Origin of the sequence: Bacillus sp. FSL K6-2431, assembly GCF_038005165.1 — a bacterium.
Classification (GTDB): domain Bacteria; phylum Bacillota; class Bacilli; order Bacillales; family Bacillaceae; genus Bacillus; species Bacillus pumilus.
The window spans coordinates 1725599-1783269 of record NZ_JBBOSQ010000001.1 but is presented as its reverse complement, the minus strand read 5'-3'; the positions used below and the strand labels follow the sequence as shown (position 1 = coordinate 1783269).

Here is a 57671-nt window from a genome sequence, read left to right as displayed (position 1 = left end):
AGGGGGTTCATCATGTTATCAAGTCTTCCATTCAATAAAAAGCTGCTGAATCAGCCGGATAATCCGAAGTGGATCGTCTTCTGTGACTTTGATGAAACCTATTATTCTCACGAAATGACAGAGGAGCAGAGAGAGGATGTCAAGCGGCTGGAAGCCTTTGTGGCAGAAAAGAGTGAAGCAGGACAGCTCATGCTTGGCTGGGTCACGGGAAGTAGCCTCGATTCTGTCACAAGTAAAATGGAAACAGGCGGTTTTTATCAATTCCCGCATTTTATTGCGTCGAACTTAGGGACTGAGATTGTGTATACATCGTATGCTCGTTTTGGACAGCCAGATGCGGAGTGGATGAAGCGGCTGGATGCACAGGGCTTCTCAGATGAAAAAATTGAAGACATCCTCGAAACCATACGTGAAAAGGGAATTCATCTCAGACCGCAAACGCAGCTGGGCAGCTCAGGGTATAAGAAGAATTTCTATTATCAGGAGCAGGATGAACGGACAGATCTTCATCATCTATCATTCATCCAAACACTTGCCAAAGAGCGCGGGGTGGCGGTCAACATCAACAAATGCAATCCGCTTGCAGGAGACCCTGCTGATTGCTATGATGTCGATTTTTTACCAGTCGGCACAGGGAAGGATGAAATTGTCCGCTTTATGCTGAAGCAATATGATTTATCGAAAGGTCAAGGCTTTGCCTTTGGAGATAGTGGGAACGATTTGCGGATGCTTCAATCCGTCACGCACGGTTTCCTCGTCCAAAATGCGACGGCCGAAGCCAAGCGGCACCATCATCAAATTTGTCATCATGGGTATGCAAAAGGAATCTATGAAACACTGAAAACAGTGATGTATAAACATGAGGAGGCACATTCATGAAGAAAATTGGAATTGTTGGAGCAGGGAATATTGCAAAAGCACATGCAAGAGCATTATCAACGATCAAAGGTGCAGAGTTATCAGGTGTTTATGATTTACACGAGTCAGTTGCACAGGGATTCATTAAACAGTATGGCGGACGCGTGTATTCAAGTATCGAAACTTTAGCAGATGCATCTGATGGGTTGATCATTGCCTCCCCTAATTTTTGTCACAAAGACCATGCCCTTCAGGCACTAAGAGCAGGACAGCCCATTTTATGTGAAAAGCCGATGGCTGTGTCGCTGAAGGAAGCGGAGGAAATGGTGGAGACAGCCAAACAGTTCCAGGTTCAAGCCAGTATGGGCTTTAACTATCGTTACTTATCCTTTGTGAATATTTTGAAGAACTTGATTGCCAATGGTGAATTAGGCCGCATTTTGACTGTCAGGACTCATTTTAAGAAAAACAGTGCCCTCAGAAGAAAGACATTTTCATGGAGAGACAGCGGTGAGAGTCTGCGTACGAGCGGTGCATTAGGGGATCTGGGCATTCATTTAATTGATATGCTGTGGTACTTATTTGGCAGTGACATGAAGAAAGAATCACTTAATACGAAGATGCTGACACATGTAAAGGAAAAAGAAGAGAAAAAGGTGCAGGTGGATGATCATACCGAAATTTTCGGTCAGATGGAGAATCAAGTGTTCTTTCACTTGGTCACATCCAAAAGCACGCAGCCTGAGGAATGCGGATTTAGTGTTGAAGTCGTTGGTCATGACAAGGTATTCAAATACCATACGAACATGAAAAACGAATACGAGATCAGTGATGGCTTGTGTGTGGAGCGTCATCAAATGCCGCAAACCTTGCTGACAGATCCGCCAAACGAATTTTACGGATGGTCTGATACGTTCCGTGATCAGCTGATGCACTGGGTGAATACAGATCCATATCCATCTCATATGAAAGTCGCTGATTTTGTAGACGGGTATCGCGCGCAAGCTGCGCTTAATACGTGCTTCGAGAGGGAAGAGGCTGTCGAGTCTGCCCAGACATATTAAAGAGGTGGAGCGGAGGATGTCAAAACTCCGCTCCTTTTTAGAGGAAGTGAAAAGATGAAAAAAGTATTTTATTTTGGCTGTGTCTTTTATTTTTTTATTGGGACCATTCATGTGTTTTTTGGCAGCTTAACTCCTTATTTACTGTCTAGTTATGATAAGGGTCCTGGGGAATTATCTTCTTTAATCTTTTTTCAGTTTATTGGTTTTTTGACAGGGGTTCTTTTATCCCCCATCCTTGTGAGGAAAAAAGGCTACGGCGCTGTTCTGACCATGGGTCTTTTGCTGATGATCGGGTCACTTCTGCTTGGGCTTTTGGTTCCTGGCTGGTCAACACTTGTGCTGGCAGGTTTTTTTCTTGGGAGCGGGGCAGGCAGTCTTGAGACAACAGCCGGAGCGTATGTGATTTCGATGGCAAACAGTGCGAAGCGAATTAGCATCATGGAGGTCTTCTTTGGGTTAGGAGCACTGTTATTTCCACTTGTGATTTTACTAACTGTCAATGAACAGACGTGGCACTATGTGTTTTTATTTCAAGTCGGTGCACTGACATTCTTCCTTATGCTCTGGCTTGCCTTCATGAACAAATTGCCTAGTGGACAGATGACTGCTCCTTCCAATGGGGTAAGAAAACCGTCCTTACTTGTTGATCGAAACAATCGAATCATTGTGGTGATCATGATTTGCTTTGCCTTTTTCTACGCAGGAATTGAAACGAACTTTGCGAACTTTTTGCCGTCGATCATGCTGGAGAAGGGAGGAGACAATTGGGGTCTCTTTGCGGTCTCTACCTTTTGGACAGCGATCGTCATTGGCAGAACTGTCATTGCGAGAAAAGCTGATAAGTTGCACCCGCTGCGTTTTTTAAAGCTAAGCGCAGCACTCATGATTCTGCTGCTCGTTGTATTTGCCCTGACAACCCACATCGCCGCGCAGCTGCTTCTCATCTTTTTCATCGGTCTGTGTGCAGCTGGTATGTTCCCAATCGCACTGACTGCATCTGCATTAATGATTGAAAATGCCATCGACGAGGCCACAAGCTACTTTATTGCAGCCGCAAGTTTAGGCGGAGCCTGCTTGTCCTTCTTGATCGGCTTTAGTCTTGAATGGGCAGGAGCAGCAAGTGCCGTCTTTGTTTTCGCCTTCTTAGCTGTTCTTCTGTTTGCAGCTGCGATTCAAATGAAACGTGCTACGAAAAAGGAAACGGTCCTGCCGCAACAATCGGCGCTGAAAGCCGATCGTTAAGCAATATCCAATGTCTCCTTGAATCCACCTGAAAAGATGGCAAAGGACTTGTACTAAACCATAGAACGTTTGAATAATATGTACAAGTCAGCATCAAAAGGAGGACGTCTATGTGGCGGTGTTTTTTGGTTATATCTTTTTAGGGTTGTCACTTTCAGCGCCTGTTGGGCCAGTCAATGCAGCTCAAATCGACAGAGGGATTAAAAGTGGATTTTGGCACGCGTGGATTTTTGGTGTGGGGGCAATGGCTGCGGATATTGTCTATATGCTCCTCATTTATTTTGGTGTCGCCCAGCTTTTGACCGCACCTCTTGTGAAAACCTTTTTGTGGCTGTTCGGCTTTTTTGTTCTGACCTATACCGGCATTGAGAGCCTGCGTAAAATCAATTTGCAGGAGAGTCCGAAAAAGGATGGAGGAAACACTTCGGTGGGTCAGTCATTTATGACGGGGTTTTTCATTTCTCTTTCCAATCCGCTCAGTATTTTATTTTGGCTTGGCATCTATGGCAGTATTTTGGCCAATACGATCGAAAAATATGGGACATCCCAATTGCTCATGTATAGTATGGCTATTTTTATCGGCATGCTGATTTGGGATTTCAGTATGGCACTGCTTGCTAGTTCGTTTCGGCGTTATTTAAGTGAACGTGTCTTACATGGCTTATCCGTGCTTGCAGGCTTATCTTTACTTGGTTTCGGCGTCTATTTTGGTTATCAAGGGATCATGGCATTGATTGGGTAGAAAAACAGACTGATACATTCAGTCTGTTTCAGCGTGTAGACAAACCCTCGCATTCGGTGTCGTCCTGCGTGCCGGTGCTCACGAATCTTCAATTCGCTCCGCTCCGGTACTCGTCCTTCCTAGACTGCAAAGGTTTTCTATCACGCTGAAAAGAAGACAAAGGGCTAAAATAAAGATCATTTTAGCCCTTTGTCAACAATCTAAAACAGACTGATACATTCAGTCTGTTTTTTTGTAAGGATTGACAGACATAACACATTCTTGAATAATGGTGAGATATAAAATGGATTCAAGGAGCTTTGCCATGCGTATTTTTCTTCCAGTATTCAACTATTTGTGCATGCTGATCTTATCAGTCATCACAGCAACATTCGTATATACCATGCTATTTATCCCGACTGAATCAGGCTTTGGTTATGTGGAGATGACAAGTCTGCTGATTTTAATCGCTTATGTAGTGTTTGCTACACCGATTCAGCTTGTTTTACACCGGTATCCTAGAAGGTTCCGAGGCCGAGACTTACTTATTTATTTTCTTGCGGCGTGGGTGGTTTGTTCTGCGTTAGCGTTATGGATTGATTATGGACTGGTCGTGTTCATTAGCTACAAAGTCTATCTGTTTAGCTTTTGCTCAGCCTTCATTTATTGGGTGCTCGATTCTGTCTTTTTGATGAAGAACCGATCATAGGGATGATAAAAAAGTGCTCTATTAAAAGAAGCAGAATGGAGTGAAAGACACACAGCTCAATTTATTTGAACGAGAACATCCACCTCTTGAATGCGCAAGGAAAGTCGTTTCAGGACAGTCACCACAGCCTTTTTTTCTCATAGGCTATGGAGAAGACGCTAAAACGAGGTGGAAGGAAATGGCCCAGTTGTATGCAAAAAGTTGTCTTGATCAAAATCTACGATCACTAGAAGAATGGAAGCAGGACGCTTTTACGCAATTTGGAGAGATGGTAGGGGATGAGGCAGATACATTCCCATGTGTACCCGGAAGACAGGGTTTTTTTCTTGATCATTTACGCTATGGGTTTGTTGGTGACCCGAGGGAAGAGGATGCGGTTGATGAATTGGCCCAGCTCTTGAGAGAATATCAAAGTTGTTCGAAAGAAACGGGTCAATATGCCTCATTTGTTTGCTTTTTTGAGACACCGCAGGATTTGAGGGAATATTCGCTCGAAGAGTATGAGGAACAGTTTTGGTCGCTCGTTCAGCAATTGCATGAAAAGGATGAAATGAAATGGCCAAAGGACATTCCGACAGATCCTGAGAATCATGAATGGGAATTTTGTTTTCATGGGGAACCCTATTTTATTTTATGCGCAACACCGGCTCACAAGCTCAGAAAAAGTCGTCACTTTCCTTATGTGATGTGGGCATTTCAACCAAGATGGGTGTTTGAGAAGATGAACGGATCCACCACATTCGGGCAAAAAATGAGCAAACTTGTTCGGAAAAGGCTCAAGGCATATGATCAAGTAGATGTTCATCCAGCGTTAAAGTGGTATGGTGATCAGAAAAATCTGGAATGGAAACAATATTTCCTCTCAGATGATGAGGCGGAGAAACCAGCCTCCGCCAAATGTCCATTTACTGCATTAAAAAACATGATGAAATTATGATGCGGTCTGATCCTGCTGCTTCCACTTTTTCCTCATAAATAGCACCATGATGGCAATCACTGCAATGATCCCAAGACTGATAAAAAAGCCAGGTCTTCCGCTTGCCTCAGTTAATGTGCCTGAAACGGCGGCTCCAATCAGGAGCAGTGCAAGAATCATTTCGCACGTTTGGCGAGTGGATGGCTTTGATAGCTTTTTACTTGAGAATAGAATGAATACCCATGTGTACAGAAGGGTAAGGCCGGCTGCTGTTGTGAGATGCTCGTAGATGTGTTTGGACAAAAAGAGCGCAAGCAAAATCGAGACAATTAATCCAGCAGCAGTTAAGATAATTGAAGACCATCTGACATGAGATGGGTCTTTTTGTTTAAAACAAGCAGGTGCATCTTGATGCTCCGACATCGTGCCAAGCAGCGTCGTGACTGCATAGAGTGAGGCAACCAATGTCGAAAAGCCGGCAATAATGAAAATGCCATTAAAGATATGAAGAAAGATTGATAAATGAAATGGCTCTAATGATGTAATAAATGGACTGCTGTTTTCATTAAAGGCTGTCACCGGGACAAGCAAGAGAGCAAGACCAATTGAGACGATATAGATGACCGCTAGAATGATCAGCATGACGCGTCCAGACTTTGCTGCATCCTTCGGGTCTTTTAAATGAACCGCCATCAGCCCCATGACTTCTATTCCCCCAAATGCATAAAACGCGTAAATCAATCCATTCCAAAGACCAAGCGGACCGAGCGGCATCCATTCGTGATCTTTGTTTGGGAGGTGAAGGGTTGGTTTATGATCTGTCAGAATACCGAATAACACAAGCACAGCAAGGATCATAAATAGAAAAATCGCCGCTGTCTTCAGTACCGCAAGGACATTTTCTGTCTTTTGAAAAGAAGAAAGCCCTATGATAATCACGAGTAGAGCAAGAGCGGAATAAATCGCAGAAAACACCCAAAGCGGAACAGATGGAAACCAGTGGCGGGTAAAAAGAGAAATTGCTGTTAACTGACTTCCTGTAATCAGCATTTCTGCAAACCAATACACCCAGCCATTGCTAAACCCTGCCCAGCGTCCATATGCTTTACGAGCATAGGAACAAAATGACCCTTTATCAGGATTATCGGCTGTCATTGCAGCCAAATGCTTAAAGACAAGATAGGTTCCGATTGCAGCAAGCAAAAAAGAAATGCAGACGGAATAACCGGACTTTGTAATGGCGATGCTGGAACCAAGGAAGAAACCGGTGCCAATTGTACAGCCTACTCCGATGAGAGAAAGCTGCCACCAAGATAGAGATTGTTCTTCTTTCAATGCATGTGCAACACCTTTCTGTTTCAATGACATTAGCTTGTGACCGGCTCCTTTTTTTATACATGATCAAGGGGACGTTTTGGGCATACTGTCAAGGAAAGGAGTGCAGGTGTTGAACGGAGAATACGTGATTTTACCAAAGGATGGACATGGCTTTCGTTTAGGAAAAGGCCAATGTATGCGGGTGGTTGATGTTGAAGGCCAGCAAGTAGCAGATGTCATGGCCTATCACGAAAAGGATTTTTATGAAAAATTTGACCAAGGCGCGACAATGGACAGCCTATTTTCGTCCAAAGTGAAAAAAGGCGATAAGCTCTATTCTAATTTATACAAACCGATGTTTACGGTCATTGAAGATACAGTCGAGTGCCATGATTTATATATGCCCGCCTGCCGGCAAGAAATGTACCAGCTTTTATACGGACGGACGCATTTAGAGGTCATGCATACATGCTACGATAATTTAAGGACTGCCTTCGAATCATTTGGGATTCCGAAGGAGGATATGTACTATCCTTTTAATGCCTTTATGAATACAGTCATTGATGAAAAAGGAAAGCTGTCTGTGGAGCAGCCAAAATCGCTTCCTGGTGATTACATTCGTCTGCGAGCCGAAATGGACCTCATTGTGGCCGTATCCGCATGCCCTGCTGATATTGGGAAGTGTAATGGCGCAAGCTGTACATCTATACGGGTAGAAATTGATTGAAAAAAGGCCAGTCCGTATAGACGGGGTCTTTTTCATTTGTGAATGTTTGATCATTGATGAAATAGGGGAACGTCTTACAAAATGTTCTTCCTGAAAACATGGTATAATGAAGATTCAAAAAACGTTGTCAAATCAATGAATTTAGAGTAAAACCTGTTCTCTTCATGTAGAGGATGCTTAGGAGGAAAAGTGTATGAGTTTGCAAAAAAAGATCAGCCAAGAGTTGCATGTGCAGCCCTCAATTGACCCGAAGCAGGAGATTGAAAAACGGGTTGGATTTTTAAAGGACTACTTGAAAAAAACCGGCGCGAAAGGATTCGTTCTCGGCATTAGCGGCGGACAGGATTCAACGCTCGCTGGCCGTCTTGCACAGCTCGCTGCATCTGAACTGCGTCAAGAAGGAAAGGAAGAGGTAGTCTTTATTGCGGTGCGTCTCCCGCATGGCGTGCAGCAGGATGAAGATGATGCCCAGCTCGCTTTATCATTTATTCAGCCGGACAAGTCGTGGAAATATGATATTGCGCCTGCCGTGACGGCATTCAGTGAACAATATCAAAAAGACACAGGCGGACCGTTGTCTGATTTTAATAAAGGGAATGTCAAAGCACGCATGCGAATGATCGCGCAATATGCTGTTGGAGGAGAAGAAGGATTACTTGTCATTGGTACAGATCATGCAGCCGAAGCAGTCACTGGGTTTTTCACGAAATATGGTGACGGCGGTGCAGACGTTCTCCCGCTCACAGGTCTGACGAAACGCCAAGGCCGGACACTGCTAGAAGCGCTGCAAGCACCAGAGCGCCTATACTTAAAGAAACCGACAGCCGATCTGCTTGATGACAAACCTCAGCAAACGGATGAAACAGAACTAGGCATTACGTACAATGAAATTGATGATTACTTAGAAGGTAAGCCCGTGTCAGAACAAGCAGCAGAAGCGATTGAAAAGCGCTATGTTCAATCAGAGCATAAACGCCAAGTACCCGCTTCCATGTTTGATGACTGGTGGAAATAAAAAAGCGACCTCTCCAGTAGACGGAGAGGTTTTTTTATGTTGAATTTTTAAATGGGTTTGACAAAATAACCAAAAATTCATTAAATTAGTAGAACGATATACTTAAGTCCATTTAACTAAATAAAGATTTTTTTGATCAAAAAAAGCAAGCATAATTAGTTCGATTCACTTAATTTCACTGCTATTTACAGTATTTTCAGAAAAAATGATTGACGAAGAAAAAGAATGCGCTTACAATGAAACCACATTCCGAAAAGTGAAATTAGATTCCACTGAATGGAATAAAGAGGTGGTTCACCTCCAAATAAGAAGCTAAAGGAATGATTGACACAATGAAAAATCGAAGTGCACTGGAAATCTACAAAGAGGGAGGCGCTTGGTGGGAAACTGAGATTAGTCATATTCAAAAAAATTCAATTGAACTTCGAGGTTATCCGATTGAAGAACTGATTGGCGAACTGTCGTATCCACAAATGCTTTATTTACTGCTTGTTGGTGAATTATTGGATGATTCAAAAGCAGCTCTTTTTGAAAGTGTTCTTGTCGCAGGCGCGGACCATGGACCAAGAGCGCCATCTATTGCAGCTGCCAGAATGGCGGTGACTTGCGGCATTTCGTTTAATTCCTCTGTTGCAACAGGGGTGAATTTATTAGGTGATATTCATGGCGGAGCCGGAGAGAAGGCCATGCGTATGTTATACGAAGCCAAAGCGATCTACGATGATCAAAAGGATATACAGTCTGCGGCCAAGCAAGTATGTCACACATGGTTAACTCGCAAGGAAAAAATCCCGGGGATCGGCCATCAGCTTCATGATGATGATCCGAGGGTTAGACGTCTATATGAGCTGAGTCACACATATGTCCAGCAAGGTCTTATCAGTGGGATATATTTACGGTTAGCCGAAGCGATTAGACATGAGCTTGAACACCTGAAAGGGAAGAAAATCACGATGAATATAGACGGTGTATCTGCTGCAATCCAATGTGAATTAAACATTCCAGCAGAAGCAGCAAAAGGCATTTTTTCCTTATCCAGAGGAATGGGCATCGTGGCGCATGCATATGAGGAGCTGACAAAGGGAGCCCTCGTGAAGGGACCTTGTCCAAACGAAGAAAGATTGGTTCGTTATGCAGGACATGGAACGCGGCACCTCAAGGAGGGAGAGAAAATTTGAGCAGTTTGAAAGCGTTATCATATATAAACGGCGAGTGGATGGATACCGATCGTGTGAAAACAGATATCATCAATCCTTACTCAGGAGAAAGGATCGGTACATCATATCTCGCCTCATCAGAAGACATAGAACAGGCACTTTCTATTGCGCAGCATGCTAAAAAACAAATAGCGGGAATATCGGCAATCGAACGCTCAAAGCTTCTAACGAAAGCAGCCACCTTGCTTGAAGAACAAAAAGACCATTTCGCAAAACTGATTTCGTTAGAATTAGGCAAACCGCTTAAAAATACAAGAGATGAAGTCTCACGATCAATCGAGACGCTAGCGCAGTCGGCGGAAGAAGCGAATCGATTAGTAGGTGAGACCATTCCAGGCAATGTATCATCGCGTGGGCAGGGAGCAATGGCCATGACATTTAAAATACCAGTCGGAGTTGTGCTGGCGATTACTCCTTTTAATGCACCACTCAACTTAATTTGTCACAAAGTTGGTCCAGCTTTTGCGGGAGGGAATGTCATTATTTTGAAGCCTGCGCCGCAAACATCAGCTGTTGCTACAGCGTTTGTCAAACTCCTTCTCGAAGCAGGGTTCCCTGAGGCAAGTTTGCAGCTTGTGATTGGCGGGGTCGAGGCTGGGAAACAGTTAGTCACTGATGAAAGAACGAATCTCATCTCTTTTACCGGTGGGGCTGCCGGGGGAGAGCATATTACAACCTCTGCGGGATTAAAAAAAGTATTGCTCGAACTCGGAGGGAATGGCGCGACGATTGTTCATCACGATGCTGATATTGAACAAGCCGCATCCCTTTGTGCCAAGACAGGCTTTAGTAATTCTGGTCAAAGCTGTATTTCTGTTCAAAGAATTTATGTCCACCAGGAAATAATGCCGTCGTTTACTGAGGTATTAAAACAAAAAGTAGAGCAGCTTGTCGTTGGAGATCCGCTGTCCAGTGAGAGTGATATCGGCTGTATGGTCGATGCACAGGCCGCGCAGCGTGTTGAGACATGGATACAAGAGGCAGAGAGTATGGGGGCACAGCTTTTATGTGGGGGAAAAAGAAATGGAGCGAGCATCACACCGGCTATTTTGCTGAACCCTCCGAAACAGGCCAAGGTCGTCTGTGAGGAAGTATTCGGCCCAGTTGTCAGCATTCTTCCTTATGCGGAGCTGGAGGAGGCAATTAAAGAAGCAAATGATAGTCGATATGGTTTGCAGGCAGGGATCTTTACGAATCAGCTGGATGTTGCGTTACACGCAGCAAAAGAGCTTGAAACTGGCGGTGTTGTCATCAATGGGACATCAAATTTTAGACTGGATCATTGGCCTTATGGAGGAATTAAGCGAAGTGGTCTTGGAAGAGAAGGTCCGCGTTTCGCTATTGAGGAGATGACCGAAACCAAAATGATCGTGCTTCCACAGGGTCTGTGAAAGGGGCGTTTGGATGTGAATGCATTTCAGCAAAAGGTAAAAAGTGTGCAGACAGGCGGTCAGCCAATGATTTGTACGCCGCTCATCGGGCAAACAAAGGAAGAATTGTTTCATGAGGTCGAGGTATTAACTGAGAAGAAGCCTGATGTGATAGAGTGGCGGGCGGATTTTTTTCATCACCTTCATGACAAGGAACAAGTCATAGAAACCCTTAAGGGAATGGTAGAAAAGGCAAAGGGCATACCATTTTTATTCACCATCCGCTCTGAAAAGGAGGGCGGCGAAAGTATATCACTCTCAGAAAATGAGAAGGTTTCTCTGCTTGTCGAGCTTTGTTCCACACAGCTTGTGGACGCCGTTGATTATGAATTGATGCATGATGTGACACATTTACAGCAAGTCAGTCAGGCGGCTAAAAGTAATGGGGTCACCTTAATTGTGTCGTATCACGATTTCCAGCGCACCCCTGAGTTGGATCGTCTCGTGCAGCTATTCGTCAATGCAGAATCAGTCGGCGCCGACATCGCAAAGATTGCAGTGATGCCGCATTCCTATGAGGATGCATTAACACTGCTCTCTGCGACCAGCCATGCGAACAAGCAGCTGTCGATTCCCGTTATTTCGATGGCAATGGGGGAATATGGGGCTTTTACAAGAATGGTTGGTGGACTTTTTGGATCTGTCATGACCTTTGCTGTAGGGAAAGAAAGCTCAGCTCCCGGGCAAGTGGCAATACAGGATTTGAACAGCGTTCTATCTATTGTTTTTCAAAGAATAAGAGAGTAGCAGATTCATAGCTGCACCGTGAGAGGAGAGAAACATGAAGAAGAATATTTCTACACAGGTTATTCAGTATTTAGAGAATCGGGGAGTCGAGCATATTTTTGGTCTCTGCGGTCATACGAATATTGCTTTTTTATCAGCGCTTGAAAAAAGCTCGATTCAATTTGTAAATGTCAGACATGAACAGATAGCGGCACATGCAGCAGATGGTTATGCGCGAGCAAAGAAACAGACAGCTGTTGTTCTCAGTCATCTAGGTCCTGGACTCACCAATGCGGCAACAGGGGTAGCGAATGCAGCACTTGATTCCATTCCAATGGTTGTCATTGCAGGAGATGTCCCGAGTCATTACTACGGAAAGCACCCACATCAAGAGATCAATCTTCATTCCGATGCCTCTCAATACGAAATTTACCGGCCGTTTGTGAAAAGAGCATGGCGAGTCGATATTCCAGAATTATTTCCAGAGATTTTATCAAAAGCATTTCAGTTAGCTGAAAGTGGCCGTCCTGGCCCAGTGCTGATATCTGTTCCAATGGATGTGTTCTCAAAAGACCTAGATGTGTCCCTGTTTGAACAAATCAACCATCATACACACACCATTGAAAAGCCTTCAATTGATGATCAAACGGCCAATCGGATATTAGATCGATTGCTGCAGGCAGAAAGGCCGCTTTTATATGTAGGGGGAGGCATTTTACTAGCTGACGCAGCTGAAGAATTAAAGGCATTCTCTGATCATCTAAGTATCCCTGTCGCCCATTCTTTGATGGGGAAAGGAGCCATGCCAGATGATCACCCAATGACCCTTGGAATGACAGGATTTTGGGGGACAAAATTTATCAATGATCAGTGCAAAGCGGCGGACTATATATTGGCTTTAGGCACCCGTTTTGCTGAAGCTGATGCGAGTTCGTGGGAATCAGAATATACGTTCCGTTTCCCATCAACCAAGCTCATTCATATTGACATTGATCCGAATGAAATTGGACGTAACTATCCTGTTGACATTGGAGCAGTAGCTGATCTGAAGCAGGCCTTGACTGTACTCAATCGAGTGGCGAGAGAAAGACTGCCAGAAGGGCTGAATCGACCTGAATTGAAAAAGGAAATTGCGGCATATCGTAAGGAGTTTCAGGCGAGCAACCTGACGAACATTCAAGATGAATCCTTCCCAATGAAGCCGCAGCGTATTTTGCAGGAAGTGCGGGAAGTATTACCGCCAGATGCCTTTATTACAACGGATGTTGGCTGGAATAAAAATGGGGTCGGACAGCAATTTCCTGTGCTCACGCCAGGGACCATTCTAACACCAGGCGGCTTTGCAACGATGGGATTTGGAGCACCTGCCGCACTTGGGGCAAAGATTGCCCAGCCTGACCGTGTCGTTGTGTCACTCGTTGGGGACGGCGGATTCGGTCAAAATCCATCCGTTCTCGCAACAGCCGTTGAAGAGAACATTCCTGTTGTGTGGATTGTGATGAATAACAGTGCGTTTGGAACAATAGCTGGCTTGCAAATGGCGCACTATGAAACGACGTACGGTACTGTTTTCAGAAAAGGTGGAGAAAGCTATTCTCCGGATTTTGCTGCCATTGCAAGAGGTTATGGGATGAAGGGGATTAAAATCACCTCTGCTTCTGAATTCAAAGAAGCTTTAGCTGAAGCAATTGCATCTCAAGAGCCTTGCGTCATCGATGTAGCAATGAAAAATGATCCTGTCCCTACGGATGGACATTGGAATATTAATGATATTTATTCACCAAATTCAAAGCGCTCACATGTCAGCGTGAATTAAACATAACGAGGAGGAAGTAACAATGAAAATTAAAGTATTGAATCCGTTTCAAGATGGGAACCCATTATGGTTAGGTTTAGATCATCCAGAGGAGCAAATGATTCGAAAGGTATTTCAAACCATTACACCAGATACTGTTGGGTCAGAGCATATGATGGCAGGTCTCACCATTTTTGAACCGGGAGAAGCAAGTTCAGTGCACAATCACCCAGGTTCAGAGGAATTTGATTATGTGATTAAAGGATCTGGCGAAGTCATTTGTGATGGAGAAAGGCAGTCCTTTAAACAAAATGATTTCATGTTCATTCCAGACGGTGTCTCGCACCAGCATGTAAATACAGGAGATGAACCTTTATGGCTGATTTGGCTTTACACACCGCAAGGGCAGCTTCCGAAGGATTAACAAACTGCTCCGGTAAGCCCTCCTTTTGAATCATCAGGGTCTTCCGGGTTAATCAGAAAGATGACAAGGGCTAAAATAGAAAGTTATTTAGCCCTTCATCACTTGAATGAAAGGGAGTCAAGCAATGAATATGAATACACCGCTCGAAGGAATGAAAATATTAGACGTCTCTACGATGATCGCTGCCCCCTATGGCGCGGTGCTTCTAGGGGATTTTGGTGCAGAGGTCATCAAAGTCGAGATTCCTGGTAAAGGCGATACGCTGCGGCATGTTGGCCCTTTTGCAGAAGGTGAACCACTTAGATGGTCAGGTCTCTCACGGAATAAGAAATCTCTAACACTGGATCTGCACAAAGACGAAGCAAAAGACATTTTTAAAAAGCTTGCAGGTCAGGTCGATGTGTTGATTGAAAATTTTCGCCCTGGAACTCTCGAAAAATGGGGCGTAGGGTACGACGTATTAAAAGAAATAAACCCTCAATTAATTATGATTCGTGTATCGGGTTATGGACAAACGGGTCCGTTTAAGGACAAGGCCGGATTTGGAACACCTGCGACGGCGTTTAGCGGATTTACATATATTCAAGGGTTTCCAGACCGGCATCCAGTCAGTCCTTCCTTTTCTTTAACAGATTATATTGCAGGCATTTATGTGGCGTTTGCTACTGTGACAGCGATGTATTACAGAGATACACATTCAGAAGGAACTGGGCAAATGGTGGATTTGGCCCTCTATGAATCTGTGTTTCGTATGTTAGAATTTTTGGTTGCAGAATATGACAAGCTTGGGAAGGTGCGTGAGCGTTCACCGGGGTTAAGCGGTCATTCAAGCCCTGCCGGCACCTATGTGACAAAGGATGGGCATTATTTGGTTCTTGTGACGAGTACGGATTCGACCTTCAATCGATTGGCAGAGGCGATGAATCGATTAGATTTATTAGAGAATGAAAAATTCGCGGTCAATGCATCTAGGCTGAAGCATAACAAAGAGATGGATGCGATCGTCTCTCAATGGATCGCGTCGAAAACAAGGGATGACGTATTAGAAATTCTAGATACTCATGGCGTTCCTGTGAGCCCAATTTTAAGTATTCAGGATATTTTCGAGCATCCGCAATTTAAAGCACGAGAGAATATCGTCGAGGTGCATCACCCCCGTCTTGGAAAAGTAAAGGTGCCTGGGATCATTCCAAAGTTTGAAAAAACACCCGGAAGTATCCGGCACATTGCACCTGATTTAGGCGAACATAATTATGAGATTTTAACAAATATGCTTGGCTTAACAGAAGAAGAGTGTAAACAATTGGAGGAAAAAGGGGTTATTTAAGGCGCTCAACCGAACCGCACGCTGCGGAAACAAAGGAGGATGGTTATGAAAGTGCATTCAGAACTGAAGGGGAATGAATTGCGGCCCGCTTATATGAAGCCAACGAAAGCCCGTTTTGGCATATTGATTCTGTTGTTTTTTATTACCGCCATTAATTATATTGATCGAGCCAGTGTATCCATTGTTGCACCTGCTATTCAATCTTCATTGCAATTAAATCCTGCCTTATTAGGCCTCATTTTTTCAGCATTTAGCTGGACATATACAGCGATGCAAATACCAGGCGGTTTTATTCTCGATAAATTTGGCTCAAAGGTAACGTATGGGATATCACTCATTACCTGGTCTATTTTCACAGGCCTGCAGGCGTTTGCGAACAGCTTTGCCTTTTTATTCGGCTGTCGTTTGTTTATTGGGATTACAGAATCTCCCGCATTTCCTGCGAATAACCGCATTGTCACCACATGGTTTCCAAGGCGGGAACGGGCTTTTGCGACAGGTGTTTATACTGCTGGAGAGTATGTGGGTCTTGCATTTGCGACACCTCTTCTTTTTTGGATCATGACGACTTTCGATTGGAGAACCGTCTTTATTACGGCAGGTGCGCTCGGTATCATATTTGCTTTCTTTTGGTACAAGTATTATCACGAACCGAAAGAGCATCCGAAGATGAATGAAGAGGAGTTAGAATTGATTCGGCAAGGCGATGGACTGACAGTAGCATCACAGGGGAAGCTGAAATGGGCAGACTTTGCCGCCCTTCTAAAATATCGTAAATTGATTGGGCTCTATATTGGCCAATTCTCTGTAGCGTCTACACTTTTTTTCTTTTTAACATGGTTTCCGACCTATTTAGCAGAGGCGAAAAATATGGCATTTCTTAAGGTAGGTTTTGCGGCTTCTCTTCCTTATATTGCTGCATTCTTTGGGGTATTGTTTGGAGGTTATGTGTCTGATTGGCTGCTTAAAAAGGGCGTATCCGTTAATGTAGCGAGGAAGCTGCCGGTAGTGATTGGCTTGCTTCTGACGAGTACCATTGTTTTAGCGAACTTTACAACGAATATTCCGCTTGTGTTGACCATTTTATCCATCGCTTCATTTGCACAAGGACTGTCTAATATCTCTTGGACGATGCTGTCTGAAGTGGCACCAAGGGAAATGGTTGGGCTGGCTGGCGGTGTATTTAACTTTTTTGCTAATTTAGCTGGGATCATCACTCCGCTTATTATCGGATTCATCGTGTCGGCGACAGGTTCTTACAACGGAGGGATTTTATTCGTCAGTTTAGTCGCATTAGGCGGGGCATTGTCGTACATTTTTATCGTAGGGAAAATTGAACGTATTCAATTAAAACCAGAGTGAGAAAGCAAAAGAGAACTCAAACCAAGTTGAGTTCTCTTTTTTATGAATAAAAGATAATAGTGATGATCGTTGCACATGCGATACCCATGCTGATATAAAAGCCAGCAAACCATATATTCCAGCGAGTGATACGGTAAGGGTTGACCTTCATCAAATCAGCTAACAGGGAGACAGAAACATTAAAAGGACTAAACATGACAGTTGATGTTCCAGCAACGATAAGCATGATGGCAATGGGAAGAGCAGGAAGTTCTTGGATGACAGGTGCCATCATGCTGACTAACAAAGCAAGCGAGACGAGCGGGTGAAAACCGCAAAGAGCGGTGATCAGAAAATATAACCCAATGACACAATAAACCAAAATGGCATCGTCTGATATACTGACAATAAATGCTTGAATCGGCTGCATACTGTTTGTGGCAAGCAGCATATCGACAAAGAAGCCAGCACTTAAAAATAGACACATATAGTTGGAGAGCTGACGGGTTCTTTCTTTCCAATGAGGGACAGAGACGGCGATATATTGTTTTCTTTTTTTGATGACAGAAGAGAATAATAGAGCAAATGGAATAATGGTTAGCACAACAGCGAATAAATAGCCTTTCCCAATCCATGCATCGACAAGTGAGACGGCTGTCATAAAACTCAGCAGCATGAAAGCAAGCTGAAGGGTTTTTCGCTTAATTCGACGAGGATTGGAGTTTGTTTCTGCGGACTGAACCATGTTTGGGAATCGTTTGCTTTGACGAGAGAAGAGCATCCAATCTGTCGCCAGCACGATGACCATTAAACCAAAAGTAACGGGTGCGATTTGATAATATTTGAGTTTGGTTGCATCAATGGTGACGCTTACGAGCACTTCAACAGGACTCCAGCTTAAACATAATGCATATGACCTTAAAAGGTTACGTGTATAAAGATGTTGTCTCACTTGTTCTTTTAGGGAATCCAGCGACGGTTTGAGCGATGTATATAGTAAGGGGATCGTCGCGATATTTAAAAACATGCCAAGAATATGAGTGACAAATGAACTCTTGCGATAAAGCTGGTTTGTGCTCGTTGTATGCAGTGTGAGCAGTTTATTTAATTGTGTATCGAAATGTCCAACATGTATGAGAGAATGAATAAAAGGCAGCATGAAAAATAGAGAAAGCAAGCCTAGCATGGAATGAAAGTGAAGAAAAAACGTGTGCAATGGCTCGTCGGATAAGAAAAATAAGAACAAGCCAATCATGAGAAACATAGCACCTGTTTTCAAATAAAGCCCACTTGCTTTCTTAAAAGAAATGATGAGCGAAGCAGCGGCCAGCAGACCAACAAAATAGGAGAGTATGGGAGCGGGAAATAGTTGATGAACAATATATAGGCTAATAAGAAGTGTAAAAACGAGCAGGTACATTCAAATATCTCCTCCATCAAACCTCTCCAATCGTTTTTATTCCGACTGGTGGAATTTGTTTTCTTTTAGTGGAACGTTTAAAATGGATTATAGCAAAATCGATCGTTTATGTCGATAAGAAATCAAAGGGGAAAAGGAGAAAGTGAACATGGCTGATAAGAAGTCAAAAGAAGAATCAGGACTGCGTACGGTTCAGCGCGCTTTGGATATTCTTTATTGTTTTAGTGAAGAACGTCAAGAGCTGACGCTAACGGAAATTTCAAAAGAGATGAATTTAGCAATGTCTACTACAACGAGACTGCTCAAGGCACTTGAAATGAATCATTTTGTGGAAAAGAATCCAGACACAATGAAATACCGATTGGGTCAAAGACTTTATCTCCTTGGATACATTGCAGGGAAGTCCATTAAATTGAGAGAACTGGCTAAACCACTCATGTACGCACTTCGTGATGAAACAAAAGAAACCGTCAACCTGTATGTACTGGATGCAACAAGCAGGGTTTGTATTGAACAGGCGGAAGGGCTGCAATCGATTCGACATCTTGTCAAGGTTGGTGAGAAGCTGCCGTTATACGCAGGTGCAGGCGGAAAGGTATTATTGGCATTTCAAAGTGAAGAATTTCAACAAAAAGTATTAGCGTCTGAGGCTGATCATGTGATGAGAGATGACTGGCAAAAGGAATGTAAACATATTCTTGACACGTATACTTCTTGCAGCATCGATGAACGAGAGGTAGGATCTGCGGCAGTAGCGGCACCAGTCTTTAACATTCATGGGGAAGTGAAGGCTTGTTTATCCATATCTGGTCCAACCCAACGGTTTACTGAAGAAGTCATTCCCCAGCTGCAGCAAAAAGTGAAAGAACAGGCACAAAGGCTTTCTGAACAGCTCGGCTACGTCGTCAAACACAATTTTTAAGATTGCCTATCTTTTCGCGCTCCATTTATCATATAATAGAAACGTTATGTAGCATTCCTTGTCGTAAGGAGGACGTGTCACGATCATGAAAATCAATAGAGAAATCCCTGTAAGACAGCGGAATATTGTTCTCATTGGCTTTATGGGTGTTGGGAAAACAACCATTGGTCAGCTAGTTGCCAAAAAGCTATATCGAGATTTTATTGATGTCGATCAGGAGATTGAGAAAAAATACAACATGACGATTCCAGAGATGTTTCAGCAAAAAGGAGAAGCATTCTTCAGACAGGCTGAAAAGGATTATATCGTCGATTTATGCGAACATACACAACTCAAGATCGTCTCACTTGGAGGCGGTGCATTCAAACAGGAAGAAATCAAACGTGCCTGCTTGAAGCATTGTACGGTTCTTTTCCTTGACCTATCTTGGGAGAATTGGAAGCAGCGGCTTGATATTTTAATTGAAAACCGCCCTGTTCTTCACAACCGGACGCTTGATGAAATGAAAGAGCTGTTTGAAGAACGCCGGGAGATTTATTCTCTTCATAACTCCAGGGTGGAAACAGATCATTTAGAGGCTGAGGAAGTCGCCAATTATATTGTGGACACACTCAAGCTTGGCTGGGATTTATATTCGAAATAAAAAAAGTCTACCATTTAGGGTAGACTTTTTTCTATTGATGTCTTTTTCTTCGTAGATAGGATGATGTTTTGACAGTAAAATATATTTATCCTTTTTTTGGTGTGTTGACGTTTGGAAAAAGAGGTATCATACTTCAACCAGTTCATGAAGATGAGGTTTTTTTGGTTGATATGGTAAACAAAATATATCCCTTATTTTCTTTTTTGGAAAAATAAAATAGTATCTAAAATTCAACAATAGTTTTTTGAATTATTATAATTTTAAAAAAATAATGTTGACACCTCCGGCAATATCATTCTATGATAGTTTACGTAAACGCTTACCGTAAACGTTTACTATAACGAATGGGGAGGAATTTGTTTATGAAAAATAAAGAAAAATGGAGCGGTGTATTCCCGGCTGTCTTAATTCCTTTTAAAGATGACTATTCAATTGATGAACCTGCTTTTCGTAAGCTTGTCCGTTGGGTGGCGGATCACAAAGGGATTAACGGGATCGTTGTCAATGGACATACTGGCGAGATTATGACTTTACTGCCACATGAACGAGCTGAAGCAGTGCGCATTGCAGCCGACGAATTAAAAGGGGAAGTACCTGTCATTTCTGGGGTTTCTGCTGAAGGGACAATTGAAGCAATCCAGCATGCAAAAGCCGTTGAAGAAGCTGGTGGTGAAGGTATACTTCTCATGCCGCCACATTCATGGCTAAGATTCGGTATGCAGCCTGAGTCACCTGTCCAATTCTTTAAAGATGTTGCAGCAGCGATTGATATTTCAATCATCGTTCATCAATATCCAACATGGACAAAAACCTCATATACAACCAGTCAATTACTAGAAATGTCGGAAATTGAGAATGTTGTTTCGTTTAAAATTGGTCAAAGAGACATGGCACAATACGAGGTCGATGTACGGGCATTGAAAAAACATGCACCAGATGTATCGTTACTCACATGTCATGATGAATATTTATTGCCAACATTGGTTCAAGGCATTGATGGAGCACTTGTAGGTTTCGGCTGTTTCGTGCCAGATTTGATCGCTGAACTTGTGAAATGTGTGGAAGAAAAAGACCTTGTAGCGGCTAATAAAGTTTACGATAGAATCTTTGAATTAAAGCATGCTGTGTATAAAATGGATGAACCTTCATCTACTTCTCATCTGCGCATGAAGGAAGCGATGTATCAGCGAGGTTTGATCAGTAGCTCGCTTGCTAGGAAGCCGGTATTACCTTTAACTGATGAGGAAAAAGAAGAAATTCGCCAGGGCCTTCAAAGTGTTGGTTTGCTTAAGGAAAACGTCGGTAGATAACAGACCATTGATTTCATGATGAAGGTGAGTCAGGTTATAATAGTGTATAAAACAACAGACTCCCGGAGGTATGAAATGTGTCAGTAAGTATTAAAGATGTCGCATTGAAAGCTGGAGTGTCTATCGCCTCTGTTTCCAGAGTATTAAGTGGTAAACCAGGAGTAGGTGCTCAAACGGCTGAAAGAATCAAACAAGTGATTGATGAGTTAGGCTATCGCCCTAATTTAGGAGCTAGAGGGCTCGTTAAAAGAAAGACTGGCAATATAGCTGTCGTGGTTCCGCGTGGTTCATATATTTTGAATAATCCATTTTTTTCGACGATTTTAGATGGTATTGCGAAGGAATTAGATGAAACTGAATTCAATATGTTGATGTCATTTACATCTATACAGCAGCAGCGATTACTTGAAACACAGGCTGTAGATGGTGCCATTTTATTTTCTCCAAGAAATGAAGAATTGAGTATGGATTGGTTAAAAAGTTTAGCTATTCCCATTATTGTTGTTGGAAGTTACTTAGAGGATTCTCCTTTCCCATGTGTCAGGCCAGATGATGAAGAAGGTGTGTGTCAATCCGTAACGGCCTTATTTGAGAAAGGTCATCGAACCATTGGGCTGGTCAATGGTCCAATGAGTTCGATGCATAGTGTGAGGTACTACAAGGGATATGAGCGCACACTTAAAAATTTAGGGTTAACAATGAACAAAGAACTTGTGTTTGAGTTAGATGAATTTGATGGGGGAAAAGTAGTAGAAGTGGTTTCTCAATTTCTCCAAGGAAACCAGCACATGACTGGAGTTGTTTGCTCTTCAGATTTTTTGGCGATGGGGGTCATGAAAGCTGCAGATCACGCAAATGTGTCCATACCTCATGACTTGTCAGTCGTTGGTGCCGATGATGTGCCCATTGCAAGTTTTCTAACCCCTTCTTTATCTTCAGTTCATGTAGATTTAGTTGGAATGGGGAGAAAAGCTGTTTCTTTATTAACACAGGTATTAGAAGGAGAACAGTTAGAGGCGATGGAACATATCTTCCCTATGTACTATATAGATCGGGGCACCACGGGAACGCCAAAAAAGAAATGATAGATGCTGAAAACTCGTATGAACGCTCTAGAATGTCTCTTGATTTAAAATGTAAGCGATTTCTTTAGCGCTCTTCGGCATGTACTTTTGCATCATTTCCTCTAATAAGGAGGAGATATCATGACGTTAGAAGTCAGCGGAAATTCAAATTCTCATGATGGGCAAGTTGTTGATAGAGCTTCACAACTATTGACGAGAATGGAAAGTGTACCTTTTTCTAGATGGCATTTAAAGCCTCGTATCATTATGGGATCTGCCACCTTTTTTGATGCTTTTGATGCTCTGTCTTTAGCGTTTGTTCTCCCAGTTCTCATCGGCATGTGGAGTTTATCACCTGCTCAAATTGGTCTTCTTATTGGGTCTGGTTATATAGGACAAGCGATTGGTGCCATTTTCTTTGGATGGTTAGCAGAAAGGCGTGGCCGTGTTTTTAGTGCAAAGTGGACTATACTCCTCATGTCCGTCATGAGTATTGCATGTGTGTTTTCAGGTAATTTTATGGCACTGTTTATTTTTCGTTTTATACAAGGAATTGGGGTAGGAGGAGAGGTGCCGGTAGCAGCCTCATATATCAATGAGCTATCCCGGGCTCAAGGGAGAGGCAGATTTTTTATGCTTTATGAGATGATTTTTCCTTTAGGGTTAATGATCTCAGCTCAAATCGGCGCATTTGTTGTACCTAGCTTTGGGTGGAAGTGGATGTTTTTAATTGGAGGCATTGGAGGTCTAATCGTCTTTGTATTCTTTTTTATGTTACGTGAATCTCCAAGATGGCTTATTTCGAAAGGCAGATTAGATGAGGCCGAAAGAATTATTGAAGAAATTGAAGCTAGTACTGACAAACGAATGCCTGTAAAACAAGTATATAATAGTACTGAAAAGGGCGATTGGAAAGAGCTTTTTTCAACTTTTTACCGTAAAAGAACATTGATCGTATGGGGACTATGGTTTTCTGCCTACTTTGTATCGAATGGTTTAAATAACTGGTTACCAAGTCTTTATAATACGGTTTACAATTTGCCAGTTGGAGATTCATTAAGGGCAGCCTCTCTGACAAATATTTTACAGACCGTAGGTGTATTCGCTTGTGCATTTTTAATTGATAAAGTAGGACGAAAGCGCTGGGCAACCATTGCATTTATCGTAACAGGTGCTTTATTAACGGCTTTATGGATCAGCGGAGCGAGTTCTCCAGAAAGTGTGATCTATTTAGGGTCCGCTGCTTACGGAATGATGGGGACAATTACAGTTCTTCTCTATTTATATACACCTGAAATTTATCCAACACGTATGAGGGTGATTGGAACGGCATTTGCTACTGCTTGGCTTAGACTGGCCTCAGCGATTGCTCCTATTATGATAGGCTTTATTTTAGAGGTGAGCGGTGTTTCAACTATTTTTATTCTTTTCGCAAGTGTGACTGTAGTGGGAGCAATTCTTGCTTTTAAAATGATCGAAACGCGTGAGAAAGTATTAGAGGATATTGCACCGTGATTGACGCACGCAGTGAAGAACTTATTCCAAAGAGGGTAGGTTCTTTTTTTATTCAGAGGATCTACGTACAATTTTTAAAATGCCTAACCGATCTCCGTTCTTTTATCTTATAATAGAAACAAGATGTAGCACTCCTTGTTGTGAGGAGGGACGTGTCACGAACATGAAAAGCAATACCTGTGAGACAGTGAAGATGTATATTCGAAATAAAAAAGTCTACCGATGAAGGTAGACTTTTTCTATCAGTTCAATTCTTGATTCCTTGAATGAGTGCAGCTTTTAAGCAGAAGGAAATAGGCTGGTGCTGTGCATCGAATTGAAGCTGAAATAGCTGCATTGTATCAGGGTCTGCGGCTTGAAGGTGGGAAACGATCTCCTTTTGAACATTCTCAGGTGTGCGTCCACGTGTGATCCAGTCCTGATAATCAATTTGCAGATCCCAGTAACGAACCTCTTTTTGAGTCAGTTTGTTGGCAGCGAAAAGCTCTTCCCATTCTGATAAAGAGCTTTCTCGCATATGAGAAGGATCTCTGAGTCTGTTTAATTGATTAATGAATGAATCCTGTGCCGTATTCTCAGGTGCATAATGGTCGACGAGCAGAAATGCGCCGCCTTTTTTTAAGACCCGGCTGATTTCGGACATGGCTGCGGGAAGGTTTGGAAAGTGGTGAGCGGCAAACCGGCACGTCACGATATCAAATGATTCATCAGCGAATGGCAATGCTTCTGCGGCTGCCCGTTCAAAAGTAATATGTTCCAGCTGCTGGCGTTCTTTTGCAAGTGCTGCTGCAACCTCGATCATTTTTTGCGTGACATCAATGCCGATCCCTTTAGAAATAATGTCTGAAAAGGAAAAAACGGTATGCCCTGCTCCGCAGCCGATATCAAGTAAATGCTCATGACCCTTCGTATTTGCTGCCTCTTTTATCCATTCCAACTCTTCTCCGGCTGCAAATATAGGTGAATCTCGATAGTTCTCGGCATTTTGTGAGAATTGGTTTTCAGCTTTAGCATATGGATTCATTTCTTCTCCCCCTTTTGTTGTCTCTTTATCGTAAAATTCCTTTTGTTATTTGTCTAAGACATAAAAGATATGACATGAATAGTTAAAACCTATGAGGTGATGTAAGTGGATATACGAATGATGGAATATGTCATGGAAGTGTACCGGCAGAAAAGTTTTACAAAAGCAGCGGACCAGCTTCACATTGCACAGCCTTCTTTAAGCCAACAAATTAAGAAGCTGGAAGAGGAATTAGATACACCCCTATTTATTCGAAAATATGGACAAGTCACGCCTACACCTCAAGGGAGTCGATTCATTAAAAGGGCTGAGAACATTTTGAAGGAAAGAGATGATTTGCTGCGTGAAATGGGAGAAGCAGCTTATGAGGTGGGGAAAGAGCTGAACATTGGAGCGCCAGCCGTCACAGGGGGATATGTCTTGCCCGGTTTATTAAAAACCTTTTGCCAAACGTATCCTCATGTTCACGTTCAACTAATAGAAGAATCACCTCGTGAGCTAGAAAAACTTCTATTGGCTGGTCAGCTGGATTTGGCTATTTTATCTATGCCGGTCGAGCATGAATCATTGAAAACGAAACACATGCTGACAGAGCCGCTTCTTCTCGCAGTTCCGCAAACTGCTCAGCCCTGGTTAACAGATGAATTGAACGAAATCATCAATCAAGCAGATCAGAAAGGGGCTGTTCCGTTTCGCCTTCTGGAAGACGCAGCATTCATTATGCTGAAAGAGGGATACGGCTTTCGGCAAGTGGTCACGGAACTATGTCTTCATCATGGTTTTCAGCCGAAGATTACCTTTGAAACAAGTCATATTCAAACAGCGCAGGCATTGGTCAAAAATGGACTAGGTGTGACAGTTGTGCCGAAAATGGTGGCACAAGAGGACAGGAACGAAGTCACTTATTTGAAAATTGATTCATGCCCAACCCGCACTCTTGTGTTTGCGTATGTGGAAGAAAGGTATTTAACGAAAGCCGCTCAAGCCCTAATGGACCTTTACCAGAATCAAGGGAAAGCTTAAACAAACGTTTAATTAAATGAAAAAAGCAGGGGAGCACCCTGCTTTCTAATAGATGTCCAGACGCTGATCTGTCATCACAGGAATCTGCTGTCTCACTTCATCCACTAGCTGAAGGTCAATGTCCGCATAATAAATGTCTTCCTCATGACTTGTTTCAAGCAGAATACGGCCAAGTGGATCAATCACCATGGAGTGTCCAGGGAATTCAGTGTCTCTGCTTGTGCCTGTTCTGTTAACAGCAATCATAAATGACTGATTTTCTATTGCTCTTGCGATGAGCAAGCTGCGCCAATGATCCACTCTTGCTGACGGCCATTGCGCCGTATTGATAAGCACCTTCGCCCCTTTGTTGACAAGTGTTCTGGAAAGCTGCGGAAAGCGAAGGTCGTAGCAGATCATCGCCCCGATCTTCACATCCTCATCATAGTCAAATAAACCAAGCTGATCACCAGCGGTTAAATAGTTGTGCTCATCCATTAAGCGGAACAAATGAATTTTGTCATAATCGACTAAAAGCTCACCTTGGCGGTTAAATCCATACATCGTGTTGGTGATCCTCTCATCTTCTGTGCGCTTGTTCAATACACTTCCTGCAATGAGAACGACTTGGTGCTTACGGGCAAAGGAAGAGAAAAGCTGTTTTGTTCGTTCACCGTTTACATCCGCCAGCTGATCGGCTTTTTCAAGAGCGTAACCAGTATTCCACATTTCGGGTAAAATGATCAGATCAGGCTGCTCGCGGATCGCTACTTCTAAAAATGCTTCTGCTTTTTGAAAGTTCACATCAGGTTCTCCAATTTGTACGTCCATCTGGACAAGGGCGATTTTCATACAGGTTCCTCCTTTATTCGATGATTGCAAATATGAAATCCATGAATGGGTCGATCGATTTTTTTGACTGAGAATCTCTAGTTTTCAAGCCAGTTTCTTTATCATAAAGGTTTCAATCTTCTTTGCCAATAGAAATGTCAGAAGGTTTTGTCTTTTGTAATGAAAATGTCTTTCTTCGTCAAGAAAACAGTGATATGATACACACAACTAATAAAACAAAGGGGGATAGTAGGATATGCAATTGTTTGATTTACCGTTAGATGAGCTAAAAAAGTATAAACCGAAGAAAACAGCACGTCCTGATTTCTCAGACTTTTGGAAGGCGTCGCTTGAAGAACTGAACCAAGTGGAGGCAGAGCCAGCACTTGAACCTTATGATTATCCAGTAAAGGGCGTTAAGGTGTACCGCCTGACGTTTCAAAGCTTTGGTCAATCTCAAATTGAAGGCTGGTATGCGGTACCAGATCAAACAGGTCCGCATCCAGCACTCGTTCGTTTTCATGGCTATAATGCAAGCTATGACGGCGACATTCATGACATCGTCAATTGGGCACTGCATGGCTATGCGACATTTGGCATGCTCGTCCGCGGTCAAGGCGGCAGTGAAGATAAGACAGTGACACCAGCAGGGCAGTCTCTGGGATGGATGACAAAAGGTATTTTATCGAAAGAGACCTACTATTATCGTGGTGTTTATTTAGATGCGGTTCGAGCGCTCGACGTGATTCAGTCCTTCCCAGAAGTGGATGAACACCGAATCGGCGTGGTGGGCGGCAGCCAGGGTGGTGCACTAGCGGTTGCAGCTGCAGCACTTTCAGACATTCCGAAGGTCGTCGTGGCAGATTATCCGTACTTATCAAATTTCGAGCGTGCAGTGGATGTGGCATTGGAGCAGCCTTATTTAGAAATCAATTCATACTTTCGCAGAAACAGCGACCCAGAAGCGGAAGAAAAGGTATTTGAGACGTTAAGCTATTTTGATTTAATCAATTTAGCCGGATGGGTGAAACAGCCCACATTGATGGCGATCGGTCTGATCGACCAAATCACCCCGCCATCTACTGTGTTTGCGGTATACAACCATTTAGAAACAGATAAAGATTTAAAGGTGTATCGCTACTTTGGACACGAGTACATCCCGGCTTTTCAAACAGAGAAGCTTGCCTTTTTACAAAAGCATTTAACGAATTAAAAGAAAAGAGGCCACTCTCTAGGAGGGCCTCTTTTTTAATAGCTCGTATTCTGTCTCGTTTTTTCATCAGGCACTAACGCGGTGATAATGAGAGCAAGGGCAGTGATGATATGAAGAATGAATCCGAGAATCGGAATCCAGGCAAGACAGGATGTGACAATTCCGATGATGCTTCCAATCATTGGTCCCTGGTCTCGCTTCGATAAGACGAGTGTGATAATATGCAGAATAAGCATGACCATGAGCGGTGTATAGCCATTACTGATAACGAATAGACCTCCGATCACAGGGATGGCAAGGCAGGCTTCAAAAATCCCAGTGATCCATTTCATAATGCGAGATATAGACATTAGATCCAACTCCTTTTTCATATATGTCTTATTCGTATTTTCCCAAAACGTGAAGAAGTCATGCAGAATTCTATAGAAAGAGTTGATGGACGCTTGAGAGAGAGAATTAAGGAAGAGCTGAAAATCATTGAAAAAACGTATGACGTAAAGATTTGCCTTGCCGTCGAATCAGGCAGCAGGGCATGGGGTTTTCCCTCGACCGATAGTGATTATGATGTTCGTTTTTTATATGTTCCCCGGAAAGAATGGTATTGGGCGATGGAAGAGCATCGTGATGTCATTGAACGGCCGATTGATGACATGCTTGATATCAGCGGCTGGGAGCTTAGAAAGGCACTGCGCCTATTCAATAAATCAAATCCGTCCATTATGGAATGGCTGTCTTCTGATATCATCTATGCTGAATCTTTCTCTTTGGCAAAGCAGCTAAGAGAATTAAAAGATCGAGCGTTTTACCCTGCGGCTTTGATGTATCATTACCTCAATATGGCGAAGCGGAATGAGAGTCGGCATTTACGAGGAGAGCAGGTGCGAATCAAGAAGTATTTCTATGTGCTTCGTCCGCTGCTTGCCTGTCAGTGGATTGAGCGTTACCGGACAGTTCCACCGATGGACTTTCATGAATTGCTCGAGGAGCTAGTGGAGGAAGGCCCGCTTTTAGCAGAAATTCACGAACTGCTCAAACGTAAAATGGACGGAGAAGAAATGGATGTAGAGAACCGTCTCGCTCATGTCCATCCATTTATTGATCAAGAGCTGGCGCGTTTTGATGAATTGGTGAAAAGCTACAATCAACCGAAAGACAATCTGATGCAAGAATTAAATGAGCTGCTGCAGTCTACCCTTGATGAGGTGTGGGCGTAGGAGGGAAGAGCCAGCCGGATAGCGGCAGGCTCTTTTTTATCTCTTATTGTGATAAAACCACAAAAAAAGTCAGAATTTTTGTCATCTTCAAATATTGTAGCGGACAGCTTATGAGCCTTACAATAAAGACATAGCTTACAAAGAGTGGGAGGTGCCCTTTATGGAGTCGGTCACAAGAAATTTCTTCTTGTTTTTGTCAAAAAGCAGTCTCTTGAACCATATTGCTCGTAATTGGGGAAGTGCTGTTGCATCTAAGAAAATCATCGGTGGGAAAGATTTTGAGAGCGCTATCTCTGTCATTAAACGATTAAATGATCAAGGAATGGCTGTAACAGTCGATCACCTTGGTGAGTTTGTCACAAAGGCAGAGATTGCAAATGAGCGGACGGATGAGTGTATTCAAACCATTCAGCGGATTGCAGAGGCCAAGCTCAATTCCCACGTGTCACTCAAAATGACATCACTCGGCCTGGATATTGACGATGACCTTGTGTATCGCAATATGAAACGTATTTTAGATACGGCAGAAAAACACCGTATCATGGTGACAATCGATATGGAGGATGAACAGCGCTGTCAAAAAACGCTGGACATTTTTAAAGAGATGAAATCTCAATATGAGTATGTTAGTACGGTCCTGCAGGCGTATTTGTACAGAACAGAAAAGGATCTTGATGACCTCAATGAGCTGCAACCATTTTTACGACTTGTAAAGGGTGCCTATAAGGAATCCGCCGAAGTGGCGTATCCGAACAAAAAAGACGTTGATCAGAATTACAAGAAACTGATCGAAAAGCAATTACTTACAGGGAACTATACAGCCATTGCGACACATGACGATCAAATGATCGAGTTCACGAAAAATATTGTAAAAAAACACAATATACCGACAAGTCAGTTCGAATTTCAAATGCTGTATGGCATGAGATCAGAAACGCAGCAGTCACTTGTGAAGGAAGGCTATCAAATGAGGGTCTATACCCCGTATGGACGAGAGTGGTATGGCTACTACATGAGACGTCTTGCAGAACGGCCGGCAAACATTGCCTTTGCTTTAAAAGGAATGACGAAAAAATAATTTGAAACGGGAGCGTGACAAAGATGACAACACCTTACAAACATGAACCATTCACGGATTTTAGCCAGGAAGAAAACCGCAAAGCGTTTGAACAAGCATTAGCAAAGGTAACAGAATCACTGGGTCAAACCTATCCGCTCGTGATTAATGGCGAAAAAATCGAAACGAAAGACCAAATTGTCTCGATCAATCCAGCGAAAAAGGATGAAGTTGTTGGAACCGTATCAAAGGCCGGGAAAGAAGAGGCAGAACAAGCGGTTCAGGCTGCGGCCAAAGCATTTGAAACTTGGCGCTATACGTCTCCAGAAGAAAGAGCCAGCGTCATATTCCGTGCTGCGGCAAGCATTCGCCGTAAAAAGCATGAGTATTCAGCCCTTCTTGTCAAAGAAGCAGGTAAGCCTTGGAACGAGGCGGACGCAGATACAGCAGAAGCGATCGACTTCCTTGAATATTATGCTCGTCAAATGCTGGAGCTGGCGAAAGGCAAACCAGTGAACAGCCGCGAAGGGGAACACAATCAATACGTATACACACCAACTGGCGTGACGCTCGTCATTCCGCCGTGGAACTTCTTGTTTGCCATTATGGCAGGAACAACAGTAGCACCAATCGTTACAGGGAACACAGTTGTCTTAAAACCTGCAAGTGCAACTCCTGTCATTGCGGCACGTTTTGTGGAAGAGCTTGAGCAAGCAGGTCTTCCAAAGGGTGTGGTGAACTTTGTACCAGGAAGCGGAGCTGAAGTTGGAGATTACTTAGTCGATCACCCGAAAACAAGCCTGATTACATTCACTGGCTCAAGAGAAGTAGGGACACGTATCTTTGAACGTGCGGCAAAAGTACAGCCAGGTCAGCAGCATTTAAAGCGTGTCATTGCTGAAATGGGTGGTAAGGATACAGTGGTTGTAGATGAGGATGCAGACGTCGAATTAGCGGCTAATGCCATTTTCACATCAGCCTTCGGTTTTTCAGGTCAGAAATGTTCAGCTGGATCTCGGGCAGTCGTCCACGAGAAGCTGTATGACCAAGTGATCGAGCGAGTGAAGGAAATCACAGAAACGAAAACAACAGCGAATCCTCTTTCTGCGGATGTCTACATGGGACCTGTCATTGATCAAGCGTCCTTTGACAAGATCACGGATTATATCGAGGTTGGCAAACAGGAAGGCCGCTTAGTCACTGGCGGAACGAGTGATGATTCAGAAGGATATTTCATTCACCCAACCATTTTTGCAGATCTTGAGCCAACATCTCGCTTGATGCAAGAAGAAATCTTTGGACCTGTCTTGGCCTTCTCGAAAGTATCTAGCTTTGATGAGGCACTTGAAGTAGCCAACAACACGGAATATGGTTTGACAGGTGCTGTCATTACCAATAATCGTGATCACATCAACCGTGCGAAGCAGGAGTTCCACGTAGGGAACCTCTACTTTAACCGTAACTGCACAGGAGCCATCGTGGGATACCACCCATTCGGCGGATTCAAAATGTCAGGAACCGATTCAAAAGCAGGCGGTCCAGATTACCTAGCTCTACACATGCAGGCAAAAACGATTAGTGAAATGTTTTAAGTTGGAAAAGCATGAACCTGTGCACACGGGTTCATGCTTTTTTTGCTTGTCTACGACTTGTTTCTATGCAAATCTGTCCGGAAAGAAGTATGATAAATGTATTACTTAATCAGGGAGCAATCGGGATGGAAGAGATATTAGAAAAGCTTCATACATTTTTTGATGTCGATAAGTTAATTGCATTTATTAGCGGGTATTTAAAAAAACCAGTCATTTTAGAAAGCACAGAGTGTCAGCTCCTTGCTTATAATTCTTACAGCATTCAGCAGTTTGACCCAGTCAATCAGCAAACGATTTTCTCAAAGGAATGTCCGGGGTCTGTAGTCGATTGGTTAAAGAAAACAGGGGTCATCGAGCGGCTTCACAAGGAGTCAAAGCCTTTTTATGTGAGCGGTCATGACGAGCTCGGGTTTAATCGGCGGGTGGCTGTGAGCGCCAAGCACAAACAAGAGGTTGTAGGCTTTATTTGGGTGCAGGACATTGAGGATTCCCTCACGCAGGAGGAGCTGCAATTTTTGCATGAAGCTTCCTTTCAAGTGGGAAAAGTGATTTATAAGAATAAGAAACAGCTGGAAAAAAAGGAAGGCAAGATTGAAGAATTTTTCAAAAAGGTCATGGATGATCATTTTTATACAGAAGAAGAACTGAAGTGGGAGGCTGAGAATTTAAGCATCCCGCTGCCAGCGGTGTTTACTGTCATGGTCGTACACGCTGCCGATAACAAAAGTGAGACGGCAGAAGATGTAAAGGACGTCATTCGGACGTATTTGCAGCTAGAAGACAAGGTGAATCACGTATACTCCGTTCAAGCCGACATTGTCGTGATATTGGGCAGCTTGTCAGACCGGCACTCACCGAAAGCGACTGCGGCTGACGTCATCGCTCACCTGCAATCGAAAGCGCATGCCCATCCTTCTCCATTGTATATTGGAATGGGAAGAGAATATCGAGATGTCATGAAAATGAGCACAAGTCGATTTGAAGCGATAGAGGTCGTGAAGGCTGTGAAAATTGTGGGGGGACAAGAGCTGATTCCATATGATTACGAGAATCTGGGGGTTTTCCGGTTCTTAGACTCAATTTACAGTCATCAAAAAAAGAAAAATGACTTCAATCCAGATTTATTACGTTTGAAAGAAAAAGACCGTGACAGCCAAACCTCATTTTTAAAAACGCTTGAAGTCTACTTATTGAATAACTGCAAGCTAAAGCCAGCCGCGGAGCAGTTGTTTATTCATCAAAATACATTAAATTATCGAATGAAACAAATCTTTGATATGACCTCAATCGATTTAAGTCACTTCAGCCAGCGATGTGAGTTATTTATTGAATTAATGCTGATGAAAAAAGATCAATAGTCATCGAATCCGCAGGTGCCCGGGATCACCTGCGGGTTTTCATGTGAAAATGGCATACAACGGCTGTGTTTCGTTGTATGATAGATAAGGATTTTATGAAAGGGGGGCCACCTTTGGGAGCAGTCACCTTGGCCATTTTGATTTTCATCCTGACCCTCGTCCTTGTCATTTGGCAGCCAGGACGTTTAACCATTGGATGGTCAGCATGTGGAGGCGCCATTCTTGCACTTGCCTTTGGTGTCGTTCATCTGGGCGATGTGTGGGAAGTGACGCAGATAGTATGGAACGCAACATTTGCGTTTATTGGCATCATTATTATTTCGTTAATTTTAGATGAAATTGGGTTTTTCGAATGGGCTGCACTGCATATGGCAAAAGCCGCAAGAGGGAACGGTGTCCGCATGTTTATTTATTTAACATTGCTCGGCGCTGTCGTGGCTGCTTTTTTTGCGAATGATGGAGCGGCACTGATTTTGACCCCGATCGTCTTGTCTGTAGTGAGAGCGTTAAAGCTGGATGAGCGGATGATCCTGCCTTTTGTGATGGCGAGCGGCTTTATTGCAGATACAACCTCCTTGCCATTTGTTATTAGTAACTTGGTCAATATCGTATCAGCCGACTATTTTCATATTGGGTTTCTAGAATATACAGCAAACATGTTCGTGCCAAACCTTGTGTCGCTTGGAGCAAGCATGCTAGTGCTTTATGTGTTTTACCGAAAGCTTATCCCAAAAACATACGATGTATCACAGGCGAAGGAACCGGCATCAGCAATCCGGGATATCCGCATGTTCCGCTTGTCTTGGTATGTGCTTGGCTGTTTGCTTGTCGGTTATTTTGCAGGGGAACTCATTGGGGTTCCGGTCTCCATCATTGTGGGCGGTATTGCCCTTGTCTTCTTGTGGCTGGCAAGAAGAAGTCCGCAAGTGGCGACAAAACGTGTCGTAAAAGAAGCACCGTGGTCCATTGTCTTTTTCTCAATCGGCATGTATGTCGTCGTATATGGACTGAAGAATGTCGGTCTCACAGAAATATTGGCAGCATGGATCGAACAAGGAGCATCGCATGGCTTGCTTGCGGGAACGATGTTTATGGGCGTGCTTGCCGCAGTGCTGTCCTCTGTCATGAACAATCTGCCTACCGTATTGATTGATGCGATAGCAATCGGTCATACAGATACAGCAGGCGTCATGAGAGACGGACTGATTTATGCCAATGTCATCGGCTCCAATCTTGGTCCGAAAATGACCCCTATCGGCTCATTGGCGACATTGCTGTGGCTTCATGTTCTTAAGAAAAAAGGCGTCCATATCTCTTGGGGTGCATACATGAAAGCCGGAATCTTCCTGACCATCCCAACCTTGATCCTTACTTTACTGGGGTTATATGCGTGGTTATGGCTAATACATTAAAGCTGAATCTAAAAAAGAGCAGGTCGATTGGATCTGCTCTTTTTTGTTACAGATATTTTGCATAGTGTTTTTCTAAAAAGTCCTGAAGCAATGAGACTACGCTGCAAATGCCCCAGTAAATGAGGGCGACCAAAATATACATGGTCATATAATCGAATTCGCGCCCACCTACGATCTTTGCTTGCTGGAAAAGCTCGGGTACAGTTATCATCGCAGCCAGTGAGGAGGCCTTGATTAAATCGAGCATGACATTGGTCAATGGTGGCAGTGCGATGCGGACGGATTGAGGCAAAATGACACCGCGCATCGTTTGCCAATAGCTGAGCCCTAGTGATTTGGCAGCTTCCACCTGTCCACTTGGAACAGATGAGAGGGCCGCCCGATTGATTTCTGCAATATAGGCAGCGCTATTGAAGCTGAATCCAATAATGGCAGCAGTGACCGCTGTAAACTCAATGCCGATATAAGGAAATCCAAAATAAAGAATAAACAAAATCACCAGAATGGGCACACCACGCATGAATGAGATATACAGCCGTGCAGGCAGCCAAAGCATCCACGTGTTCGCCATTCTGGCAAGCGCAATAAAAAAGCCAAGAATGGTGCCAAAAAACATGCTCACAAAGGAAATGAGCAGCGTCAACCAGATGCCTTTCATGACAAATGGAAATGACGCCTTTGCCAGTGCAGGATTAAATATATATTCTAAATGAATATCTCCCACGCTTGTGGCTCCTTATTTAGAAATGTCGACATCTTCGACATCAGCATTTATTTTCTTTGAGACGTCTGCATGATTAAAGAATTTTTCGGAAATCTTTTTCATGGTTCCGTCCTTTTTCATTTCTTTTAAGACACGATTTAATTCTTTTTGAAGCTCTGTGTTGTCTTTCTTCATCACAAAACCTTGTTCGTTTGGCATGTATTTTAAGTCAGGGTGAATCGTAATATTTAATTTCGGGAATGCAGCTAGAGCTAGTGTCTGCAAGTAATAATCATTTAGAATGACATCTGTACGACCGTTAGCGACATCCTTTAAGTATTGCTCGTTTGTCGCATTATCATAAATGACTTCCTTCGCACCGTACTTGCGAGCGACATCCATGTAAATCGTTGTGGCAGCACCAGCTGCTTTCTTTCCTTTTAAATCTTTTAACGTTTTAATGCCAGACAAATCATCTTTTCTTACGATCGCCGTGCCATAAGAATATTTATAAGGAGTTGAAAAGGCGAACTTATCTTTTCTGTCATCTGTGATGTCAATGTCATTTGCAGCGGCATCCACTTGACCAGAATTAATGGCGCTCAGCATGCCATCATAGCCCATTTCTTTAAATTCTACTTTCACATCAAGGCGTTTAAATGCTTCTTTGACCACTTCCACTTCATAACCAGTCAATTGATCCTTGCCATTAGCGGTATCATGATATGACGTTGGATAAAGGGTGCCTGAAGTAGCAACCACGATTTTCCCTTTCTTTTGAATCTCATCCCACTTTGAATCTCCAGACTGAGAAGAGCCTGATTGACTGCAAGCAGACAAGACAAGTATGAAAGCAGACACAACAAGCATTACCCAGATCGATTTTCTATGATAAAAACGACTCATTTAAGAATCCTCCTCTATTTTTTATACAAAACAAAACATAGCACGCTTTTTCTGTTAGGACAACGTTTTCAGAAGAAAAGCGAAAAAGTAAGAATATTATGTGCAATTTGTGTGATGGAATATGTATAAAAAAGGAAAGTGTGCACAAAATAAATGCGAATAAAGGAGGGAATAAAATGATGAAAAGAATAAGTGGATTGATCATATTATCGATGATGCTGTTGTCTGGTTTTTATATGGAAACAGCTCATGGAGAAACACCCCAAATGGAAAAGCGTCCAGTAACGCATCAAGTAAAACTAACGACAGAACAACAAAAACAAATTGAAACGCTTGAGCAGCAAATTCTTTCTAAACGAAAAGAAGTGATTGAGAAGTACGTCCAATATGGTGTGTTAACAAAGGAACAAGGTACACATATTACGAAACGGATGGATGAGCATTACAATCATTTGAAAAACAACGGATTTGTGCCATTGCTGAAAAAACCACAGCACCATCGACCATAAGGATGAAACCGGCAGCGAGGTGCCGGTTTTTTATTGTTTATCAATCTATTCAAAAGGAGAGACTTTCACCATCTTTAGGGACAAAAATGGCTTGTGCTGCTTGATGATCCTGAATGTAAAATTGTAAAGAGGCTCTTGTTAGTAAGCAATGATTCACTGCCTCAAGGTGAGTAGCGACAATTTGTGCAGTTGGGTGAGAACGGTGAACGTCTAAAATGTCTTCCTTCGTCATCGTAATCGGATCGCCTTCTAAAAATTGAGCAGCTCCGCTATTGACCACAATGACATCTGGTTTGCAAGTATTGATAACCTCCTTCGGCTCATCACACCAAATGGTATCACCTGCAATGTAAAGGGTAGGTTCATCAGGGTGAGAGAAAATAAAACCGCTGACCTGTCCCATCCGCTTTGCAATTTCTCCTGTCCCATGCTGTCCACCTGTCCGCTGAATATGAACACCATAAATGTCTATTTCATCTTCAATGCATGTGACATGCTGGAAACCAGCCTCTTCAACTTCTTTTTTGTCATTATCCGATTGCGTATAAATGGGTTGGTCTTGGTCTAATTTTTGTTTCGCCTCGTCATCAAAGTGATCCACGTGCAAATGAGTGAGTAAGACAGCATCTGGGTGTAGCATGTTGTCTATGTCAATGTTTACAGGCAAATCAACAATCGGATTGTTCAAATGTTGATTGGCTGTATGAGGAAACGGTGGATATGTTCCTTTTGCTGCTAAAAAGGGATCAATGAAGAAAGTTGCCTGACCATATTCAAGGTAGAAAGTAGCATTCCGAATGAGTGTGATTTTCATGAAAAGGCCTCCTTTTTTTCTGCTTAAGTTTACAGTATATTAAAAGAGTTCCATGTGACAGAGGGTAATGAAAGTCTTTCATCAGAAGGACTTGATTTTTGAAAGAGGTGAGCCAATGTTAGACCAAACCGATTTGGATATATTAAAAGAGCTCTCAAAAAACAGCCGATTAACTATGAAAGCGCTAGGTGAAAAAGTTCATTTAACGGGTCAAGCTGTTGCAAATCGTGTGTTAAAGCTTGAAGAAGAGGGTGTGATTGAAGCATATACCATTTCGATTGACTGGCGGACGCAAAAGACCATTCAAACATTTATGCAGCTCTATACTCGCAGTCATCATCACGAACCGCTTCTGTCCTTTCTCGACCGACAGGAAGAGATCAAGAATTTATTTAAAATAAGTGGTGAGGGCTGTTATATGGCTGAAGGTCATTTCTCCAGTCATGATGAACTGGATCTGTTTTTAACGGAGCTGACAAATTACGCAAATTATAAACTGTCTATTGCGGTTAAGCGTCTCATTCAGCAGTAAGAAAAGAGACGCAGGAGGATAAGGAAACGATGAAAAAATTAATCGAAAATCAAGCTGGACCGGTGACAAAGGAAAAAATCAAAGCAGACTTGGTTCAACTTGGTGTGAAAAAAGGCATGATTTTATGTGTTCACTCATCTTTATCATCTATTGGATGGGTAAACGGAGGCGCTGTTGCCCTCATACAAGCATTGATGGAAACCTTAACAGAAGAGGGGACACTAATCATGCCGGCACAAACGTTAGAGCTTTCTGAGCCCGCTGATTGGATCGATCCGCCTGTTCCTTTTTCATGGTGGAAATCGATCAAAGACACGATGCCTGCATTTGATCCAGCTTACTCGATGCCAACAGCAATGGGAAAGGTAGCGGAAACGTTTTGGAAATACCCGGGCGTGGCGAGAAGCAATCATCCTCATTTTTCATTCACGGCCTGGGGGAAAAAGAAACATGAGCTTCTGAAACACCACGCACTTTCTTTTGGATTAGGAGAACATTCGCCTCTAGCCCGCATGTATGATGTTCAGGCTCAGGTGCTGCTGATTGGTACATCTTTTGAAAGTCTGACAGCTTTCCATCTGGCTGAATATCGCATCCCTCAGCAAGACCTCATGACAAGAGGAGCTCCCATCTTAGAAAATGGATGGAGGGTATGGAAAGAATACCAAGATATTATCACAAGAGAAGAATTATTTGAGCAGATCGGCCGTGACTTTCTTCTATCAGGAGGCACTCATCATCACGGTCAAATCGGGCTTGCCAGTTCATATTTATTACCGGTGAGAGAATCAGTAGACTTTGCGGAAAAGTGGCTTGATTTGTACGATCAGTCGTGACCTACACCGTTTGGAAATTCATATGATAAAGGTCTTGATCAGCCTGCTGAGAAGTATAGCAGGTGAGCTGATAGTCTCCCTTTGGAATAGGGAAAGACAGCACCTGAGCCATGACGCTTGTGATATAAACTTGATCGCTTGCATGCGTAAAAGGCACTGTGACCGTTCTATCAGCCGAAGCTGGGGGCATATTGCTATTTAAAGTTACGGTAACAGATGCATTTCCGTTGTTGACCCCTTCAAAGGATACACCGTGATCTCCTATGGCGAAACCTTGAAGAATGTCATCATCTGACCAGTCAATCACAGGTGGTGTTTTGCTTCCGGTGTATACGGTGATTTGGTGATAGGAGATAGATAGGGAATAGGCTTGGTTTAAGTTATTCATTTATAAAACTCCTTTATACATAGATTTTCGTTGGAATGTGAATGGTTGAAAGAGTGATTCTTGAAGAGAATGTTAGGCAGCAAGACGATTGTCGCCGTCTTGCGCTTCTATATGAGGAATCTAGATGTGAAATTGTGAAACCATTGCTTTTAAATCTCCTGCTAAATGGGCAAGAGCTTCTGATGAAGCAGTTACCTCTTCCATTGCGGCAAATTGTTCTTCTGTTAAACCGGCTACTTGCTGTGAATGTTCACTTGTTAGTTTAACCCCTTCTGTAATAGTGGCAAAGGATCGTTTCGCATCGTTTGTATAAGCTGCGATTTTTTGTGATGCACTAGATAAATGCTTGATACCATCTGCCATTTCTCTCATTGACTGCTGAATATCAATAAATGATTCTTCTGTATGAGAAATAAGTACAGTCCCTTGAGCCGCTTCCTCTCTTACTCGTTTAATCGCATTAGTTGAATGAGTCATCTCTTTTTGGATTTCAGAAATGAGATGGGAAATCATATTTGATGATGATTGAGATTCTTCAGCGAGCTTTCTTACTTCGTCTGCGACAACTGCAAATCCTTTCCCATGCTCGCCTGCTCGTGCTGCTTCAATTGCTGCGTTAAGAGCAAGCAGGTTGGTCTGGTTAGCGATGTCTGTAATAACATGGGAAATATGATCAATTTCAGCCGAACGTGTTTCTAATGCTTGAATGGCTGTCCCATTTTCCTCTATTGATTTTGCAATAGATGTCATTTGTGAGTTTACTTCCCCAATATTCTGTACACCTTTTAGGGCGATTTCTTGTGCAAATTGACTTCTTGAAGCCATTTGCCCCGCATTTTCCGTGATGTTTGCCAACTCGTTAGATACTTGAATCATCGTGTGCTCACTTGTTGTCATTTGAGCTGACTGTTCTTCTGATGATTGAGCGACTTCCTGAATACTATGGGTGATTTTTTCGGATGCTGCACTTGTTTCTTCTGCACTAGCTGACAGCTGTTCAGATGAGGTTGCCACTAATTCAGACGTGTTCATCACATTAAGAATGGTGTGATTTAGTTTTTCCCGCATTTTATTGAAATGATCAGCCAGATCAGACAGTTCGTCGCCTGCTGTATCTGTCACATTGATGGTTAAATTTCCTTCACCTGCACTTTTAATGGCAGAAGCCATACGCTTGAGACGGGTTTGAATCCGCTTTGTGAAAATAGAAATAATGATCACAGCAACGATTAGGCTTAACAACAGAACTATGAAAAATTGAATGTAGAATGACTGAAGCATTTGTGAAATCATGCTTTGGTTGGCGCCAGTATAAAAAATACCGATCGTTTCGCCTGCATCATTTTTGATCGGCATATAAGCCGTTTGGTAGTCTTTCCCTGCAACATTTGCTGTGCCGTAATAGTTTTCACCTTTATCTAATACAGTGGCCTTCACTTCTGGTGAAACTTGTGTACCGACAGCTCGTTTTCCGTTTAACATGACATTTGTTGCGACACGGGTATTTCCTTGGAAAATTGTGACGGTATCATCAGTGTATTCTGCTAAATGGTCGACCAATGTATCATGATCATTGATTTGGGTATTTCCTTTGTAAAGCTTTCCATCTTTTATCTGCCACGAGCCTGCTACTTTTTCATCTAGGTAGGCATAGCCTAGCTTTAAATCACCTTTTGCTTTTTCAGTGGCCATGTGCTTGATGTTTTCTGTCATTTCGCGATTCACCACATAACCAACAATTGCTGAAAAGATGATGATGACACTTAAAAAGATCAGCAAAATTTTGGCACCAAGCCTCAGTTTTCCCTTTTTCTTCATGCTTTTTGACTCCTTTAGGTATAAGGTAGGATAAACCTCCTTAAGGATTATCGGCATGAAAAAAATGTTTGAAATACCTGAATGCAGTTACGAGGAAATTTTTTTAGATAGAAAAGGGAAATGGCGTTAATCGATGATAAATTGTATTCTTGTGCCGTCAGGATCATCCGATAATTGATGACCGACCCATGAGCCGGCTCCTCTATTATCTGAAGGACTAATATATTTGACTGAAGCTCCTGTTCCTCCTTCCTTACACATCGCCATCGGCCATTCGTCCCGATCATACCCGCGCTTTGTTGGGATGCCATGAAGTGATTGTTCTCTTTGTTCATCGCTATGTTTACGGTCAATCGTGCATACGGATGAATGCCCTTCATCAATTGCCTCTTCTATGTGCTTCGCGGTTTCAGGGTAACGTTCTGATGGGAAGTGAATGGTCTTGTCATAAGATGAATTCGTCGTCTCTTGTTTACTTTGCTCCAGCTGAATATAGCCTGTTGCTACACCAACGACGATCAGTAAAAGCAAGAGAATGATTTTAAGAAGTTTCATAGATGCTAGCTCTCTTTCTTGTTTGCGTATTTTGTAAACAGAAGTATAGCAGAATTACTTACCAATTTCTCCTGGTTTTGAAAAAACGCCTTTTAAAGTTCGAAAAACGGTTTTTATCCGTTTTCTTGCTTTTCACATTTGTAAAAATTCATAAAAATTTTAATTTTTCAGTTCATAAAAAGATTATGCTTTATCAAAATGGCTTTATCACTGCTTTTTGGGCTAATTTCAAGAATTTAACACACAGAAATTTTAAAAAAATAAAATTGACTAGACCGATATGCTTTAATAATATGGAGTCAAATATCAAAAAATGTCGTAATTTATCAAAATATCGTTCTATTTACATTGTAGGAGGGAAGTACAAATGGCGGATGTCTCTTATCGGCTTGGCATAGACATAGGCGGAACATTTACTGACTTATCGCTGATGAATGAAGCAACAGGGGCGCTAACTGAACTCAAAACACCCACAGTGACTGACGACCCAGCTCAGGGAATTATCAATGGGCTAAAACTTCTAAAAGACAGAGGTGTTGATTTAGCTAAAATCCAATATCTCGTACATGGCATGACAATCGGTCTTAATACATTATTGCAGAGAAAAGGAGCAGATTTGGCCCTTTTTGTGACGGAAGGCTTTCAAGACATATTGTCACTACAGCGTTTACGATTACCCATTCCTTATGACTTCAATTCTCGTTTGCCAGAACCATTGATACCACGAAAGCATGTATATCCAATCTCTGAAAGGTTGATACACGATGGTACGATCAAAAAACCTCTCCATCTGCAGCAATTAGATCAGGCTGTCCAGCAGGTCATGTCTAAAGGGCTAGCAGGTATTGTCATTTCTTTTTTACATAGCTATCAAAATCCAGTTCATGAATTACAGGCAAAAGCCTATATCAAACACCATTATCCGCAATTAGAAGTCCTTACTTCATCTGAATTATGGCCCCAAATGAGAGAATACGAGCGTACTGTGATGTCTGTTGTCAATTTGTATATCCAACCAAAGGTGAAACAGTATTTACAAACATTGAAAAGCCGTTTGAAAGAAGAAGGTGTACCAATTTCTCCATACATTACACAATCAAATGGTGGTTTAATGGATGCAGAAAGTGCAGCAACTTCACCTGTTAAAACACTTTTTTCTGGTCCGGCAGCTGGTGTCATTGGTGCGGCAAGAATTGCAGCCGCTGCAAACGAATCCAATCTGATCACGTTTGATGTGGGGGGGACGAGTGCAGATATCTCCATTATTCAAAATGGACAGCCTACGATGGCTCAGTCAAATCAGCTTTCAGGTTTTCCGATCATTCTTCCATCTGTTGCGATGTATTCAATAGGGGCAGGCGGGGGTTCTGTTGCATGGATTGATCAGGGCGGGCTTCTCAAAGCAGGACCAGAATCAGTTGGCTCACAGCCGGGACCAGCTTCGTATGGAAAGGGGATGAAAGCCGCCTTAACTGACGCGTTCCTCATATGTGGTTATCTCAATCAAGAGCGTTTTGCCGGAGGACATTTACAACTACAGCTGTCCGCGGCGGAAAAGGCCTTTCAGCCAATTGCTGACCAGCTCAACAAAACGGTAGAAGAAGCGGCTGACCAGCTGATTCAAGTAGCTGTCGCCAATATGTACACAGAATTAAGCAATGTCATGGAGCAGCAAGGGTTTGACCCAAGAGATTTTAGTTTACTAGCGTTTGGCGGAGCAGGACCGGTTGTAGCGAATTTCCTTGCGCGAGAAATTCATGCGAAAAACGTGGTCGTTCCTCCAAGTCCAGGAACATTATGTGCATTAGGTGCCCTGAACGCTGACTTTATTCATGATGCGGTACTGTCGAAGAAAATATGTTTACAAGACTACTCGATAGATCAACTAAAAAAAGATTATGAGATGCTTTCTCGAAAAGCGACTGATTGGTTCAGTCAGCAGAACATTCAGCATATTAAACAGACATCCATACTATTATTGGCAGATGCACGTTATCAAGGACAAGCCTTTGAGATTGAATTACCTTTATCAGCTGAATGGCTGAAGCAAGAACAAGATATCCATCAACTCATTGAAGCCTTTCACAAACTACATCAGCGTCAATATGGTCATAGAGATGATCAGGCGAACATCGAGTTTACTCATTTACGAGTTCGAGTCATAGGCGAGACGCCGCCGCTGCCTTTCACAACTGTTCATGAAAGCAGCGGACAATCTTTGAAGCCACATGAATTTAGGCGAATCTTTATGGAAGAAAAAGAATATGAAGCAGCTATTTATTACAGAGATACTTTGTCAGTAGGCTCTGTCATTAATGGACCTGCCATCATTGAGCAGGATGATACGACAATATTGATTCTGCCAAATTGGGCAGGCAGCATTGATCAATCAGGGAACTTGGTGATTTCAAGGGAGGCGGCTTTACATGAGAACTGATCCAGCAAAGCTTGAGATGATGCGTAGTTATTTTAATGCAATTGCATCTGGCATGGGACATGTCATTGAGCGGACGTCTTTTACGACTTTCGTCAAAGAATCAGCTGACTTTGCGACAGCGTTAGCCACGCCTTCTGGAGATTTCTTTGTTTATCCGAAGACAGTGGGTGTCACGATCTTTTTAGGGCTGAGTCTTAAAAAAGCGATTGAAGAGAGCGGACCGATGCAGCCAGGAGATATTATCATCACAAATGACCCTTATACGACAGATGGTTTAGCAACTCACCTGCCAGATGTCCATATCATTAAGCCGATTTTCGTAGATGGTGAAATTGTCAGCTATGCTTGGTCTTTTGTTCATGTAAGTGATGTGGGCGGACTTGTGCCCTCAAGTATTTCACCGACAGCGACAGATGTTCATCAAGAAGGATTAAGAATACCGCCAGTGAAAATTTATGAAGGCGGAAAAGAGAATCAGGTCGTTCGTACTTTTTTAAGAGCCAACAGCCGAGCCAGTCATTTAAATGATGGGGATATCAATGCAATGATTGCTGCAGTAAATACAGCAGAAATTCGGTTAAAAGAAATGATCGGGAAATTTGGAATAAATGAAGTGAAACAAGGAATGATGGACCTCCTGAAACAATCTGAGGTTCGTGCAGGAAAGGTCATTGAAGCCATTCCGGACGGAACGAGTGAATTCGCTGATTATTTAGATGATGATATGATCTCGGATGTGCCGATCCGGTTGAAAATCAAGTTAACGGTGAAAGGAAAGCGGCTGACACTTGATTTTTCTGAGTGTGACCCGCAAGTGAAAACAGCTTTTAACCTTGTCACCAATGGTCAGAAGCATTCCTTCCTATATCAAGGATTGATTAATTACATTATTAGTAAAGATCCCTTTATACCGATTAATGGCGGAATCACATATCCGATTGAAGTGATTTCACCTAAAGGGACGTTAGTGCATCCAGAATACCCGGCTTCTGTTGGTATTCGGCATTCAATTACGATGCGGCTGTTCAATGTCGTGCTAGGCGCCATTGGTAAGCTGTTACCTGAGGCGGTGCCGGCAGCAGGTGCAGGTCAATCAGCTATTGTTGTTCTCTCCGTTCCTGATAATCAAACAGGTGGCAGGAAAATGTCTGTTGTTGAACCATTAGGCGGAGGCGGCGGTGCTCAAAATGGAACGGATGGAGTAGATGGCATTGATCATTCGTCTGGCTTTTTGAAAAATACACCCATTGAGAGCTTAGAACAGCATATTGATATTCATGTTCACCGATATGAGCTTTTGCCAAACACAGGCGGAGCAGGAGAAAACAGAGGCGGACATGCGATTGGTTTGGAATTCGAAATGATCAAGCCTGAATCCATGGTGACCGCACGAGGGATGGAACGGATGAAGTTTCAGCCTTGGGGGCTAATGGGCGGCCGCGCGGGAGCTATCGGTGAGGTCAAACTAGTCACAACAAAAGGTGAAAAACAAGACCAGCCGAAAATAGATGTTCTACGTCTTGAAAAAGGAGAAATTGTGCAATTGATATCACCAAGTGGAGGCGGCTGGGGAAATCCATTTGCAAGAGAGAAAGAAAAAGTCCTTCATGAAGTGGAAGCAGGTTTATTAAGTGAAGAAAGAGCGCTGCAGCAATATGGCGTTAAAGTGTATCTAGACCAAAATGAATGGAAGATTGATGAGGAGCAAACGAATCTGCTTCGTGAAAAGGGTAATCATCCTGCTAATATCATGTGGGATGTTGGAGAACACAGAGAAGCTTATGAGAAAGTATGGACGGATGAAGCCAGCAGCGAGCTTGCTGTGCGGCTGCGTTCCTACCCAGCCAATGAACGTACACATTATAAACATGCAGTTCATCAATATTTCAGTCATAGAAATGAGCCGTTAACAAAGAAAGATATTATTCAAGCACTTCGTCATATGGATGGACAAAAAGGGGGAAATGAATCATGAAAAGAAGATTAATCACTATTTTTGCAGGTGCTCTATCAATGATTCTACTGCTGACAGCTTGTGGTGGGAATGGACAGGATCAAGGTAAACAGCAGCAGACTGTAATCGTTGGCGTATACGGAGGCGATTGGGAAAAGAATATCAAACCGATCCTCGAAAAGTTTGAAAAAGATACGGGAATTAAAGTCCAAACCGTCTCTGGTGCGGATTCTGAATGGTTTACAAAATTAAAAGCGTCAAATGGTAAAAATCCACCGTATGACCTGCTTATTTTACAGCCTGATACGATTCAAAGAGGCATTGCAGCAAACGTTCTTGCGCCTATCGATGAAGATCAAGCACCGAATGTCAAAAAACTTTACCGTTCTGTTCAAAAGAAGCTCACTGTTGATGGAAAACAATATGCAGCAGGCTTTAGTATGGGTCAGCTTGGAATTGCTTATCGAAAAGACCTCGTAAAGCAGGAACCAAACAGCTGGACAGACCTATGGAGCAGTCAGCTAAAAGGGAAGGTAGCGATTTCATCCCCGACTTATTCAGCCGGGCTGCAATTTTTCTCTGCGCTTGTCCATGCTCAAGGGGGGACAGAATCAAATCCTAAGGATATTGATAAAGCCTTTAAAAGCCTTTCGCAATTAAAAGGGCATGTAGCTGCTTTTCCAGACAATCCAGGGTCTATTCAAACCTTGTTAGAACGTGGTGACGTCGCAGCAGTTCCATATTGGGATGGACGAGCATTTGCACTTGAAGAAGAAGGAATGAATATTGGTTTCTCATACCCGAAAGAAGGCGCTGTTGCAGCAGTTGCGAGCTGGGCTTTAACGAAGGGAAGTCAGCATGAAGAAGCGGCTTACAAACTATTAAACTATTTAAGTGGAAAAGAAGCTCAAGAGGCTTTCTCGGCAGTATCTTATTATGGTATGTCGAATTCTGATGTGAAATACGGTGACAAGATTAAGGGGAAGGTCAAGGTTGGAGAGAATTATTATAGCAAGCTGACTTGGGTAGATTACGAAACAGCAACTTCGGAGCTGGGCAATTGGACAAATCGATGGAACGAAGTATTAGGCGGAGGAAAATAGGTGATCGTATGAGTGGAATCCATTTAGAACATATTAGCCAGCATTTCGGCGAGCAGATTGCTCTTAACGATGTCAGTCTTACGGTGAATGAGGGAGAGTTTTTCTCCCTTCTTGGTCCTAGTGGCTGCGGGAAATCAACGTTATTAAACATCATTGGCGGTTTTTTAGAGCCAACAAAAGGTGTCGTCTATGTTGGTGATCAGAATGTGACGAATTTACCGCCTTATCAAAGAAAAACGGGTATGGTTTTTCAAAGCTATGCACTCTTTCCGCATCTGACTGTATTTGATAATGTGGCGTATGGGTTAAAGGTTCAAAAGAAAAAGAAGGCAGAAATTAAAGAGAAGGTAATGGAGAGTTTGTCTCTTGTGCAATTAGAAGCGTTTGCGAAACGTATGCCGCATCAATTAAGTGGTGGACAGCAGCAGCGGGTAGCGATTGCAAGGGCGCTTGCGATTCAGCCATCTGTTCTTCTTCTTGATGAACCGCTCAGCAACCTAGATGCAAAACTAAGAAAAAATATGCAGACAGAGCTTCGAAATATTCAAAGGAATGTCGGAATTACCACCATTCTCGTGACCCATGATCAAGAGGAAGCATTAAGTCTTTCTGATCGGGTTGGGATTTTAGGAGAGGGGAAAATCCAGCAGATTGGGACGCCTTTAGAGGTGTACCGCCAGCCGAACAATCGATTTGTTGCTGAATTTATCGGACAAGTGAACCTATTTGAGGCGGTCTATGATGAAGCGAAAGCTGCTTTTATCGTTCCTCATTTAATCCAGTCAAACGGGCAGGAAGTTCAATTAAAGGCAGCGTCACACCAAGAGAAGAAGGAGAAGCATTTACTCATGCTCCGTCCGGAAAGAATCAACATATCTTCTGAGCGGGAAGACATTCAGTCCAACCATGTATCAGGTGTGCTGACTGATGTCAGTTATATTGGTCACTCATTACGTTTGGTGGTGGGGCTCGATAGCGGTGAAATGATTGTTCATGCTTCTGATGCAGCATTTCCAGAGCTGCCGAAAGCTGGAGAAGCTATTCATATCAATTGGCAGCCTGAAGATATCGTTTTCCTAGATTCGAAGGTGCATACGTGATGCGTATCAAGAAAAAGAATCAGCGATTTCATTGGTTCATGCTGCTGCCGGCGTGTTTGTTTCTTGTTGTATTTCTTCTAGCGCCGCTTGTGATGATGTTCGTGCTCAGTTTTCGTGATGTGGATTCAATGATGAACACATTACAAACGTATAGCTTTTCTCAATATATTCATGTGTTCACGACAGATGCGTATGTGAAGGCGATTGGAAGTACAGTGTGGGTAGCCTTACAGACAACGGTGATTTGTTTATTGATGGCATACCCTGCGGCATACGTGCTCGTCAAGGCACCTCATCCGCGTCTGCGGGCATTTTTCTATATCTTACTTGTCTCGCCGCTTTTGACAAGCGTTGTGATTCGGACATTTGCATGGATTGTCCTTCTTTCACAAAATGGTCTGATCAATGGCATGTTATTAGATTTACATGTGATTGAGAAGCCGCTCTCTATGCTGTGGAATATGAATGCGGTGATTATTGCTTATGTCCAGGTCATGCTGCCTTTTGCAGTGCTGCCTATTGCGACGAGCTTAACTGATATGGATCGTCATTTACGATCGGCTTCTATGAGTCTAGGAGCTGGACGAATTCGAACCTTCTTTCATGTGACCTTTCCATTGACCATTCCAGGGATGGTGACTGGGGCTATTATTGTCTTTTCGCTGGCGGCTGGGAGCTATATCACTCCGCTCTTAGTCGGCGGAAGAATGCAGCCGCTGCTACCGCTTTCTATTTATCAGCAGGTCATGCAGGTGTATAACTTGCCTCTTGCTGCAGCGATGTCCTTTACGTTATTGGTTTGTGTGCTTGTGGTGGTCAGTTTATTAAGCTATCTATTGAAGCGCTGGGAGGCGAGGATGCATGCGTAAAAAATCATTAGGTGATCGCTTGCTTTCCATCCTGATTTGGACTGCTGGGTCATTGGTTTATCTCTTTTTGACCATACCTGTTCTTGTCATTGTCCTATCTGCTTTTAGTCCAAATGCCTTTCCTGAATTTCCGCCGACTTCGTTCTCTGTTCGTTGGTTTCAAGAGGTCGTGTCGAATCCAGAATGGATGGAGTCTCTGCGTATCAGTGTGATTTTGCTATTCATCGTAACGCCTCTCACGGTTCTTTTAGGCACGATGGCTTCGTATGCTTTAGCAAGGCTTTCCTTTAAGGGAAAAGAGGCGATTCAAGCCTTCATTTTGTCACCTCTTATGATTCCTCAAGTAGTGTTAGGGATTGCCATGCTCTATTTGTTTACGGCTATGGGGTTTACGGGATCTTTGTGGGCGCTTGTCATAGGTCATGTCATCATTGGCTTTCCCTATGTGGTTCGAACAGTAGGTGTCAGTGTCTCGAATTTGGATCCGCGGCTTGAGCTAGCTTCAATGAATCTTGGCGCAGGACCCATTCGCACATTCTTTCGAGTGACGCTGCCTTTGATAAAGCCAGGAATTATTGCAGGTGGGGTATTTTCTGCCGTGACGTCATTTGGGGAAATATCGATCAGTTTGTTCGTTTCCTCTCCCCAAACGATTACGATTCCCGTCAGGACGTTTAATTACATTGAGCAAACCTTTGATCCGAGTGTCAATGCGATATCTGTCATATTTATTATCATTTCTATCATTGCGTTGCTCATTATTGAAAAAACAATTGGCCTGTCTAAGGTGATGTAAATATAATGAAGAAACAAGGGAGCTGTCATTTGAAATGGCAGCTCTTTTTGTGTTGTTTTTACGGTAAATATTTTCAATTTTTTAGGGAATATAGTTCTTAAGATTTAAGAAATTGTGGAGGGTGGAAGGAGACCTCTATCCTACATTTTCGGTCATATTTGCAAAATTTAAGGGAAAACATGAAATTTTTGCGGTATTTAGTCGATTCTTTTCGGTTGAACGCAACTATTATTAGTTATTTTCGGTAAATATCGTAAATTATTATGTGATTCATTCGGCATAACGCATGAATCTTTACACCCATTTTTCGGTGAAAAAAACAATAATTTCATATAAAGTGGACGTAATATAGAAAATATTTAAAAAGAAAAGAAGAAAAAGGCAAATCTATGGAAACGTAGAGACGCAAAGCCATGTCCTAAGGTAAATGTTGCTTTTTTACTAAGGTCGCCAGGTTACCGAATCAAAATGGGAGTCCCTCCGTTTTATTCGGGGTGGGCTTCTTTCCGTATTCTGTCTATTTTAATGAAATAGACTTGGTTCTTTTGATATAGAGGGTGCTGGGTGTCACATTGGTGGAGAAAACATAGAAGAGGCGGAGGATGAAAATGAATACAGTTTATTACCCCTTAACACATGCGCAAAAGCGAGTATTCTACACGGAAAGATTTTATCCAGGTACAAGTATTTCTAATTTGGGTGGATTCGCCAGATTGAGATCGGTATCAGGTTTAGATCCATCTTTGGTCGTTGACGTGCTTCAAGCGTACATTCGCCAAACTGACTCCCTTCGGTTGAGGCTGGTGTATCGACATGAGCAGGAGGAGCCTGTTCAATATATCAAGCCTTATGAAGAACAGCCGATTCGCATGGAAAAGGGCTGGAGTGAAGAAAAAGTGAGGGCTTGGGCGAATGAGCAAATCCGTGAGCCGATGCCGTTGATTGACAGTCCCTTGATTGAATTTACGGTCTTTCAAATCAGTGATCAAGAGTGCTGGCTGTTTTGTAAAGCACATCATATTGTGGCGGATGGCATCTCCATTATCTTAATGGGAAATCGCATCATCGACTTATACCAGGACATGCTGCAGGGGGTAGACATCTCACCGGTTGAGGAGATTTCCTTCGTTGACCACATCATGAGTGAGCAAAGCTATGAAACTTCTAAACGATTTCAAAAAGACCAAGCTTTTTGGAATGAGCAATTTGCCAATATTCCAGATTTCGCTTCATTAAAACCGCATAAGGGATACGAGATGAGTTTACATGCGGAGCGATTTTCAGGGGATATTCCAGATTCTTTGAAGGAGAAACTTCGTGCGTTTTGTGAGGAGCAGAAAGTCAGTATGCTCTCGATGTTTATGTCCACTGTTTATGTATATTTACATCGTTTTAGCGGCATGGGGGATGTTGTTCTTGGAACCTTTATGGGCAACCGAACAAACGCCAAAGAAAAAAAGATGATTGGTATGTTTGTTTCCACGATTCCGATGCGTGCATCTGTTCAGGGGTCGCAAACATTTCTTGATTTCGTCAAACAGGTCATGGCGGATCAAATGAAGATCTTGCGTCACCAAAAGTACCCTTACAATCTTCTTATGAATGATTTGCGAGAAAGAGAAGGGTTTACAGGACGCCTTTTTGATATTTCTTTAGAATACCAGGTCATGCAGTGGCAGAAAAAAGAGAATCTGTCTTTCATTACTGAACCGATCTTTAGCGGGAGCGGAATGAATGATATTTCCATTCATGTAAAGGACCGCTGGGATACTGATACATTGACCATTGATTTGGACTACCGTACAGATGTATTCACCGAAGAAGAAATCAGTAAGATGTTTGATCGATTCTTAATCATACTAGAAGCGGCAGTCTCCCAGCCTGACCAGCTGATCGGCAAACTCCCTTTACTTCCACCAGATGAACAAAAGGAACTGCTTCAATTATCTGAGAGAAAACCTTTTGAAAAGCCAGCTGAAAAGCCGGTTCACCATCTGTTTGATGAGACAGCCAATAAGTATGCAAAGCGAACAGCTGTTGTAGCAGAAAATGGAGCATTTACTTATGGAGAACTGTTTCAAAAGGCAGAAAAGCTGGCGCGTTTTTTACAAATGAAAGGTGTCTCGCGTGATGTGCCAGTTGCTGTCTTAATGGATCGGAAGGCAGAGGCTATGGTGTCGATCTTCGGCATATTAAAGGCTGGCGGGGCGTATGTACCGATTGATCCGGCATTACCTGAGGAGCGTATTCAATATATTGTGGAGGATTCTGGTGCTTCCATTGTGTTAACTGAGGAATCGTTCGTTTCAACATACCGTGCCCTCTCGGAAAAAATGGTCGTGCAGCAGCAAATCGCATTAGATGATGAACTGCTGCCTCAGCTTGTAGATCAGTCGGTACCAGAGGATTTGGCTTATATGATTTATACATCGGGGACGACTGGAAAGCCGAAGGGCGTCATGATTGAGCATTTTCAGCTGCATCATTTGGTCCATGCCTTGCATCATGAGATTTATGAAGAGGCGAGTGAGCTTCAAATGGCGCTTCTTGCACCATTCCATTTTGATGCATCGGTGAAACAAATCTTTGCTGCGCTATTATTTGGGCATACGCTTCATATCATCCCGCGAGAAACAACGAGAAATGGTGTTCAATTAGCGGCTTATTATAAAAAACATCAAATTGAGGCAGCGGACGGAACACCGGCGCATGTGCAGCTTTTACTTGCAACGGAATTAGATGGGCTGTCCTTGAGGCATATGTTAGTTGGGGGAGAAGCATTGCCTGCGAAAGCAGCATATTCTCTTATCGAAGCGGTTCGGATGAGTGAGCCTGATTTTACTTTGTGGAATGTGTATGGTCCGACTGAGACGTGTGTCGATGCGGCGGTTCATCGCCTAGAACTAAGTGAGCTGCGCGAATCCTCTGAACAGCAGCGTTATGTGTCAATCGGAAAGCCGCTCGGTCATCACCGTCTTTACATTTTAAATGACCATGATCAATTACAGGTACAGGGGGCTGCTGGAGAACTGTGCGTTGCAGGGATAGGTGTTGGACGAGGCTATGTGAATCAGCCTGAATTGACGGAGAAAGTATTTACGGCAGATCCATTTTCTCCAGATGAGCGGATGTATCGAACAGGGGATCTAGTCAGATGGCTTCCGGATGGCACAATTGATTATCTTGGCAGAATGGATGATCAAGTGAAAATAAGGGGTTACCGCATAGAAACAGGCGAAATTGAAGCAGTGATGGAGCAGGTAGATGGAGTGGATCAAGCTGTCGTACTTGTTGTCGAAGAAGCGGACGGGGAAAAGGCGTTAAGTGCTTACTATCAAGCTCGTCATGAAAATGTGTCAGTTGACATACTTCAAGCCGCTATCAAACATCAGCTACCAGCTTACATGATGCCGCTCTATTTCAAAGAGCTCGATGCATTTCCACTCACAGTCAGCGGCAAAGTTGATCGTCGTGCACTTGCTGCCCTAAAAGGAGATAAAGCCGTTCAAGCTGTTTATGCTGCGCCTAGAAACGGTCTCGAAACGAAGCTTGTACGTTTGTGGGAAGAAATTCTTGGTCAAGAGAAGATTGGTATATATGATTCCTTCTTCGAACGAGGGGGGCATTCACTGAAAGCAATGACTGTACTCACACATGTGCAGCGAGATTTTCAGGTGGAGGTGCCGCTGTCCGTTTTATTTGAACAGCAGACCATTGCCGCTTTGGCTGCCTACATTGAGCAAGCGGAAACATCTTCTGAAACGGTGATACCTAAAGCACCTGCCTTAGACCATTACCCATTGTCACCTCCACAGCAGCGCGTTTATATGGTGAGTCAATTAGAGCAAAGCACTGCATACCATATGCCAGCTGTTGTGAGGTTAAAAGGAACGCTGCATCAAGAGAAGCTGACGGAAGCCTTTGAAAAACTCATCACACGTCATGATATGCTGCGTACGTCTTTTCATACGTTGAAAGGTGTTCCGCGTCAACGGGTAGCTCCATCCGTGCCTTTTCAAATAGAGCAGCTAACAGGCGGTACGATGGAAGAAAATATGCAGCAATTTGTCAGACCCTTTGACCTTGAGTGTGCACCACTTCTTCGCATTGGCTTGAAGTCATTACATGATCAGGAGCACTTGCTCTTTTTCGATATGCATCACCTGATTTCAGATGGTCTTTCGATTGATTTGATGCTGCGTGAGCTGTCAGATGCTTACGAGGGATCGGTCAAAGACCCATTGAAGCTTCAATATCAGGACTATGCTGTTTGGCAAGAACAACAAGATTTTCAAAAAGAAGAAGCATTCTGGCTGCAGGAATTTTCGGGTGATCTTCCTGCTTTACAGCTGCTGACCGATTATCAGCGCCCAGCGGTCCAGTCGTTTGCAGGGGATCGTGTGATCAAAGAAATCAATGAAACGTTAAAGCGGCAATTACAGGAGCTAGCGGCAAAACACCATACGACACTGTATACGGTTCTGCTTTCTGCTTACTATACATTGCTTGCGAAGTACACGGGTCAAAAGGAATTCGTGGTTGGAACACCGGCGGCGGGGCGTGTGCATGCAGACTTGGATGACATGATTGGCATGTTTGTCCAGACACTTGCTTTGCGGTCCGAGGTTGATCCGAATGGAACCATGTCGCAGTTGATCGAGCAAGTGAAGGAAAAGACGATGCATGCATTTGAGCATCAGCAATATCCATTTGAACGACTGCTTGAAAAACTGAATGTGCCAAGGGATTTTAGCCGTCATCCATTATTCGATACCGTTTTTACACTCATGCCAGATCATGAATCAGCCCAGCATATAGGAGAAATGCAAGTTGAAATCGAAGAAACCAATTTCCATATTGCAAAGTTTGATTTAACGCTGCAAGCGATGGAGTCAGATCAAGGGTTATCCTTTGTCCTCGATTACAGTACGGCGCTATTTAAACGAAGTACAGCCGAGCAGATGCTTCATCATTATATGTATTTGCTGAAGCAGATGGTTCAAGCGCCGGAGGAGGCAATTCGATCTTATCGATTACTGTCTGAACAAGAAGCAGAAGCTCAACTGAATCTGTGGAATCCGTTACCGACGCCTTATCCGTCAGAAGAAACCATTGTGACGCAGTTTGAAGCACAGGTGCAGGCGCACGGTCATAAGTCTGCCCTCCAATGTGGAGGTGTGATTCTTTCTTACCAAGAACTAAATGACCGTGTGAATCAGCTGGCTCATTATTTACGTGAACATGGGTTTGAAAGAGGGATGAAAGCAGCCTTATTCTTTGAACGGTCTAATGAGATGGTACTCTCTGTTCTAGCTGTACTTAAGGCGGGCGGCGTCTATGTACCAATTGATCCTGATTTCCCTGATGAACGCGTGAAGCACTTTTTAACAGACAGCGGTGCGCAATTCTTACTGACACATCAAGTGCTGCGCCATCGTTCGGTGCTTGCTTCTTTCGAGGGAACCATCATCGAAACAGAAGATCGTGGAATTGTTCAGCAATCAGACAGCAATATAGACATTCGGGTATTGCCAGAGGATTTGGCGAATTTGACCTATACATCTGGTACAACTGGAAAACCTAAAGGAAATATGGTGACACACCGGAACATTTTGAGAACAGTGAAGCAATCAAATTATCTTGCCATTCATCATGAAGACACGGTGATGAGCCTATCAAACTATGTATTTGATGCTTTTATGTTCGATGTGTTTGGTGCTTTATTAAACGGTGCGAAACTGATTGTTCTGCCAAAGGATCATATTTTAAATATGAATGAGCTTTCTGGAGCGATTGAGAAGGAGAAAGTCAGTATTTTAATGATCACGACAGCTCTTTTTCACTTACTTATCGATATGAAAAAAGACAGCCTAAAGAACGTCAGAAAAGTTCTATTTGGCGGAGAACGTGCTTCCGTACCTCATGTCATGACTGCACTTGAAACGGTAGGGGAAGGCAAGCTTGTTCATATGTACGGTCCTTCTGAAAGTACGATTTTCACTACGTATTATCCAGTGAATCACATTGAGGAGCAGGCGTTATCCATTCCAATCGGAAAGCCAGTGAGTCAAACGGCTGTTTATATTGTAGATGAATTTGGACAGCTGCAACCGCCAGGTGTAGCAGGAGAGCTATGTGTCGCTGGTGATGGAATGGTCAAAGGATATTATGGGCAGCCAAAACTCACAAGTGAAAAATTCGTGGAAAATCCTTTCCGCTCTGGTGAGGTCATGTATAAAACGGGTGATCTTGCCCGCTGGCTGTCAAATGGAGAGATTGAATTCATTGGACGAATCGATCATCAAGTGAAGATTCGTGGTCAGCGTATTGAACTTGGAGAAATTGAGCATCAGCTGCTGCGCCATCCGCAATTAAAGGAAGCCGTCGTCATTGCAGCCCCAAATGACACATTATGTGCATATTTTACAGCCGAAGGATCCGTCTCATTAACTGATTTGCGCGAGCAAGCAGGACGTGAACTGCCTGTGTATATGATGCCGTCATTCTTCATGCAATTAGACGAGCTTCCGCTTACGAATAACGGCAAGGTAGATAGGCGAGCGTTGCCGGTGCCTGACCTAAGTGAGCAGGGGATAAATGAGTATTTCCCTCCTCAAACCGAAACAGAGCATCACGTAGCGCGCATTTGGGAGGAAGTTCTTGAAGTGCCGCGAATCGGCAGGAACGATCATTTCTTTGAATGCGGCGGCCATTCGCTACGCGGCATGAAAATGCTGAACAAGCTGTATGAAGAGATGCATGTGGAGCTCACTTTGAAGTCTTTATTTGAATCCCCGACATTAGAGGCGTTTGCCTTGGCGGTTGATCAAGCGGATCAAATGGAGATCAAGCGAGTGGAGATCGCAGAAGAAGCGGCCTATTATCCAGTGACATCTGCTCAGAAAAGACTGTTTGTATTGGAGAAAATGACCGATGCGGAGCAAAGCTATCATATGCCGGCTGCTTTAAAGCTAGAAGGTGCTTTTGATGAAAAACGATTTAAAAAAGCGATTGAACAGCTTGTCCATCGTCATGAAGCATTCCGAACGAGCTTTGATTTTGTTCAGAATGAACCTGTTCAACGGATTGAACCAAACATCTCCGTAGATATTGAGACAATCGAAGGGAACGGAAGAGACATACAGGAATTGATGAATGATTTTATCCGTCCTTTTGATATAGAAAAGGCGCCTCTACTCAGAGTAGGTCTAGTTTCTGCTTCCGTAAATGTCCATTATTTACTGATTGATATGCATCATATCATTTCAGATGGTGCATCTGTGGGCATTTTAATTGAAGAGCTTTCAGCCTTGTATCGAGGAGACAAGCTAGAGGAATTACCTGTTCAATATAAGGATTATGCGGTTTGGTCAAAAAGCGAGACGTTTGCTGCACAAAAAAGAGCTGAAGAGGCGTTTTGGCTGGAGCAATTAGAAGGAGAACTGCCTGTACTGGCACTCCCAGAAGATTTGCCAAGACCAAAAGTGCAAACATTCGCAGGAGATCGTGTCTCATTTACAATCAATGGGCCGCTTAAAGCGAAATTGGATGAGCTGGTCAGAGCACTCAACAGTACGACGTATACAGTGCTGCTCACTTGCTACAGTACCCTTTTAAGCAAGCTATCAAGACAAGAAGATATCATCATCGGTTCGCCGATTGTAGGCAGAACTCATCCTGATATTCAATCTGTCATTGGTATGTTTGTGAACACGCTGGCACTTAGAACAAAGCCAGCAGGACATCTGACAGCCGCAGAATTTGCGTCAAATGTTCATCAGCTTGTGTTAGAGGCAAATGAGCATCAGTTGTACCCATTTGAAGAATTGGTAGACCGAGTACAAGCGGTTCGAGACACTAGCCGTCATCCAATCTTTGATGTGGTGTTCTCGATGGAAAATGCGGATATCCGTAATTTAACGATGGATGGACTTCATATTGTTCC

Annotated in this window: 49 protein-coding genes and 1 riboswitch (2 of these 50 running past the window's edge); of the genes, 38 read left to right on the top strand and 11 right to left on the bottom strand. The window is 43.1% G+C overall.

The features are described 5' to 3' along the window. The 7 genes from MHH40_RS08720 to MHH40_RS08690 all read left to right on the top strand — a co-directional run. Window positions 1-38: the 3' end of a DegT/DnrJ/EryC1/StrS family aminotransferase gene (locus MHH40_RS08720; RefSeq protein WP_050943286.1), read on the top strand. Its footprint begins 1288 nt before the window's first position; only the last 38 of its 1326 coding nucleotides appear in the window; its start codon lies beyond the left edge, outside the window; the stop codon is at window positions 36-38. Beyond that, window positions 13-879, top strand: a complete 867-nt coding sequence (locus MHH40_RS08715; RefSeq protein ID WP_050943284.1) for an HAD-IIB family hydrolase — start codon at window positions 13-15, stop codon at window positions 877-879. The genes MHH40_RS08720 and MHH40_RS08715 overlap by 26 nt, the downstream gene beginning before the upstream one ends. Continuing rightward, window positions 876-1922 carry a Gfo/Idh/MocA family protein gene (locus tag MHH40_RS08710; RefSeq protein WP_050943283.1) on the top strand — a complete coding sequence of 349 codons (1047 nt, stop codon included), beginning with the start codon at window positions 876-878 and terminating at the stop codon, window positions 1920-1922. Before MHH40_RS08715 ends, MHH40_RS08710 begins: the two co-directional genes overlap by 4 nt. 54 nt (window positions 1923-1976) lie before the next feature. Continuing rightward, window positions 1977-3164: an MFS transporter gene (locus tag MHH40_RS08705; protein ID WP_050943281.1), complete on the top strand. Its 1188-nt coding sequence runs from the start codon at window positions 1977-1979 to the stop codon at window positions 3162-3164. Between the two features lie 112 nt (window positions 3165-3276). After that, on the top strand, window positions 3277-3906 hold the full coding sequence (locus MHH40_RS08700; protein ID WP_050943279.1) for a LysE family translocator: 630 nt from the start codon (window positions 3277-3279) through the stop codon (window positions 3904-3906). A 304-nt stretch (window positions 3907-4210) separates the two neighbouring features. Beyond that, the gene (locus MHH40_RS08695; RefSeq protein ID WP_050943277.1) at window positions 4211-4594 is read left to right on the top strand and encodes a UPF0715 family protein; all 384 of its coding nucleotides are present in this window, start codon (window positions 4211-4213) and stop codon (window positions 4592-4594) included. A 178-nt stretch (window positions 4595-4772) separates the two neighbouring features. After that, entirely contained in the window at window positions 4773-5531 is a 759-nt protein-coding gene (locus MHH40_RS08690; protein WP_050943464.1) for a YqcI/YcgG family protein, read from the top strand. Here MHH40_RS08690 and MHH40_RS08685 read toward each other — a convergent pair. Continuing rightward, a complete protein-coding gene (locus tag MHH40_RS08685) occupies window positions 5526-6878 on the bottom strand; it encodes an amino acid permease (protein ID WP_050943275.1) in 1353 nt (450 codons plus the stop codon). The two genes, MHH40_RS08690 and MHH40_RS08685, sit on opposite strands and share 6 nt — an antisense overlap. Before the next feature lie 79 nt (window positions 6879-6957). Here MHH40_RS08685 and MHH40_RS08680 point away from each other — a divergent pair, with 79 nt between their 5' ends. The 9 genes from MHH40_RS08680 (at window position 6958) to MHH40_RS08640 (ending at window position 16850) form a co-directional block, all read left to right on the top strand. Next, entirely contained in the window at window positions 6958-7554 is a 597-nt protein-coding gene (locus tag MHH40_RS08680) for a DUF1989 domain-containing protein (RefSeq protein ID WP_050943273.1), read from the top strand. 193 nt (window positions 7555-7747) lie between these two features. Beyond that, window positions 7748-8569, top strand: a complete 822-nt coding sequence (gene nadE / locus MHH40_RS08675; RefSeq protein ID WP_050943271.1) for an ammonia-dependent NAD(+) synthetase — start codon at window positions 7748-7750, stop codon at window positions 8567-8569. A 320-nt stretch (window positions 8570-8889) separates the two neighbouring features. Next, window positions 8890-9747: a citryl-CoA lyase gene (locus tag MHH40_RS08670; RefSeq protein ID WP_080772930.1), complete on the top strand. Its 858-nt coding sequence runs from the start codon at window positions 8890-8892 to the stop codon at window positions 9745-9747. Further along, a complete protein-coding gene (locus MHH40_RS08665; RefSeq protein ID WP_050943270.1) occupies window positions 9744-11177 on the top strand; it encodes an aldehyde dehydrogenase family protein in 1434 nt (477 codons plus the stop codon). Before MHH40_RS08670 ends, MHH40_RS08665 begins: the two co-directional genes overlap by 4 nt. A gap of 9 nt (window positions 11178-11186) precedes the next feature. Beyond that, window positions 11187-11963 carry a type I 3-dehydroquinate dehydratase gene (gene aroD, locus MHH40_RS08660; protein WP_050943268.1) on the top strand — a complete coding sequence of 259 codons (777 nt, stop codon included), beginning with the start codon at window positions 11187-11189 and terminating at the stop codon, window positions 11961-11963. Window positions 11964-11997: 34 nt separating this feature from the next. Next, complete coding sequence (locus tag MHH40_RS08655) at window positions 11998-13758, top strand: thiamine pyrophosphate-binding protein (RefSeq protein ID WP_310025938.1); 1761 nt, start codon at window positions 11998-12000, stop codon at window positions 13756-13758. 22 nt (window positions 13759-13780) lie between these two features. Beyond that, complete coding sequence (locus MHH40_RS08650) at window positions 13781-14161, top strand: cupin domain-containing protein (protein ID WP_003216877.1); 381 nt, start codon at window positions 13781-13783, stop codon at window positions 14159-14161. Between the two features lie 124 nt (window positions 14162-14285). Further along, window positions 14286-15488, top strand: coding sequence for a CaiB/BaiF CoA transferase family protein (locus MHH40_RS08645; RefSeq protein ID WP_080984713.1), 1203 nt, complete (start codon window positions 14286-14288; stop codon window positions 15486-15488). A gap of 45 nt (window positions 15489-15533) precedes the next feature. Then, window positions 15534-16850, top strand: a complete 1317-nt coding sequence (locus MHH40_RS08640; protein WP_050943265.1) for an MFS transporter — start codon at window positions 15534-15536, stop codon at window positions 16848-16850. A 40-nt stretch (window positions 16851-16890) separates the two neighbouring features. On the opposite strand, the gene MHH40_RS08635 is transcribed toward MHH40_RS08640, so the two are convergent. Further along, window positions 16891-18249 (bottom strand): hypothetical protein, encoded by a 1359-nt coding sequence (locus tag MHH40_RS08635; protein ID WP_309216136.1) that lies wholly within the window; start codon window positions 18247-18249, stop codon window positions 16891-16893. Window positions 18250-18397: 148 nt separating this feature from the next. Between MHH40_RS08635 and MHH40_RS08630 the strand changes: the two genes are divergently transcribed. The 5 genes from MHH40_RS08630 (at window position 18398) to MHH40_RS08610 (ending at window position 23703) form a co-directional block, all read left to right on the top strand. Continuing rightward, on the top strand, window positions 18398-19171 hold the full coding sequence (locus MHH40_RS08630; protein WP_253621876.1) for an IclR family transcriptional regulator: 774 nt from the start codon (window positions 18398-18400) through the stop codon (window positions 19169-19171). An 85-nt stretch (window positions 19172-19256) separates the two neighbouring features. Further along, entirely contained in the window at window positions 19257-19814 is a 558-nt protein-coding gene (locus tag MHH40_RS08625) for a shikimate kinase (RefSeq protein WP_003214270.1), read from the top strand. A 362-nt stretch (window positions 19815-20176) separates the two neighbouring features. Next, window positions 20177-21124, top strand: coding sequence for a dihydrodipicolinate synthase family protein (locus tag MHH40_RS08620; protein ID WP_284905745.1), 948 nt, complete (start codon window positions 20177-20179; stop codon window positions 21122-21124). Between the two features lie 77 nt (window positions 21125-21201). Then, complete coding sequence (locus MHH40_RS08615) at window positions 21202-22209, top strand: LacI family DNA-binding transcriptional regulator (protein WP_003213988.1); 1008 nt, start codon at window positions 21202-21204, stop codon at window positions 22207-22209. A gap of 120 nt (window positions 22210-22329) precedes the next feature. Next, window positions 22330-23703, top strand: coding sequence for an MFS transporter (locus MHH40_RS08610; RefSeq protein WP_106035951.1), 1374 nt, complete (start codon window positions 22330-22332; stop codon window positions 23701-23703). Window positions 23704-23950: 247 nt separating this feature from the next. On the opposite strand, the gene MHH40_RS08605 is transcribed toward MHH40_RS08610, so the two are convergent. Then, complete coding sequence (locus MHH40_RS08605) at window positions 23951-24727, bottom strand: class I SAM-dependent methyltransferase (protein WP_340900944.1); 777 nt, start codon at window positions 24725-24727, stop codon at window positions 23951-23953. Between the two features lie 117 nt (window positions 24728-24844). Between MHH40_RS08605 and MHH40_RS08600 the strand changes: the two genes are divergently transcribed. After that, window positions 24845-25750, top strand: a complete 906-nt coding sequence (locus MHH40_RS08600; protein ID WP_340900941.1) for a LysR family transcriptional regulator — start codon at window positions 24845-24847, stop codon at window positions 25748-25750. 45 nt (window positions 25751-25795) lie between these two features. Here the strand turns inward: MHH40_RS08600 and MHH40_RS08595 are convergent, their stop codons facing one another. Next, entirely contained in the window at window positions 25796-26581 is a 786-nt protein-coding gene (locus tag MHH40_RS08595; RefSeq protein ID WP_340900940.1) for a carbon-nitrogen family hydrolase, read from the bottom strand. A 235-nt stretch (window positions 26582-26816) separates the two neighbouring features. On the opposite strand from MHH40_RS08595, the gene MHH40_RS08590 reads away from it, so the two are divergent. Next, on the top strand, window positions 26817-27773 hold the full coding sequence (locus MHH40_RS08590; RefSeq protein WP_050943250.1) for an acetylxylan esterase: 957 nt from the start codon (window positions 26817-26819) through the stop codon (window positions 27771-27773). 35 nt (window positions 27774-27808) lie between these two features. Here MHH40_RS08590 and MHH40_RS08585 read toward each other — a convergent pair whose 3' ends face one another. Continuing rightward, a complete protein-coding gene (locus MHH40_RS08585; protein WP_003213913.1) occupies window positions 27809-28123 on the bottom strand; it encodes a hypothetical protein in 315 nt (104 codons plus the stop codon). Window positions 28124-28183: 60 nt separating this feature from the next. On the opposite strand from MHH40_RS08585, the gene MHH40_RS08580 reads away from it, so the two are divergent. The 5 genes from MHH40_RS08580 (at window position 28184) to MHH40_RS08560 (ending at window position 34406) form a co-directional block, all read left to right on the top strand. Continuing rightward, entirely contained in the window at window positions 28184-28987 is an 804-nt protein-coding gene (locus tag MHH40_RS08580; RefSeq protein ID WP_106029626.1) for a nucleotidyltransferase domain-containing protein, read from the top strand. A gap of 160 nt (window positions 28988-29147) precedes the next feature. Next, complete coding sequence (locus tag MHH40_RS08575; protein WP_050943247.1) at window positions 29148-30065, top strand: proline dehydrogenase family protein; 918 nt, start codon at window positions 29148-29150, stop codon at window positions 30063-30065. A gap of 23 nt (window positions 30066-30088) precedes the next feature. Further along, a complete protein-coding gene (gene pruA, locus MHH40_RS08570) occupies window positions 30089-31636 on the top strand; it encodes an L-glutamate gamma-semialdehyde dehydrogenase (RefSeq protein WP_137055252.1) in 1548 nt (515 codons plus the stop codon). 125 nt (window positions 31637-31761) lie between these two features. After that, window positions 31762-32994, top strand: coding sequence for a PucR family transcriptional regulator (locus MHH40_RS08565; RefSeq protein ID WP_003214110.1), 1233 nt, complete (start codon window positions 31762-31764; stop codon window positions 32992-32994). Between the two features lie 113 nt (window positions 32995-33107). Continuing rightward, complete coding sequence (locus MHH40_RS08560) at window positions 33108-34406, top strand: arsenic transporter (protein WP_340900938.1); 1299 nt, start codon at window positions 33108-33110, stop codon at window positions 34404-34406. 46 nt (window positions 34407-34452) lie between these two features. Here the strand turns inward: MHH40_RS08560 and MHH40_RS08555 are convergent, their stop codons facing one another. Then, a complete protein-coding gene (locus MHH40_RS08555; RefSeq protein ID WP_003214368.1) occupies window positions 34453-35130 on the bottom strand; it encodes an amino acid ABC transporter permease in 678 nt (225 codons plus the stop codon). A 12-nt stretch (window positions 35131-35142) separates the two neighbouring features. Then, on the bottom strand, window positions 35143-36015 hold the full coding sequence (locus MHH40_RS08550) for a transporter substrate-binding domain-containing protein (RefSeq protein WP_050943239.1): 873 nt from the start codon (window positions 36013-36015) through the stop codon (window positions 35143-35145). A 179-nt stretch (window positions 36016-36194) separates the two neighbouring features. On the opposite strand from MHH40_RS08550, the gene MHH40_RS08545 reads away from it, so the two are divergent. Then, window positions 36195-36524 carry a YckD family protein gene (locus tag MHH40_RS08545; RefSeq protein ID WP_050943461.1) on the top strand — a complete coding sequence of 110 codons (330 nt, stop codon included), beginning with the start codon at window positions 36195-36197 and terminating at the stop codon, window positions 36522-36524. A gap of 49 nt (window positions 36525-36573) precedes the next feature. On the opposite strand, the gene MHH40_RS08540 is transcribed toward MHH40_RS08545, so the two are convergent. Further along, window positions 36574-37338 (bottom strand): MBL fold metallo-hydrolase, encoded by a 765-nt coding sequence (locus tag MHH40_RS08540; protein ID WP_050943237.1) that lies wholly within the window; start codon window positions 37336-37338, stop codon window positions 36574-36576. Window positions 37339-37453: 115 nt separating this feature from the next. Here MHH40_RS08540 and MHH40_RS08535 point away from each other — a divergent pair, with 115 nt between their 5' ends. Next, entirely contained in the window at window positions 37454-37870 is a 417-nt protein-coding gene (locus MHH40_RS08535) for an Lrp/AsnC family transcriptional regulator (protein WP_003214483.1), read from the top strand. A 29-nt stretch (window positions 37871-37899) separates the two neighbouring features. Beyond that, the gene (locus MHH40_RS08530) at window positions 37900-38706 is read left to right on the top strand and encodes an aminoglycoside N(3)-acetyltransferase (protein ID WP_050943235.1); all 807 of its coding nucleotides are present in this window, start codon (window positions 37900-37902) and stop codon (window positions 38704-38706) included. A gap of 1 nt (window position 38707) precedes the next feature. Here MHH40_RS08530 and MHH40_RS08525 read toward each other — a convergent pair whose 3' ends face one another. The 3 genes from MHH40_RS08525 to MHH40_RS08515 form a co-directional block, all read right to left on the bottom strand. Then, the gene (locus tag MHH40_RS08525; RefSeq protein ID WP_050943233.1) at window positions 38708-39094 is read right to left on the bottom strand and encodes a competence protein ComJ; all 387 of its coding nucleotides are present in this window, start codon (window positions 39092-39094) and stop codon (window positions 38708-38710) included. 120 nt (window positions 39095-39214) lie between these two features. After that, window positions 39215-40912: a methyl-accepting chemotaxis protein gene (locus MHH40_RS08520; protein WP_050943231.1), complete on the bottom strand. Its 1698-nt coding sequence runs from the start codon at window positions 40910-40912 to the stop codon at window positions 39215-39217. 126 nt (window positions 40913-41038) lie between these two features. Beyond that, window positions 41039-41467 (bottom strand): NucA/NucB deoxyribonuclease domain-containing protein, encoded by a 429-nt coding sequence (locus MHH40_RS08515; RefSeq protein ID WP_003214307.1) that lies wholly within the window; start codon window positions 41465-41467, stop codon window positions 41039-41041. A 367-nt stretch (window positions 41468-41834) separates the two neighbouring features. Between MHH40_RS08515 and MHH40_RS08510 the strand changes: the two genes are divergently transcribed. From MHH40_RS08510 to MHH40_RS08480, 7 genes are all read left to right on the top strand, one after another. Next, the gene (locus MHH40_RS08510; protein ID WP_050943229.1) at window positions 41835-43904 is read left to right on the top strand and encodes a hydantoinase/oxoprolinase family protein; all 2070 of its coding nucleotides are present in this window, start codon (window positions 41835-41837) and stop codon (window positions 43902-43904) included. Next, window positions 43894-45879 carry a hydantoinase B/oxoprolinase family protein gene (locus MHH40_RS08505; RefSeq protein WP_050943227.1) on the top strand — a complete coding sequence of 662 codons (1986 nt, stop codon included), beginning with the start codon at window positions 43894-43896 and terminating at the stop codon, window positions 45877-45879. The genes MHH40_RS08510 and MHH40_RS08505 overlap by 11 nt, the downstream gene beginning before the upstream one ends. Next, window positions 45876-46961: an ABC transporter substrate-binding protein gene (locus MHH40_RS08500; protein WP_050943226.1), complete on the top strand. Its 1086-nt coding sequence runs from the start codon at window positions 45876-45878 to the stop codon at window positions 46959-46961. Before MHH40_RS08505 ends, MHH40_RS08500 begins: the two co-directional genes overlap by 4 nt. A gap of 8 nt (window positions 46962-46969) precedes the next feature. Beyond that, window positions 46970-48061, top strand: a complete 1092-nt coding sequence (locus MHH40_RS08495; RefSeq protein ID WP_050943225.1) for an ABC transporter ATP-binding protein — start codon at window positions 46970-46972, stop codon at window positions 48059-48061. Then, the gene (locus MHH40_RS08490) at window positions 48061-48930 is read left to right on the top strand and encodes an ABC transporter permease (RefSeq protein ID WP_003214329.1); all 870 of its coding nucleotides are present in this window, start codon (window positions 48061-48063) and stop codon (window positions 48928-48930) included. Before MHH40_RS08495 ends, MHH40_RS08490 begins: the two co-directional genes overlap by 1 nt. Further along, a complete protein-coding gene (locus MHH40_RS08485; RefSeq protein ID WP_003214190.1) occupies window positions 48923-49726 on the top strand; it encodes an ABC transporter permease in 804 nt (267 codons plus the stop codon). The genes MHH40_RS08490 and MHH40_RS08485 overlap by 8 nt, the downstream gene beginning before the upstream one ends. Window positions 49727-50096: 370 nt before the next feature. Beyond that, a riboswitch (cyclic di-GMP riboswitch) is annotated at window positions 50097-50189 on the top strand. 145 nt (window positions 50190-50334) lie between these two features. Next, window positions 50335-57671: the 5' portion of a non-ribosomal peptide synthetase gene (locus MHH40_RS08480; protein ID WP_340900935.1), read on the top strand. The gene runs 3370 nt beyond the window's last position; 7337 of the gene's 10707 nt are visible here — the first part of the coding sequence; the start codon lies at window positions 50335-50337; the stop codon falls past the right edge of the window.

What these genes read in the sequence shown, in the direction of transcription:
- MHH40_RS08715 (WP_050943284.1), top strand. Translation starts at nt 13, where the DNA reads ATGTTATCAAGTCTTCCATTCAATAAAAAGCTGCTGAATCAGCCGGAT.
- MHH40_RS08710 (WP_050943283.1), top strand. Translation starts at nt 876, where the DNA reads ATGAAGAAAATTGGAATTGTTGGAGCAGGGAATATTGCAAAAGCACAT.
- MHH40_RS08705 (WP_050943281.1), top strand. Translation starts at nt 1,977, where the DNA reads ATGAAAAAAGTATTTTATTTTGGCTGTGTCTTTTATTTTTTTATTGGG.
- MHH40_RS08695 (WP_050943277.1), top strand. Translation starts at nt 4,211, where the DNA reads ATGCGTATTTTTCTTCCAGTATTCAACTATTTGTGCATGCTGATCTTA.
- MHH40_RS08690 (WP_050943464.1), top strand. Translation starts at nt 4,773, where the DNA reads ATGGCCCAGTTGTATGCAAAAAGTTGTCTTGATCAAAATCTACGATCA.
- MHH40_RS08685 (WP_050943275.1), bottom strand. Translation starts at nt 6,878, where the DNA reads ATGTCATTGAAACAGAAAGGTGTTGCACATGCATTGAAAGAAGAACAA.
- nadE (WP_050943271.1), top strand. Translation starts at nt 7,748, where the DNA reads ATGAGTTTGCAAAAAAAGATCAGCCAAGAGTTGCATGTGCAGCCCTCA.
- MHH40_RS08670 (WP_080772930.1), top strand. Translation starts at nt 8,890, where the DNA reads ATGATTGACACAATGAAAAATCGAAGTGCACTGGAAATCTACAAAGAG.
- MHH40_RS08655 (WP_310025938.1), top strand. Translation starts at nt 11,998, where the DNA reads ATGAAGAAGAATATTTCTACACAGGTTATTCAGTATTTAGAGAATCGG.
- MHH40_RS08650 (WP_003216877.1), top strand. Translation starts at nt 13,781, where the DNA reads ATGAAAATTAAAGTATTGAATCCGTTTCAAGATGGGAACCCATTATGG.
- MHH40_RS08645 (WP_080984713.1), top strand. Translation starts at nt 14,286, where the DNA reads ATGAATATGAATACACCGCTCGAAGGAATGAAAATATTAGACGTCTCT.
- MHH40_RS08640 (WP_050943265.1), top strand. Translation starts at nt 15,534, where the DNA reads ATGAAAGTGCATTCAGAACTGAAGGGGAATGAATTGCGGCCCGCTTAT.
- MHH40_RS08635 (WP_309216136.1), bottom strand. Translation starts at nt 18,249, where the DNA reads ATGTACCTGCTCGTTTTTACACTTCTTATTAGCCTATATATTGTTCAT.
- MHH40_RS08630 (WP_253621876.1), top strand. Translation starts at nt 18,398, where the DNA reads ATGGCTGATAAGAAGTCAAAAGAAGAATCAGGACTGCGTACGGTTCAG.
- MHH40_RS08625 (WP_003214270.1), top strand. Translation starts at nt 19,257, where the DNA reads ATGAAAATCAATAGAGAAATCCCTGTAAGACAGCGGAATATTGTTCTC.
- MHH40_RS08620 (WP_284905745.1), top strand. Translation starts at nt 20,177, where the DNA reads ATGAAAAATAAAGAAAAATGGAGCGGTGTATTCCCGGCTGTCTTAATT.
- MHH40_RS08610 (WP_106035951.1), top strand. Translation starts at nt 22,330, where the DNA reads ATGACGTTAGAAGTCAGCGGAAATTCAAATTCTCATGATGGGCAAGTT.
- MHH40_RS08605 (WP_340900944.1), bottom strand. Translation starts at nt 24,727, where the DNA reads ATGAATCCATATGCTAAAGCTGAAAACCAATTCTCACAAAATGCCGAG.
- MHH40_RS08600 (WP_340900941.1), top strand. Translation starts at nt 24,845, where the DNA reads ATGATGGAATATGTCATGGAAGTGTACCGGCAGAAAAGTTTTACAAAA.
- MHH40_RS08595 (WP_340900940.1), bottom strand. Translation starts at nt 26,581, where the DNA reads ATGAAAATCGCCCTTGTCCAGATGGACGTACAAATTGGAGAACCTGAT.
- MHH40_RS08590 (WP_050943250.1), top strand. Translation starts at nt 26,817, where the DNA reads ATGCAATTGTTTGATTTACCGTTAGATGAGCTAAAAAAGTATAAACCG.
- MHH40_RS08585 (WP_003213913.1), bottom strand. Translation starts at nt 28,123, where the DNA reads ATGTCTATATCTCGCATTATGAAATGGATCACTGGGATTTTTGAAGCC.
- MHH40_RS08580 (WP_106029626.1), top strand. Translation starts at nt 28,184, where the DNA reads ATGCAGAATTCTATAGAAAGAGTTGATGGACGCTTGAGAGAGAGAATT.
- MHH40_RS08575 (WP_050943247.1), top strand. Translation starts at nt 29,148, where the DNA reads ATGGAGTCGGTCACAAGAAATTTCTTCTTGTTTTTGTCAAAAAGCAGT.
- pruA (WP_137055252.1), top strand. Translation starts at nt 30,089, where the DNA reads ATGACAACACCTTACAAACATGAACCATTCACGGATTTTAGCCAGGAA.
- MHH40_RS08565 (WP_003214110.1), top strand. Translation starts at nt 31,762, where the DNA reads ATGGAAGAGATATTAGAAAAGCTTCATACATTTTTTGATGTCGATAAG.
- MHH40_RS08550 (WP_050943239.1), bottom strand. Translation starts at nt 36,015, where the DNA reads ATGAGTCGTTTTTATCATAGAAAATCGATCTGGGTAATGCTTGTTGTG.
- MHH40_RS08545 (WP_050943461.1), top strand. Translation starts at nt 36,195, where the DNA reads ATGAAAAGAATAAGTGGATTGATCATATTATCGATGATGCTGTTGTCT.
- MHH40_RS08540 (WP_050943237.1), bottom strand. Translation starts at nt 37,338, where the DNA reads ATGAAAATCACACTCATTCGGAATGCTACTTTCTACCTTGAATATGGT.
- MHH40_RS08535 (WP_003214483.1), top strand. Translation starts at nt 37,454, where the DNA reads ATGTTAGACCAAACCGATTTGGATATATTAAAAGAGCTCTCAAAAAAC.
- MHH40_RS08530 (WP_050943235.1), top strand. Translation starts at nt 37,900, where the DNA reads ATGAAAAAATTAATCGAAAATCAAGCTGGACCGGTGACAAAGGAAAAA.
- MHH40_RS08525 (WP_050943233.1), bottom strand. Translation starts at nt 39,094, where the DNA reads ATGAATAACTTAAACCAAGCCTATTCCCTATCTATCTCCTATCACCAA.
- MHH40_RS08520 (WP_050943231.1), bottom strand. Translation starts at nt 40,912, where the DNA reads ATGAAGAAAAAGGGAAAACTGAGGCTTGGTGCCAAAATTTTGCTGATC.
- MHH40_RS08515 (WP_003214307.1), bottom strand. Translation starts at nt 41,467, where the DNA reads ATGAAACTTCTTAAAATCATTCTCTTGCTTTTACTGATCGTCGTTGGT.
- MHH40_RS08510 (WP_050943229.1), top strand. Translation starts at nt 41,835, where the DNA reads ATGGCGGATGTCTCTTATCGGCTTGGCATAGACATAGGCGGAACATTT.
- MHH40_RS08505 (WP_050943227.1), top strand. Translation starts at nt 43,894, where the DNA reads ATGAGAACTGATCCAGCAAAGCTTGAGATGATGCGTAGTTATTTTAAT.
- MHH40_RS08500 (WP_050943226.1), top strand. Translation starts at nt 45,876, where the DNA reads ATGAAAAGAAGATTAATCACTATTTTTGCAGGTGCTCTATCAATGATT.
- MHH40_RS08495 (WP_050943225.1), top strand. Translation starts at nt 46,970, where the DNA reads ATGAGTGGAATCCATTTAGAACATATTAGCCAGCATTTCGGCGAGCAG.
- MHH40_RS08490 (WP_003214329.1), top strand. Translation starts at nt 48,061, where the DNA reads ATGCGTATCAAGAAAAAGAATCAGCGATTTCATTGGTTCATGCTGCTG.
- MHH40_RS08485 (WP_003214190.1), top strand. Translation starts at nt 48,923, where the DNA reads ATGCGTAAAAAATCATTAGGTGATCGCTTGCTTTCCATCCTGATTTGG.